At 31.7% G+C, this 43,554-nt stretch carries 40 protein-coding genes, 1 rRNA gene and 1 pseudogene; 26 read left to right on the forward strand and 16 right to left on the reverse strand.

All coding sequences use genetic code 11. From position 1 onward, the window contains the following. Positions 1-171: 171 nt before the first annotated feature. The 6 genes from rrf (at position 172) to B4E59_RS07205 (ending at position 5,642) form a co-directional block, all read left to right on the forward strand. Positions 172-280, forward strand: a 5S ribosomal RNA gene (gene rrf / locus B4E59_RS07180). Between the two features lie 664 nt (positions 281-944). Continuing rightward, positions 945-2,327: a trimethylamine monooxygenase gene (locus tag B4E59_RS07185; RefSeq protein ID WP_291047172.1), complete on the forward strand. Its 1,383-nt coding sequence runs from the start codon at positions 945-947 to the stop codon at positions 2,325-2,327. Positions 2,328-2,454: 127 nt separating this feature from the next. Beyond that, a complete protein-coding gene (locus B4E59_RS07190; RefSeq protein WP_125350022.1) occupies positions 2,455-3,063 on the forward strand; it encodes a trimeric intracellular cation channel family protein in 609 nt (202 codons plus the stop codon). 38 nt (positions 3,064-3,101) lie between these two features. Beyond that, a complete protein-coding gene (locus tag B4E59_RS07195; RefSeq protein ID WP_125350023.1) occupies positions 3,102-3,707 on the forward strand; it encodes a trimeric intracellular cation channel family protein in 606 nt (201 codons plus the stop codon). Positions 3,708-3,709: 2 nt separating this feature from the next. Then, positions 3,710-4,651 (forward strand): formimidoylglutamase, encoded by a 942-nt coding sequence (hutG, locus tag B4E59_RS07200; protein WP_219035272.1) that lies wholly within the window; start codon positions 3,710-3,712, stop codon positions 4,649-4,651. 124 nt (positions 4,652-4,775) lie between these two features. Beyond that, a complete protein-coding gene (locus tag B4E59_RS07205; protein ID WP_019975176.1) occupies positions 4,776-5,642 on the forward strand; it encodes a sigma-70 family RNA polymerase sigma factor in 867 nt (288 codons plus the stop codon). Between the two features lie 38 nt (positions 5,643-5,680). Here B4E59_RS07205 and mgtE read toward each other — a convergent pair whose 3' ends face one another. Beyond that, entirely contained in the window at positions 5,681-7,000 is a 1,320-nt protein-coding gene (gene mgtE / locus B4E59_RS07210; RefSeq protein WP_125350025.1) for a magnesium transporter, read from the reverse strand. A gap of 96 nt (positions 7,001-7,096) precedes the next feature. On the opposite strand from mgtE, the gene B4E59_RS07215 reads away from it, so the two are divergent. The 6 genes from B4E59_RS07215 to B4E59_RS07240 all read left to right on the forward strand — a co-directional run bounded on the left by B4E59_RS07215 (position 7,097) and on the right by B4E59_RS07240 (position 10,899). Beyond that, positions 7,097-7,486: a hypothetical protein gene (locus B4E59_RS07215; RefSeq protein WP_219035270.1), complete on the forward strand. Its 390-nt coding sequence runs from the start codon at positions 7,097-7,099 to the stop codon at positions 7,484-7,486. A 60-nt stretch (positions 7,487-7,546) separates the two neighbouring features. Further along, the gene (locus tag B4E59_RS07220) at positions 7,547-8,122 is read left to right on the forward strand and encodes a DUF3575 domain-containing protein (protein WP_219035269.1); all 576 of its coding nucleotides are present in this window, start codon (positions 7,547-7,549) and stop codon (positions 8,120-8,122) included. Between the two features lie 84 nt (positions 8,123-8,206). After that, the gene (gene rpe, locus B4E59_RS07225; RefSeq protein WP_280036965.1) at positions 8,207-8,854 is read left to right on the forward strand and encodes a ribulose-phosphate 3-epimerase; all 648 of its coding nucleotides are present in this window, start codon (positions 8,207-8,209) and stop codon (positions 8,852-8,854) included. Positions 8,855-9,042: 188 nt separating this feature from the next. Further along, the gene (locus tag B4E59_RS07230; RefSeq protein ID WP_291047174.1) at positions 9,043-9,543 is read left to right on the forward strand and encodes a regulatory protein RecX; all 501 of its coding nucleotides are present in this window, start codon (positions 9,043-9,045) and stop codon (positions 9,541-9,543) included. 94 nt (positions 9,544-9,637) lie between these two features. Further along, positions 9,638-10,285, forward strand: coding sequence for a DUF2306 domain-containing protein (locus tag B4E59_RS07235; RefSeq protein WP_291047175.1), 648 nt, complete (start codon positions 9,638-9,640; stop codon positions 10,283-10,285). Positions 10,286-10,308: 23 nt separating this feature from the next. Continuing rightward, the gene (locus B4E59_RS07240; RefSeq protein ID WP_286495877.1) at positions 10,309-10,899 is read left to right on the forward strand and encodes a hypothetical protein; all 591 of its coding nucleotides are present in this window, start codon (positions 10,309-10,311) and stop codon (positions 10,897-10,899) included. Positions 10,900-10,939: 40 nt separating this feature from the next. Here B4E59_RS07240 and B4E59_RS07245 read toward each other — a convergent pair whose 3' ends face one another. The 3 genes from B4E59_RS07245 to B4E59_RS07255 form a co-directional block, all read right to left on the reverse strand. Next, complete coding sequence (locus B4E59_RS07245; RefSeq protein ID WP_286495878.1) at positions 10,940-11,572, reverse strand: CatA-like O-acetyltransferase; 633 nt, start codon at positions 11,570-11,572, stop codon at positions 10,940-10,942. A gap of 29 nt (positions 11,573-11,601) precedes the next feature. Continuing rightward, a complete protein-coding gene (locus tag B4E59_RS07250) occupies positions 11,602-12,486 on the reverse strand; it encodes a DMT family transporter (protein ID WP_286495880.1) in 885 nt (294 codons plus the stop codon). A 62-nt stretch (positions 12,487-12,548) separates the two neighbouring features. Beyond that, complete coding sequence (locus tag B4E59_RS07255) at positions 12,549-14,087, reverse strand: serine hydrolase (protein ID WP_291047178.1); 1,539 nt, start codon at positions 14,085-14,087, stop codon at positions 12,549-12,551. Positions 14,088-14,260: 173 nt separating this feature from the next. On the opposite strand from B4E59_RS07255, the gene B4E59_RS07260 reads away from it, so the two are divergent. After that, complete coding sequence (locus B4E59_RS07260; RefSeq protein WP_125350034.1) at positions 14,261-15,253, forward strand: 2-hydroxyacid dehydrogenase; 993 nt, start codon at positions 14,261-14,263, stop codon at positions 15,251-15,253. Here B4E59_RS07260 and B4E59_RS07265 read toward each other — a convergent pair. The 3 genes from B4E59_RS07265 to B4E59_RS07275 form a co-directional block, all read right to left on the reverse strand. Further along, positions 15,248-15,592: a DUF4260 domain-containing protein gene (locus B4E59_RS07265; protein ID WP_125350035.1), complete on the reverse strand. Its 345-nt coding sequence runs from the start codon at positions 15,590-15,592 to the stop codon at positions 15,248-15,250. The two genes, B4E59_RS07260 and B4E59_RS07265, sit on opposite strands and share 6 nt — an antisense overlap. Positions 15,593-15,685: 93 nt before the next feature. Further along, on the reverse strand, positions 15,686-17,482 hold the full coding sequence (gene lepA / locus B4E59_RS07270; RefSeq protein ID WP_038332533.1) for a translation elongation factor 4: 1,797 nt from the start codon (positions 17,480-17,482) through the stop codon (positions 15,686-15,688). A gap of 126 nt (positions 17,483-17,608) precedes the next feature. Continuing rightward, positions 17,609-17,899, reverse strand: a complete 291-nt coding sequence (locus B4E59_RS07275; RefSeq protein ID WP_219035376.1) for a helix-turn-helix transcriptional regulator — start codon at positions 17,897-17,899, stop codon at positions 17,609-17,611. 263 nt (positions 17,900-18,162) lie between these two features. Here B4E59_RS07275 and B4E59_RS07280 point away from each other — a divergent pair, with 263 nt between their 5' ends. The 5 genes and pseudogenes from B4E59_RS07280 to prfH all read left to right on the forward strand — a co-directional run bounded on the left by B4E59_RS07280 (position 18,163) and on the right by prfH (position 23,495). Next, complete coding sequence (locus B4E59_RS07280) at positions 18,163-18,726, forward strand: glycosyl hydrolase 2 galactose-binding domain-containing protein (RefSeq protein WP_219035377.1); 564 nt, start codon at positions 18,163-18,165, stop codon at positions 18,724-18,726. Beyond that, complete coding sequence (locus tag B4E59_RS07285) at positions 18,651-20,339, forward strand: beta-mannosidase (RefSeq protein ID WP_409450440.1); 1,689 nt, start codon at positions 18,651-18,653, stop codon at positions 20,337-20,339. The genes B4E59_RS07280 and B4E59_RS07285 overlap by 76 nt, the downstream gene beginning before the upstream one ends. 374 nt (positions 20,340-20,713) lie before the next feature. After that, positions 20,714-21,475, forward strand: coding sequence for a hypothetical protein (locus B4E59_RS07290; RefSeq protein WP_219035379.1), 762 nt, complete (start codon positions 20,714-20,716; stop codon positions 21,473-21,475). A 2-nt stretch (positions 21,476-21,477) separates the two neighbouring features. Then, positions 21,478-22,869 (forward strand): annotated as a pseudogene (locus B4E59_RS07295) (RtcB family protein). Positions 22,870-22,871: 2 nt separating this feature from the next. Beyond that, complete coding sequence (gene prfH, locus B4E59_RS07300) at positions 22,872-23,495, forward strand: peptide chain release factor H (protein ID WP_219035381.1); 624 nt, start codon at positions 22,872-22,874, stop codon at positions 23,493-23,495. A 30-nt stretch (positions 23,496-23,525) separates the two neighbouring features. On the opposite strand, the gene B4E59_RS07305 is transcribed toward prfH, so the two are convergent. The 6 genes from B4E59_RS07305 to B4E59_RS07330 form a co-directional block, all read right to left on the reverse strand. Further along, entirely contained in the window at positions 23,526-28,364 is a 4,839-nt protein-coding gene (locus B4E59_RS07305) for a DNA repair ATPase (protein ID WP_221856599.1), read from the reverse strand. Positions 28,365-28,449: 85 nt separating this feature from the next. Next, positions 28,450-30,534 (reverse strand): flotillin family protein, encoded by a 2,085-nt coding sequence (locus B4E59_RS07310; RefSeq protein WP_221856601.1) that lies wholly within the window; start codon positions 30,532-30,534, stop codon positions 28,450-28,452. A 99-nt stretch (positions 30,535-30,633) separates the two neighbouring features. Continuing rightward, positions 30,634-31,326, reverse strand: coding sequence for an OB-fold-containig protein (locus tag B4E59_RS07315; protein ID WP_125350042.1), 693 nt, complete (start codon positions 31,324-31,326; stop codon positions 30,634-30,636). A gap of 19 nt (positions 31,327-31,345) precedes the next feature. Next, complete coding sequence (locus B4E59_RS07320) at positions 31,346-31,543, reverse strand: DUF4177 domain-containing protein (protein WP_125350043.1); 198 nt, start codon at positions 31,541-31,543, stop codon at positions 31,346-31,348. Positions 31,544-31,612: 69 nt separating this feature from the next. Continuing rightward, on the reverse strand, positions 31,613-32,317 hold the full coding sequence (locus tag B4E59_RS07325; RefSeq protein WP_125350044.1) for a PspA/IM30 family protein: 705 nt from the start codon (positions 32,315-32,317) through the stop codon (positions 31,613-31,615). Between the two features lie 12 nt (positions 32,318-32,329). Then, complete coding sequence (locus B4E59_RS07330) at positions 32,330-32,722, reverse strand: type III secretion system chaperone family protein (RefSeq protein ID WP_219034890.1); 393 nt, start codon at positions 32,720-32,722, stop codon at positions 32,330-32,332. 93 nt (positions 32,723-32,815) lie between these two features. Between B4E59_RS07330 and B4E59_RS07335 the strand changes: the two genes are divergently transcribed. After that, positions 32,816-33,475, forward strand: coding sequence for a helix-turn-helix domain-containing protein (locus B4E59_RS07335; RefSeq protein ID WP_286495889.1), 660 nt, complete (start codon positions 32,816-32,818; stop codon positions 33,473-33,475). A 162-nt stretch (positions 33,476-33,637) separates the two neighbouring features. Here B4E59_RS07335 and B4E59_RS07340 read toward each other — a convergent pair whose 3' ends face one another. Continuing rightward, positions 33,638-34,846: an acyltransferase family protein gene (locus tag B4E59_RS07340; protein ID WP_286495890.1), complete on the reverse strand. Its 1,209-nt coding sequence runs from the start codon at positions 34,844-34,846 to the stop codon at positions 33,638-33,640. Between the two features lie 108 nt (positions 34,847-34,954). Between B4E59_RS07340 and aspA the strand changes: the two genes are divergently transcribed. Together aspA and B4E59_RS07350 are read left to right on the forward strand one after the other, a co-directional pair. Further along, positions 34,955-36,352, forward strand: coding sequence for an aspartate ammonia-lyase (gene aspA / locus B4E59_RS07345; RefSeq protein WP_114997768.1), 1,398 nt, complete (start codon positions 34,955-34,957; stop codon positions 36,350-36,352). Positions 36,353-36,404: 52 nt separating this feature from the next. Further along, positions 36,405-36,710, forward strand: coding sequence for a hypothetical protein (locus B4E59_RS07350; RefSeq protein ID WP_114997765.1), 306 nt, complete (start codon positions 36,405-36,407; stop codon positions 36,708-36,710). 72 nt (positions 36,711-36,782) lie between these two features. On the opposite strand, the gene B4E59_RS07355 is transcribed toward B4E59_RS07350, so the two are convergent. Further along, positions 36,783-37,925 carry a DEAD/DEAH box helicase gene (locus B4E59_RS07355; RefSeq protein ID WP_286495891.1) on the reverse strand — a complete coding sequence of 381 codons (1,143 nt, stop codon included), beginning with the start codon at positions 37,923-37,925 and terminating at the stop codon, positions 36,783-36,785. Between the two features lie 243 nt (positions 37,926-38,168). Between B4E59_RS07355 and B4E59_RS07360 the strand changes: the two genes are divergently transcribed. After that, entirely contained in the window at positions 38,169-39,344 is a 1,176-nt protein-coding gene (locus B4E59_RS07360) for a trans-sulfuration enzyme family protein (RefSeq protein WP_280049430.1), read from the forward strand. Between the two features lie 89 nt (positions 39,345-39,433). Beyond that, complete coding sequence (locus tag B4E59_RS07365; protein ID WP_286475725.1) at positions 39,434-39,943, forward strand: hypothetical protein; 510 nt, start codon at positions 39,434-39,436, stop codon at positions 39,941-39,943. A 38-nt stretch (positions 39,944-39,981) separates the two neighbouring features. On the opposite strand, the gene B4E59_RS07370 is transcribed toward B4E59_RS07365, so the two are convergent. After that, a complete protein-coding gene (locus tag B4E59_RS07370; protein ID WP_280036984.1) occupies positions 39,982-40,998 on the reverse strand; it encodes a threonine aldolase family protein in 1,017 nt (338 codons plus the stop codon). Between the two features lie 94 nt (positions 40,999-41,092). On the opposite strand from B4E59_RS07370, the gene B4E59_RS07375 reads away from it, so the two are divergent. The 3 genes from B4E59_RS07375 to B4E59_RS07385 all read left to right on the forward strand — a co-directional run bounded on the left by B4E59_RS07375 (position 41,093) and on the right by B4E59_RS07385 (position 43,534). Continuing rightward, positions 41,093-41,764, forward strand: coding sequence for a response regulator transcription factor (locus B4E59_RS07375; RefSeq protein WP_221854497.1), 672 nt, complete (start codon positions 41,093-41,095; stop codon positions 41,762-41,764). Position 41,765: 1 nt separating this feature from the next. Next, positions 41,766-43,040, forward strand: a complete 1,275-nt coding sequence (gene porY / locus B4E59_RS07380; protein ID WP_221854498.1) for a sensor histidine kinase — start codon at positions 41,766-41,768, stop codon at positions 43,038-43,040. Positions 43,041-43,105: 65 nt separating this feature from the next. Further along, positions 43,106-43,534, forward strand: coding sequence for a PepSY-like domain-containing protein (locus B4E59_RS07385; RefSeq protein WP_114997745.1), 429 nt, complete (start codon positions 43,106-43,108; stop codon positions 43,532-43,534). Positions 43,535-43,554: the final 20 nt, after the last annotated feature.

Below are 43,554 nucleotides of genomic sequence, written 5' to 3' on the forward strand. Positions count from 1 at the left end.
ACGAATCAAAGCTAATGATAGTAATATCAAAAATAAAAAAGATTAAATACTAAGATTGATTTAATCGTCATAGAGAAGGTTAGTTAATCTTATTTGGATTAAGAAAGTAATACCAGATTGTATAGTAATAATGTCAAGATATAATAGGAACTAAGACCTATACAAAAATATTAGGGTGACTATAGCTGCAGGGCTCACCTCTTCCCATTCCGAACAGAGAAGTTAAGCCTGCCTGCGCCGATGGTACTGTTACTTACGGGAGAGTAGGTCGTCGCCAGTTTTTATTAAAAGCCTCAAGTAAACAACTTGAGGCTTTTTTTGTGGGTATACGTCGCGCTTTAGGCTGAACGTTTTAAGCTTTACGCATCTCCAGACTATGTTCTATAAAACAAGAGGCTTCTAATTATTCAACGAGGAGCTTCTTCTTGATAAAAAGGAAGCTTCCTTTTTAAAATTAACTCAGAACTCGATAACACTCCTAGTTTGCTTAGATTTTTATTGGCAGTCTTAAATCTTATGTCTTATAACTTATTACTCAAAACTCAGAACTTAAAAACCCGCGTTAGGGATAGTAGTGGAAATCCTTTTGGAGGAATTGGTTTTTCTGTAATCACTTCTAATCTTCTTATACAAAAGATTGCAACGGATACCCCGACCGAAGGGAACGCCATAATAATTACGCTTATCATTATGTTTTATTAATATTTGTCCATCTGCTATAATTTTAGTACATTGAAGAATAATTTAATTTTGAATAAAATTTTATTTATTCAGCAAGAGGTTTTCTATCTCTTTATATGTTGTAATCATTAGATTACTCATTCTATTCTGTTTTACACAGTTTTTATAGAAGTTAGTTTCTATATCAGGTCGTTTCAGACATAAAAATCAATTACTATCAATGATAGTTGAGTAGTTCATATAAGTTTAATTAAAAACAATTCATGAGTTTAAAAGTAGGCATTATCGGGGCTGGACCAAGTGGTTTGGCGATGTTAAGAGCATTTGAGTCAGAAGAAAAGAAAGGTAACAAAATTCCAGAAATTAAATGTTTTGAGAAGCAAGAAAACTGGGGAGGAATGTGGAACTACACTTGGCGTACAGGAGTAGGTAAATACGGAGAGCCATTGCATGGCAGTATGTATAAATATTTATGGTCGAATGGACCAAAAGAATGCTTAGAATTTGCAGATTATACATTTTCTGAACACTTTGGTCAAACAATATCTTCTTATCCACCTAGAGAAGTATTATTCGATTATATAGAAGGGAGAATTAAACAAAGTAATGCGCGAAAGTACATTCAGTTTAATACCGTTGCAAGGTGGGTAGATTATGTAGAGGATAAAAAACAGTTTCGCGTTGTTTTTGATGATTTAAAGAAAAATGAAACTTTCGAAGAATATTTCGATTATTTAATTGTCGGAACTGGACATTTTTCTACACCAAATATGCCTTATTTTAAAGGTATCGAGAATTATACAGGAAATGTAATGCATGCGCATGATTTTCGCGGAGCTGATCCATTTAGAGGCAAAGAAATTTTATTGATTGGTAGTAGTTATTCGGCAGAAGATATTGCGGTACAATGCTATAAACACGGAACTAAATCGGTCATAATTTCTTATCGTACAAACCCGATTGATTGTAAATGGCCCGAAGGGATAAAAGAATTGCCTTTAGTGACACATTTTGAAGATAAGAAAGCATTTTTCAAAGACGGAACATCAAAAGAGTTTGATGCAGTAATTATGTGTACAGGTTATCAACACAAATTTCCGTTTTTACCAGATAATTTCCGTTTAAAAACAAAAAACTGTTTGTATCCAGAAGGAATGTATAAAGGTGTAATATCAGATGTTAATGCTCAATTGTTATTTTTGGGAATGCAGGATCAATATTACACATTTAATATGTTTGATGCGCAAGCATGGTTTGCACGTGATTATATTTTAGGACGAATTAATTTACCTTCAAAAGAAGAAATTCAAAAAGATATTCAGAAATGGGTTGATTATGAAAAACAATCGATTTCTGCTGATGATCATGTTGATTTTCAAACTGATTATTTGAAGGATTTAATTCATTTAACTGATTATCCTATGTTCGATTTGGATAAAGTTGCTAATATGTTCAAATCTTGGTTAAAAGATAAAGAAGAAAATATTTTAACTTATCGAGATAAAACCTATACCTCAGTTATGGACGAAACGAAAGCAGAAAAACATCACACACCTTGGATGAAAGAGTTGGATGATAGTTTAGAACGCTATTTGGATGAAGATCCGATTGATGAAAAGCAATTAGAAAAAACAAATTATTATTAATATTAACAAAAAGACTAACAAATGTGTTGGTCTTTTTTTATTTTCGATTGTATATTTAAACATCGTTAAAAAAGAAAAGTGTTTATTTTTGACAGAGCACAACACAATATGATTTAATACAATAGAAATGGAGATTCAATATTTTTTCGAATTATTTGGTACACTTTTTTTTGGAATTTCGGGCGCTTTAGCAGCAGATGAAAAATCTGGTAACGATTGGTTTGGTGTAACCTTTATTGCTTTCCTAACTTCAATTGGAGGTGGCACAATTCGTGATATTTTACTTTCCGTTGAAATTATGTGGATAAAGGATGTTAATCTTATTTATGCGGTAGGGATTGGTGTTATTTTAGCGGCAATTTTCTATACACCTCTGTTGAAACTTCGTAAAACATTTATGCTTTTTGATACGTTAGGAATTGCTTTGTTTACGATTGTTGGTTTAGAAAAAGCTCTAAATCTTGGAATTCATCCTGTAATTGCACCTGTAATGGGAATGTTTACGGCGGTTTTTGGATCCATTATTCGCGATATGATGTTGAACGAAGTTCCTATTATTTTCAAGAAAGAAATTTATGCGTTTGCATGTCTTTGTGGTGCAGTTATTTATATGATTTTATGGAAATTGGGACTTGATCGTAACATCAATTTCTTTATTTCGGGGGCTGTAATTGTCGCAATTCGTTTGACTGCAATTAAGTATAACTTATCATTACCGAAATTCAAAAGCCATTAATTTATAGATTCGTATCTTAGCGAACTAATTTTTTATAGATGGAAATTCAATACATTTTTGAATTATTTGGGACGGTTGTGTTTGCTATTTCTGGTGCTTTAGCTGGAGATGAAAGACAAAAACATGATTGGTTCGGAATTGCTTGTTTTGCTTTTATAACGGCTGTTGGTGGTGGAACTTTACGCGATCTATTTCTTAACAGTTATCCGTTAGTTTGGATAAATGATATGAATGTCATTTACGCAGTTTTTGCTGGAATTTTGTTGGCAGGATTATTTTTTAAATATTTTTCACGATTAAGAATAACATTAATGCTTTTCGATACATTGGGAATTGCTTTATTTACAATTGTAGGTTTGGAAAAAGCGCATTCTTTGGGCGCAAATGATTTTATTTCTGTGATGATGGGAATGATGACCGCTGTAATGGGAGGAATGTTAAGAGATGTTTTGATGAATAGAACGCCTACAGTTTTTGTGAAAGAAATTTATGCAATGGCATGTGTCGCAGGAGGTGTAATGTATTTAATTTTTGAAAGTTTTGGATTAGATCGTAATATCAATTTTATTGTTTCGGGAGCTATTATTGCCGCAATTCGTATTGTTACTGTAAAATATAATTTGTCGTTACCTAAATTTTATTAATCATGCAAAAAACACCATTTAATCAAGAAAATTGGACAGGAAGAATTGATTCTGAAGATGGAGAATTAGGTTTAAGAATTCATCAAGTAATTTCTGATTATGATAAATTTGAATCATCATCTGTTCAACCAAAAGTACTGTTAGGATTTTGTTCGGAAGAAGGTGTTAAACGGAATAAGGGTAGAATTGGTGCGAAAGATTCACCAGATTTGATTCGAAAAAGTTTGGCGAATTTACCTTTACATTTTTCCGAAACTGATTTTATTTTTGATGCTGGAAATATTCATTGTGATGATAATAATTTAGAATCTGCACGTGAAGAACAAATCAATCAAGTGGATAAAATTATCCAACAAAATCATTTTCCGATTGTAATTGGTGGTGGACACGAAACAGCTTTGGGTGATTTTTTGGCTTTAGCAAAATCATACAAAAATATTGGAATTATCAATCTTGATGCGCATTTTGATTTGAGAACGCCAAATCCGCAATCAACTTCTGGAACGCCTTTTTACGAAATGGCAAAGTATTGCGAAGAAAATGAAATGAAGTTCAATTATATTCCAATCGGTATTCAAGAATTAGGAAATACGAAAGCATTATTTCAACGTGCTGAAAATATAGGAGTTAATTTTATTTTGGCAGATGAAGTGCATTTCAATTTGAATAAAGTATTAGATGATTTGAAAACGATTGTTCAACAATTTGATGTGCTTTATGTTTCGTTGGATATGGATGTTTTTGATGCAGCTTATGCGCCAGGTGTAAGTGCAACGACAATTAATGGTTTGACACCTTTTCAGGTTAAATATATTTTGAAGGTTCTAATGAACTCAAACAAAGTGAAAATATTTGATTTAGTTGAATATAATTCGCTTTTTGATGTTGATAACTCGACAGCGAAACTCTCTGCTCAAATGATTTACGAAGTTTTAAGATATTAATTCTGAAATAATTTACAATATTTTGTAACCTTTTTCAGTTATCTGCGTATACATATATAGTGGTGTTGATAAAATGCCAAAAGAAATCGATAATAATCATTAATAATAGGAGGGTTTTAGTTAAATGAGACAGCTTAAAATTACAAAGCAGGTAACAAATCGTGAAACTGCGTCGTTGGATAAATACTTACAAGAGATTGGTAAAGTAGATTTGATTACAGCGGAGGAGGAAGTAGAGTTAGCACAACGTATCAAAGCAGGAGATCGTGTTGCCTTAGAAAAATTAACAAAAGCAAACTTACGTTTCGTGGTATCTGTTGCGAAACAATATCAAAATCAAGGTTTAAGTTTACCAGATTTAATTAATGAAGGAAACTTAGGTTTGATAAAAGCTGCACAACGTTTTGACGAAACGCGTGGTTTCAAATTTATCTCTTATGCGGTTTGGTGGATTCGTCAATCTATCTTACAAGCATTAGCAGAGCAATCTCGTATTGTACGTTTACCATTAAATAAAATTGGATCGATCAATAAAATTAATAAAGCCTATGCTTTATTAGAGCAAGAACATGAACGTGCTCCATCTGCAGAAGAAATTTCTGAAGTTTTGGATATGTCTGAAGGTGATGTAAAAGAGTCGATGAAAAACTCTGGTCGTCACGTCTCAATGGATGCACCATTAGTAGAAGGAGAAGATTCTAACTTATACGATGTATTAAACATTGGTGAATCTCCATCTCCAGATGTACAATTGATGATTGAGTCATTACGTGTAGAGATTGAACGTGCATTGCAAACATTAACGCCTCGTGAAGCTGATTTAATTCGTTTATACTTCGGATTAAACGGTCAACATCCAATGACGTTAGAAGAAATTGGAGAAACGTTTGATTTAACAAGAGAACGTGTTCGTCAAATTAAAGAAAAAGCAATTCGCCGTTTAAAACATACTTCGAGATCTAAGATTTTGAAAACATATATCGGACGATAATAAAAATAAAAAAATCCAGCCAATTGGTTGGATTTTTTTTATAATAATTTTCCGCTTAGTAAAATTGCAGCAATTGTAAAATAAATAATCAATCCTGAAACATCAACCAAGGTTGCGACGAAAGGCGAGGATGCTGTTGCGGGATCAAATCCAATTTTTCTCAAAATAAATGGAACTAAAGATCCAGAAAGTGTTCCCCATAAAACAATGACGATTAAAGATAAAGCGACTGTTAAAGCTACATATAGCCAATATTCTCCATAACTATAAATTCCAGTTTTTTGCCAAATTAAGATTCTGATAAAACCAACAAATCCTAGAATTGCACCTAAGATTAATCCCGAAGCAAACTCTTTCTTCATTACATACCACCAATCTTTTAGTTTCAATTCACCCAAAGCCATTGCTCGGATAATTAGTGAAGCCGCTTGAGAACCAGAATTTCCACCACTCGAAATAATCAATGGAACAAATAAAGCCAACACAACCGCTTTTTCGATTTCTTGGTCATAATAACTCATAGCAGAAGCAGTAAACATTTCGCCAATAAATAAGATAACCAGCCAACCTGCGCGCTTTTTGATTAATTCCGCAATAGGTGTTTTAGTATACGAAACATCCAATTCTTCCATACCTCCAAATTTCTGAATATCTTCTGTATCACGCATTTTCATACGATCCAAGATATCGTCAAATGTTACAATTCCGACCAAAACATCATTTTCTGTCACAATTGGCATCGCAGAACGATCGTATTTATCAAAAACTTCTAACGCATCTTCTAAAGGAGTTGTCGTCTTGATTGAAACAAAATTATGATCGATTAAATCTTCTACTTTAGTATCTTCATCAGCCAAAAGAATTTCGCCAATTTTTAAATCATCAATCAATCTATTTTTTCCATCAACAATAAAAATATACGTTAATGTTTCGGCTTTTTTTCCATACTTTTTGATGTGAGCCAAAACTTGTTTTACTGTATAATGTTCTTTTACCTGAATATAATTTGGTGTCATTAAACGTGCAATCGAATCTTCTTTGTATCCAATCAAATTCAGTGCTGTAGCACGTTCTTCAGGATTTAAAAGATTAATGGAATGTTTGATTAATTGATCTGGGAAATTTTCAAATAGTTCTGTTCGGTCATCAGGATCAAGATTGTTCAAAACTTCAGCTAAATCTTCGTCCGTCAAACTTTTTACAATTTCGTACTGAATATCGGGTTCAAAATAGGAGAATACTTCAACTTTATCATCATTCAAAAGCGAGTAAAAAGCGATGTTTCTTTCTTTTACGTTCAGTGCAGTTAATTGTTCGGCAATATCTGCTGGATGTTGATTAAGCATATTATTTTCCATAAATTTGTTTTTTTATCCCGAGCTGCAAATTAAGTCTTTTTGAGATGAGAAGAAGTATAGATTGGCTACTTTTAAGCTAATTTTAATATAGAAATTATGATGAATAAAACAGATCAAAAACAAATTAAAGAATTTATAAAATCTATGGATGTAGATGAACGATTTGTTGGAATTTGGTCTGGAACCGATCATGGGAAATTTTTTAAAGGTGAAACAAATAGTTGGATGGTCAATAGAAAAGTTGACGGTACAATGACAGTTAACTTTAAGACCATTCACAGTGATGATTGCGTTACATTTTCTGAAGATGAAGGCGTTTGGTGTACTATTGGTGATGAATATTATGAGTTTAGAGATTCTGATGAAATGGCAGATATTTACACTTATATTTTTATGTCAAAAGATTCGATTCATTTTATTATCAACGAAGAATTGAAAGACGAAGAACCTTATAACTTTATTGATAATAGAGTTTTCTTGGATTAAAAATAATTTTACTGAATCATTTTTTCTGTTATATTCGTATTGTATTAATTAACACTGAAAATGAAAAAACTATTATTTACTCTCTTATTATCAACTTCACTATTTGCTCAAGAAAAAGCAACAGATTTGATTTCAGCACATATTAATGTTTTGGGAGTTGGAGCAAATTATGAGAAAGCCATAACAGATAAAATTACAATTCTTGGTAATTTAAATTATTCTACAATTAATTTTACAGGTTCAGATGATGGTTTGGATATGGATTTCACAGTAAAGTTAGGATTAGAAGGTCGTTATTACTATAATTTTGATCGAAGAAGTTCAAAAGGAAAATCTACTTTAAATAATTCTGCAAATTTTATAGGATTGAAATTTGACTATTATACAGATTGGTTATCAACATACCAAGGGATGGGAAAAGATGATGATTTTGCAAAACTTGTGGTGAATTATGGAATTAAAAGAAATTTTGCTAAAAAATTTTTTTATGAATTCAATTTTGGAGCAGGAATTTTTATAGATACTTATTATCCTTTTAAATATTCTATTAATGGTTCTGATTGGATATATTCAGATAAAGAAACATACATCGACTTCTTACCTGAATTAGGTTTCAAATTTGGTTATAATTTCTAAAAAATATAAATCGTTGAGTTTTCAACGATTTTTTTATTTCATTACCTTTGCACCACAAAATACAAACAAACAACAAATAAGATTATGCCAATAGTAGCACCATCAATTTTAGCAGCCGATTTTGGGAATTTAGCAAAAGACATCGAAATGGTTAATAATTCTCAAGCCGAATGGTTTCATTTAGATGTAATGGACGGCGTTTTTGTTCCGAATATCTCTTACGGAATGCCAATTATCGAGAAAATAAATTCGTTAACAGACAAAGTTTTGGATGTGCATTTAATGATTGTTGATCCAGATCGTTATATTTCAACTTTCAAACAAGTTGGCGCAGATATTTTGACTGTTCATTACGAAGCGTGTACACATTTACATCGTACAATTCAGGCTATAAAAGCAGAAGGAATGAAAGCAGGAGTGGCGCTTAATCCGCATACACCAGTATCTGTTTTAGAAGATGTGATTAATGATTTAGATTTGGTGTTAATTATGAGTGTTAATCCAGGTTTTGGAGGTCAAAAATTCATTGAAAATACTTACAACAAAGTTTCTAAATTGAAAAAAATGATTACAGAAGCTAATGCAAATGTGATCATCGAAATTGATGGAGGAGTTGGAGTACAAAATGCATCAAAATTGGTAGAAGCTGGTGCAGATGCTTTAGTTGCTGGTTCGGCAGTTTTCAATGCTGAGGATCCAACAGCATATATCGCGGAATTACAAAAAGCTTAATAAAAATAGTATTGAGATGTGAGAAATTAGAATTGAGAAGTTCATATTTTTCCTTCAACTATTTAAACAAATAATAAAAAACTGAATCAGAAATGATTCAGTTTTTTTGTTGATTAATCCTGAACTTTTTTCAGGATCCTCATCAAGTTAATCAAACAATTTACTTATTAAAATCTTAACTTTGTTGCATGAATTTCTCTAAAGACAACCCAAAAAAGATTTATACGATTGATGAAATCAAAGATAAAATGGCAAAATATTGTCTTTATCAAGATCGTTGTCATTGGGAAGTAGAGAAAAAACTTCGTGATTTTGATTTGATTCCAGAAGCGAAAGATGAGATTATTTTTAAGCTAATTCATTACGGATTCCTGAATGAAGAACGATTTGTTCATAATTTTGTTCGAGGAAAAGTCAATCAAAAAATGTGGGGAAGAAATCGTCTTCGTCAAGAATTAAAAATGCGTCAAATTGATCAAAAATTAATTGAAAAAGCATTTAAAGAAGAAATTGATTTGGATAAATATTGGAATAATTTATTGCATTTAACACAAAAAAAGTTCAATTTATTAGCTTCTGAGCGAGAATCTTTCAAGAAAATAAACAAAGTAAAAGCATATTTAGCGTACAAAGGTTACGAGTTCGATTTGATGAATGATGCTATAGAAACAGTGAAAACAAAAGAGTAATACAATTCATCCTTAAAATTCGACAATTCGGTCAACTATTTTTAAAATTAAAAACGACTTCACTTAATTTTATTCCATAATAAATAAACACATTATGGAAAATTTAGTCAACATCATTATTTACATTCACGCATTTTTTGGAGGAATTGGCTTGGTTGCTGGAACAGCTGTTATGATTATAAAAAAAGGAAATTCGACACACAAAAAAGTGGGAAAAATATTTTCGATTGGTATGTTAGTCAGTTCTGTTCTTTCGTTGATTATTTGTGCTTTTCCAAATCACCACAATTCTTTTCTTTTAATGATTGGTATTTTCACGATTTATATGATTTTGATCGGAAATAGAATTCTAAATTATAAGCGCAAAAACTATTCTAATAATTTGGATAAAATCATTTCTGGAGCAATGTTTATCACATCTATTGTGATGATTGTTTTTGGATTACTTCCACTTTTCACAAGCAATGCAATTGGATTATTGTATTTAATTTTTGGGTTTTTAGGAGGGTTTATGTGTTATCGAGATTTTGTTTTTTACAAGAATACAGAGAATTATAAAAAATGGACAATGAATCATGTTGGAAAAATGGTTGGTGCTTATATCGCTTCAGTAACAGCGTTTTTGGTTGCAGGCGCTGGATTTGGAGATAATATTTATTTTTGGATTGTGCCTTCAATTATCGGAACGATTTATATTTTTTCTTGGTCAAAAAAACTAAATAAAAAAGTTGCAGTGAATTGATTATCTTTAATCAAAACACTTATATGAAGAATTTATATTTTTTACTCTTATTCATTCTTTTTGTTCAATGTGAGCAACCGAGCAGTCAATCTGCTAAAGGTTGGGAAAAGAAGAATGAAATAAAAGCAGATTCAGTTTTTAAAGATGAGAATGTAAATGAAGTTATTGAACAAGCTATTGATATTACAAAAAGTAATCATATACCAATTAGAACAATCTCTCTCTTTTTCGCAAAAGAAAAATTTTATTTATATATTTCTTCGACTGGACAAGACTGTTCAATAGGGAATTATTATACATTACCAATTACTATTCAAAATACAGATTATACTATTCTTTTAGATAAAAATGAAGTATTAGATGAATATATCGATATCTCAAATTTAAATTATATCCCTTTAGATAAAGAAAAAATAACATTCTGTTGTGAAATAAAAGGTTACGCTTTTCGATTTCATAAAGATGAAGAAGGAAAGTATCAATTAAGAGAGTTGGAGCATTTTTATAATTATACGGATGATTTTGTTTTAGAAGAAGATAAAAAATATTTTCCTATTCAATATGAGGAAATTCTAGAACCAGAACCATTTATTCATCCTAATGATGTAAAATAAAAAAACGAATTTCGAAACTCGAAATTCGTTCTTACTATTTCTAATATTTACCTAATTCGTTTTCAAATTCTTGCAGATAATTCGCCAAATGAAAACCATCTACAAAACCATGATTCGCCTCAACCGAAACAGGCATATACATTTTATCGTTTTGCGTATACGCTTTTCCAAAAATAATTCGCGGAATAGATTCTCCCGTTCCAAAGTTACTTGGTTGTGTTAGACCTGTAAATCTCGACCATGGAAATGTAGAATGACGAACCAAGCCAATGGTAATTTCTTCATTTTTGATATGCAAACCAACCGAGTTTTCTACACTTTGTATTTGCTCTTGAAGTTGCGCGTTAAATGCATCAAAATCTTCGGTAAAATTCATCAATGCAAAACCAAAAGTTCCGTCTTTTCTTCCAATTGTTGTTCCGCAATCTAAATGATCGTACACAAAAATTTCATCATCTTCGATGCGATATTTAAACTCATTAATCTTATTTTCTGCCAACATCGAGCAATGTAAATAGACTGCGAAAAAAGACAATTTATTTGCTTTGGCAAATTTGTACGTTTTAGAACATTCAACCTCCGCAACAACTCCGACATACGGATTATCCATTTTCGAGAACATATTAAAATGCTCTATACGATTCCAACCTTCAGGATTAAATTTCTGTTTCATTGCTGCAAAGTTAAAAATAGGATTTACAATTACTTCAATCTTTTTTGTTGATATGCATCACCAATTACATTCAGAGTTACGCCTAGAATAATCATAAAAATTCCTAAAGCTAAACTCAGCGAAAAATCTTCACCAAACATCATAACACTTACAGCAACGGCAACCACAGGTTCTGATGCGCCAAGAATAGAAGTGGCTGTAGAACCAATATTTTTAATCGCATAAATCAATGCGATGCTCGAAACAACTGTCGTAACAAACGCAAATGTAAAAAAGTTGAAGGTTAATTCTAATGATGGTAAAATGAAGGATTCTTTGTGAATAATCATTTTTGTTGCGTAATAAATCGTTGTAAATAGAAACGAATAAAAGCTTAATGTAAAGCCTTTTATATCTCGTACTTTCGATTTGTTGACTGTCACAATATATAATCCGTAACCCAAAGCACTAATAAAAACAATTCCTAATCCGATTGGATTTAGCTCGAATTTTCCTTCTTTAAAACTTAATAAAATTACACCAGCCAGTACAAAAACAATGGCTACAATAGTTGAAATTGTAATTCTTTCTTTGAAGAAAACAGCCATTATGATGGCAACAATCAACGGATAAACGAATAATAATGTGGAGGCAATTCCAGGAGTTAAATAATCATAACCTAAAAATAAAGCATCCGCTGAGATTCCGTACAATAATCCTAAAATGATTAAAAATGGAATCTGTTTCACATCTATTTTGAATGATTGTTTTTTGATGAATAAATATGTTCCGACAATCAATGCAGAAAAAAAGAATCGATAGAATAATGTAGTATCCATCGAAAAATTTGCCTGTTTTATAGGTAGGATAAATAATGGAATTAATCCATAAGATATGGAAGAAATTAGTCCATATGCGTAACCTTTGAATTTCATTTTTAATAGAAAAAACGAAGTTCTAATTTCGAACTTCGCATTTGATTAGTATTTATTAAAATTTATTTTCTCGTAAAATCTAAATCTTGGAAGTCGTAACTAAAATCTGTTAACGGAGAAATGGCCTTCATTTTGAAACCTGTCATTTTTCCATCTTTTATTTCTGCATAAACAAAAGCGTCTGCATGGAAATAACGATTGTACCATTTTACTGCAAACGTATTGTCTTTGTAAAAAAGCATTTCACCAGTTAATTGAGGTGAACGTTTCGATTCGAAAATGATTTTTCCTTTCTTTTCATAAATTACAACATCACCAAACCAATTGTCCTTATACGTTCCGATTACACTTTTTGAATCAAATTTGATGGCTTTATTTTTTTGATTTGCTTCAACTGTTTTCCAAACTTCATCGGTAATAACATCGGCTTCTTCCACATTTTTCTTCATTATATCATCATACGTTTTTACCCAATCTGTAGATGGATTTTTTAAGTAAAAATCTTTGATTGTATTCGAGATTGCTCGGAAAGCTGCACCCGATTGTTGGTTTGTCAAAATCACAATTCCTAATTTTTCTTGAGGATAAAACATCGTTTGTGTTACAATTCCTTCCAATCCACCAGTATGCGAAACTTCCAATTTTCCGTTCATATCCTGCAATTGCCATCCCAAACCATACGCTTTGAATAATGAATTATAAGGTGGAGTAGTACGATTTGGTTGTAAAGTTTGTGGTGTAATCATTTCGTTCATTTGTTTTTCCGAAATAATTTGTTTTCCATTCACTTTTCCTTTATCTAAATTGAATTGCAACCATTTTGCAAGATCATCTACATTCGAATAAATTCCTGCAGCTGCATCAAAAATGGTGTTCGTATAACGATCAATCACTTGTAATTTTCCGTCAATTGGAACGTGCGGATTAATTGCATTTTTCTTGTCTTTTAGCAAATGCCAATTCGCTGCAGTATTCGTCATTCCAATTGGTTCCAACAATCTTTTTGTTACAAAATCTGTCCAAGATTGCCCCGAAACTCTTTCAATCACAACTCCTGCAATAATGTATAATAAATTATCGTAATCATATTTTACACGGAAATCTGAAACTGGTTTTAAAAACTGAATATTAGAAATAATATCTTTTGGAGTGAAATTATGTCCATCAGGCCAAACCATCAAATCTCCAGCACCCAAACCTAATCCACTTCGATGCGTTAATAAATCACGAATTGTAAACTCTTTGGTTACATAATCGTTGTACATCTTGAATTCAGGAATGTGCGTAATCACTTTATCATCCCACTTTATATTTCCTTCATCAACCAAAATCGCCAAAGCAGCTGCTGTAAAAGCTTTCGAGTTAGAAGCAATGCCAAAATTTGTATTCGACTGAACTTTTTCTCCCGTTTTAAGAGATTTTACGCCATAACCTTTCGAATGCACAATTGTCCTGTCTTTGATAACCGCAACAGACATTCCAGGAACATCAAATGCTTTCATTGCATTTTCTGTGACTTTATCAATAGCTTGATTCGAAATATTTTGTCCAAAAGCTGTAAAAGAAGCTAATGTAATCGTTGATAAAAGTATATTTTTCATGTGTGAATTTGAATTTTCACGAAGTTAGAAATTTTTATTCATCAGCTTATAGCTTTTAATAAAATATCAAAAATAGAGGATGAATTAATTTTGAATGATTTAAAATTTTATAATAATCAAGTAGAAAGTAAATTACAATTAATTAAAAACATAAATTAGTTAAAAATAATTCAATGAAAATAGCTTTCTTTTCGTCTAAGCCTTATGACAAAACTTTTTTTGAGGCTGAAAATAAAAATTACGGTTTTGAACTTAATTTTTATGAAACACATTTAGGTCCGCATATCGTAAACGCGATTGAAGATGAGCATGCTGTTTGTGTGTTTGTGAATGATAAAGTGAACCGACAAGTCATTGAAGTTTTAGCAAAAAAAGGCGTTAAAATTATTGCATTGAGATGTGCTGGTTTTAATAATGTCGATTTGGAAGCTGCGAAAGAATTTGGAATTAAAATTTGTCGTGTTCCTGCATATTCTCCCGAGGCTGTTGCTGAACATACAATGGCGATGTTGTTAACATTGAATCGAAAAACACATAAAGCTTATAATCGTGTTCGTGAACAAAATTTTGCATTGAACGGTTTACTTGGTTTTAATCTTTTTCAGAAGACGATTGGAATTGTTGGAACAGGAAAAATAGGAAAGGCTTTTATCAATATTGCGAAAGGTTTTGGATGTAAGATTATTGCTTATGATTTGTATCCAGATCAAGAATTGATGAATAATGGCGTGGAATATGTTGAGCTGGATAAGTTGTTTAAAACTTCAGATATTATTTCGTTGCATTGTCCGCTGACGCCAGAAAATCATTACATGATTAATCAAGAAACGATTGCGATGATGAAAGATGGCGTAACGATTATTAATACGAGTAGAGGTGGATTAATCAATACACATGAAGCGATTGAAGCTTTAAAAAATCATAAAATTGGTTATTTGGGAATTGATGTTTATGAACAAGAAGAAAAATTATTCTTCAAAGATTTATCAGCAGAAATTATTCAGGATGACATGATTCAGCGATTGATGAGTTTTCCAAATGTTTTGGTAACTGCGCATCAAGCTTTTTTTACACAAGAAGCGTTGGAACAAATTTCAGAAATTACGATGCGAAGTATTTTAGAAATTTTAGAAAAAGGTTCAACAGATGAGGTTGTGATGTTATAAATTATCTAAATGAGTGGATTTGAAACCATCATATTTTTTGAGACCAAATCCTAAAAAACGATCTAACGCAATATGAGCGAAAAAAATTAATCCAATCATTAAACACCATTCAATGTGTAAAAAATAACCAATGAGAATCAATGAAATTGTCGTAAAATAATTATGAATAAAATTATAAGATATTGCGCCAATCTTATTTCCAAAAAGATAACCTAACATAAAAATATCGGGAGCAAGAAAAAGAATTGCAAACAAAAACCAGGAATAATCAAGTTTATAATAGATGATTAGCGTTACAATTAAAATTGCTAATTGTTCTAATTTTAATAAATTTTTCATAATGTTGATGCTTAATTTATTAGTATAAATATTTTACCAATTGTTACAAAAAAAGCCGTTCATTAGAACGGCTTTTGGTATATAAAAAGAATTTTAATCATTCAATTTCAAAACAGCTAAGAATGCAGATTGGGGAACTTCTACACGTCCAATTTGACGCATTTTCTTCTTACCAGCTTTTTGTTTTTCTAATAACTTACGTTTACGAGAAATATCACCACCATAACATTTTGCAGTAACGTCTTTACGTAATGCTTTGATTGTTTCACGCGCAATAATTTTTGCACCAATCGCGGCTTGAATTGGAATATCAAACTGTTGACGAGGAATTAATTCGCGTAATTTTTCACACATTTTCTTTCCAATATTGTAGGCATTATCAACGTGAATTAAGGCAGATAAAGCATCTACAACTTCACCGTTAATCATGATGTCAACTTTTACCAATTTTGAAGCTTTCATTCCAGAAGGTGCATAATCAAACGATGCATATCCTTTTGAAATAGATTTTAATCGATCATAAAAATCGAAAACAACTTCAGCCAAAGGCATATTGAAAATCATTTCTACTCTATGTTGAGTTAAATAGTTTTGAGATTGTAATTCACCACGTTTCTCAATACATAAACTCATTACAGGACCTACGAATTCAGATTTTGTAATGATTGCTGCTCGAATATATGGTTCTTCAACACGATTTAATCCTGATGGATCTGGTAATTCAGATGGATTATGAACCGGAATCATTTTTTCTGGATCTTTTTCCAAGTACGCTTCATACGAAACGTTAGGAACAGTTGTAATTACCGTCATGTTGAACTCACGTTCTAAACGCTCCTGAATAATTTCTAAGTGTAACATTCCTAAGAATCCACAACGGAAACCGAAACCTAAAGCAGCAGAAGATTCAGCTTCAAAAGTTAATGAAGCATCATTCAAACGTAACTTTTCGATAGAAGCACGCAAATCTTCGTAATCTTCTGTGTCAACCGGATAAATACCAGCGAAAACCATTGGTTTTACTTCCTCGAAACCATCAATAGCTTCGCTTGCAGGATTCTCAACTAATGTAATTGTATCTCCAACTTTTACCTCAGAAGCTTCTTTAATTCCAGAAATAATATAACCTACATCTCCAGTTTTAATGACTTTCTTCTCAACTTGATTCAGTTTTAATGTTCCAATTTCATCGGCACCATATTTTTTGTTGGTAGCCATGAATTTTACTTGATCTCCTTTTTTGATTTCTCCATTTACCACTTTGTAAAAAGCTTCAATTCCTCGGAAAGGATTATAAACAGAGTCAAAAATCAAGGCTTGTAACGGTGCATCTGGATCACCAACTGGTGCAGGAACTTTCTCGATAATTGTGTGTAACAATTCTAACACACCTTCACCTGTTTTTCCACTTACACGCAAAACATCTTCGGGATCACAACCAATCAAATCAACAATATCGTCTGTTACTTCTTCTGGATTTGCAGAAGGTAAATCGATTTTGTTCAAAACTGGAATGATTTCCAAATCATTTTCTAAAGCCAAATAAAGGTTAGAAATGGTTTGTGCTTGTATACTTTGTGCAGCATCTACAATTAACAAAGCTCCTTCACAAGCGGCAATCGAACGAGAAACCTCGTAAGAAAAATCCACGTGACCAGGAGTGTCAATTAAATTTAAAATATATTTTTCACCATCTTTTTCATATTCCATTTGGATGGCGTGCGATTTAATTGTGATTCCGCGTTCGCGTTCCAAATCCATATCGTCTAAAGTTTGATTTTGTAACTCACGATCAGAAATCGTGTTTGTTACTTGCAATAAACGATCGGCCAAGGTACTTTTACCATGGTCAATATGGGCGATAATACAGAAATTACGGATATTTTTCATATTCTATTTGTCGAATAGGCAAAAATAATCTTTTCCGTGCAGACTGCAAGTATTTTGAAAAATATTATGAATTATATTTTAATAAATTAACGAGAGTTGAAGTGTGTTTTTTACTAAAAAATAAATCTAGGCAATTATCCGATGAAAAAAAGTATATAATTTATCTTCTTTTACTAGACCAAATTTTTGTTTCAAACGATACTTTGTTATTCGTACACTTTTTGGTTCAATATTAAGAAGAGTTGCAATTTGTTTGGTGTCTAAACCAAGATAGATATACGAACAATATTTCAAATTAAGAGGTGTTAGTTTTTGCTTAGAATGCTCGTTTAGCGTTTTGAAAAAGTTTGAATGTAATTCTTGAATTCTAAATTTAGCACTTTCAAAATCATAATCCATTAAATTTTCTTCTCGCATAACTTGTTTTAAATTGATAGAAGAATCATTTCCATTTTTTTGTAGTTTCCGCTTGATCTTGATTGTACAAATCGATTGAATAATCAGTTGCTTTTTTCTGAAATTCAAATATAGCCGGGTCAACCTAAGTTTAGCATATTCGTTATTCCCATAATTAACGAAGCCTATATTATGTATTCAACAAAAGAAATTGTTTTTAATAATCTCTTTTGTGTTTATATGAATTTTAAACCTAATTTTATCCTTATGAAAATCAGCACAAAATGAGGAGATTACTATTTTTTGTTATTACTTTTTTTACATTTATTCAACTTTCTGCTCAAACGACTCGAAATTTGAATTTAGAGAATTGGACTTTTCAACAAAAAGGAGATTCAAAATGGCTGAAAGCTGAGATTCCTGGTTCTGTTCATACCGATTTGATGTTAAATAATATTATTCCAAATCCTTACAAAGACGTTAATGATGCAAAAGTGCAATGGGTAGAAAACGAAGATTGGAACTACAAAACTTCTTTTGATTTGACTGAAGCCGAACGAAAAGCGCAAAACATTCAGTTAAAATTTAATGGATTGGATACATATGCAAAAGTTTTTCTGAACGGAAAATTAATTCTGGATGCGAATAATATGTTTCGAATTTGGGAAGTTTCGGTCAAAGATTTACTGAAAGATAAAAATAATTTGCTCGAAATACAATTCAAATCGTCGCCTAATGAAGGAAAACGATTAGCAAATCTTCTTCCATATAAATACCAGAAGGTGAGCGTGTTTTTACTCGAAAAGCGCAATATCAGTATGGTTGGGATTGGGGACCAAGATTGGTAACGGTTGCGATTTATAAACCAATTGAACTTATTTCTTGGAATAATTTAAAACTGAATGACTTGTCTTATGAAATTGTCAAATTGGATAAAAATCAAGCGAAAGTAAAGTTTAAATTTATTATCCAATCGGAACAAAATACAGCTGTAGAAATTAATTTTAATCAGAAAATAATCACTCAAAAATTAACCAAAGGAATTAATCATTTTTCGATTGATGAAACGATTCACAATCCAAAATTATGGTGGCCAAATGGAATGGGCGAACAGTATTTATACGATTATCAATTCAAAATTAAACAAGGGAATGAACAGATATTTAAGTATTTAAAATTTGGTTTACGTACGATAGAATTGGTACAAGAAAAAGACGAAGTTGGCTCTAGGTTTTATTTTAAAGTGAATAGGGTTCCAACTTATATGAAAGGTGCAAATTATATTCCGCAAGATAATTTTGTTTCACGAGTTTCAAAAAATGATTATGAAAAGTTGATAAATAGTTCGGTTGAAGCCAATATGAATATGATTCGTATTTGGGGTGGTGGAATTTATGAGGACGATTATTTTTATGAATTATGCGACGAAAAAGGTTTGTTGGTTTGGCAAGATTTTATGTACGCTTGTGCTTTTTATCCTGGCGATCAAGATTTTCTTCACAATGTAAAACAAGAAACAATTGATCAAGTGAATCGCCTAAAAAATCATACTTCTATTGCGCTTTGGTGTGGAAATAATGAAATTGATGAAGCGTGGAAAAATTGGGGATATCAGAAACAAATGGGCTGGTCGAAACAAGATTCGTTGAGTATTTGGAAAGATTATCAAACGACTTTTCATCATATTATTCCGAATGTTTTAGATTCGATTTTACCAAAATCAGAGAATCGCTATTGGCCGTCTTCACCTTCGATTGGTTGGGGAAGAAAAGAAAGTTTGACGCAAGGAGATTCGCATTATTGGGGCGTTTGGTGGGGAATGGAACCGTTTGAAACGTATGAAAAAAAAGTTCCACGTTTTGCTTCTGAATATGGTTTTCAAGGAATGCCAACGTTGAAAACGGTGAAATCAATGTTTTCTGAAAAAGATACATTGAGTAAAAATTCTGCAATAATTTTAGCGCATCAAAAACATCCAAAAGGTTGGGAAACAATCAACGAATATATGCAGCGAGATTATGTTGTTCCGACCGATTTTGTGCAGTACAACTACGTTTCTCAATTGTTACAAGCACGCGGAATTCAGTTGGCAATTGAAGCACATCGACGTGCAAAACCTTATAATATGGGAAGTTTGTATTGGCAATTGAATGACGTTTGGCCAGTAACTTCGTGGTCGTCTTTGGATAAATTAGGAAATTGGAAAGCGTTACATTATCAAGTGAAAAGAAGTTTCGAAAATGTGCTAATTTCAGTAGAAAAAGAAGAAAATGTGTACAAAATTTATATCGTAAATGACTTATTGAAAGATTTGAAAGGAAAAGTAAAATTTTCTGTGGTAGATTTTAATGGAAATAAACATTGGACTAATGATAAAGATGTAATTATTTTATCAAATTCTTCAACCAAGATAATGGAATTAACTGATGAAATTTTGAAAGGAACTTCTTCAACTAAATGAATGTTAAAAATCAATAATATTTTTCTCCCTATTTTTAGTGAAATTTCACAAAGGATTTGGAAATGTGAATTTTATTGACTTAAATTTGCACTGATAAAAATCATAACGTATAACAATTTAATAACGAAGAAATAAAATGTTCAAAGAAAAGACATATCAGTTTTTAGCTATTGCAACAGATTTTGCAATGAGCATTCTTCGTGCTTATAAATCGTAAATAATTTACTTATTATATCAAAAGCCCGGAGGATTCTTCGGGCTTTTTCTTTTATTATTCCATTCTAGATTCAGAATAACTTCTAAAAACTTCCGAAGAAGAAATAGTTAGCGCTAATTATTTCAAAATAATTATTTGCAATCAAATAATCCATTTTATGGAAGATTCAATTTTCTTTTCTACTCAATTACGAACAAAAAGAGCGAGGAAAAGAAGTGTAAAAACAACGAAAGAAAAAAATGTAAGAGAGAAATATAAACGTCAAAAAGAAATTTTTAAAGAACAAAAAGAAATTCCGCTTGTTCTTTTAAAAGAGCCGTGTCAAAAAGGTTTTGAGCGATATATTGTATTGAGAGAAGATATTAAAAAAGAAAATGAGATTGAGTTTTTTACTCAAATTCTAAAGAAAATAAATACTTCTCAATATGCAGAAACGCGAAAGTTTGTAAAAAAACGAAAACGAAACGGAAAGCGAATTTATGTTCAGAGAATTCAAGAGTTGAAACAATTGCAACCTTACGAATATTCAGGTCCGTATTCAATTTTGAATGATGAAGAACGTCTATATTTTGTGTGTATTCAGGTGTATGATCCCAAGACAAAACGTTTCAAAGGAATTTATGAATTTCTACAACCGTGGCGTTTTCGATTGATTATAAAACCAAATATGATTACGTATTACAAACCGCTTGATATTGATTTGAAGCGCGAAGAAGCGCAAATCGATCATTTTTTTGACAAGTATAAAAATCAAGGAATCCTTTTAAAGAAAATAGTTGGAGGAGGGTATTCGTATGAACGAAAACCAAAATTTAAAAATCCTTTTACAAAAAGGAAATTTTTTAATAATAAAAATTTAGCGATTGAAATCGCTGAAATGCTGATGGAAAAAGAACATCAGTTATCTAAAAGATATTAATCATGGGAAATAAAATCTCTGGAAAGGACTTTATAAAAATAGGCTTTCCAAAATATAATTCGATCAATATTGCAATTGGGCAAATTCATCGATACAGAAAAAAAGAAAAGAAACAAACGATTATTAACGAAGCAAAAGAAGTTTTACTTGAGCCAGAAAAATACATCGGTCACGGAATTTGGGGAAAAGTTGCGGAAGGATTAATAAAACCAGTTGAGGTTAGATTACAAGAATTAAAAACAACGCGTTCACCTTTTTCGATTTTTGGAGAAAATGAAATTGACGAGCAAGCAAAATTTCAATTATATGATGCATTGAAATTGCCAATTTCGGTAAAAGGAGCTTTGATGCCAGATGCGCATTCGGGGTATGGATTGCCAATCGGAGGTGTCTTAGCGACGGATAATGCGGTGATTCCTTATGGAGTTGGTGTGGATATTGGTTGTAGAATGAGTCTTTCGGTTTACGATTTGCCAGCTAGTTTTTTGAAAGGAAAATCGCATCAATTGATTCAGATTTTGCAAGATCATACCAAATTCGGAATGTATGAAACGCATAAACTAAAAGCGGATCATGAAATTTTTGAACGTTCTATTTTTGATGAAATTCCAATCTTGAAAAGTTTAAAAACAAAAGCTTATCAACAATTAGGAACTTCTGGTGGAGGGAATCATTTTGTTGAATTTGGGATTGTGAAATTAGATGAGGTAAAACCTGAATGGAACTTGATTCCAGGAGAATATTTGGCTGTTTTATCGCATAGTGGTTCGCGTGGTTTGGGTGCAAATATTGCAAAACATTATACGTATTTGGCGACGAAACAATGTCCACTTCCGAAGCAAGTTCAGCATTTGGCTTGGTTAGATTTGGACACGTACGATGGCCAAGAATATTGGGCAGCGATGAATTTGGCTGGCGAATATGCCAAGGCTTGTCACGATGATATTCACCGAAGAATTGCGAAAGCTTTGGGAAAACGTATCGTTTTTAACATCGAAAATCATCACAATTTTGCGTGGAAAGAAATGGTTGAAGGAACGGAACGAATTGTTCATCGTAAAGGAGCGACGCCAGCTTGAAAAGGAATTTTAGGAATTATTCCAGGTTCGATGACCGCGAACGGTTACATTGTTGAAGGTTTGGGAAATGAATTGAGTATTAATTCGGCTTCGCATGGTGCGGGACGAAAAATGTCGCGTGCGAAATGTAAATCAACAATTACTAAAAGTTTTATGAATTCACAATTGAAAGATGCAGGAATTGAGCTGATTGGCGGAAGTGTAGATGAAGCACCTTTGGCATATAAAAACATAAAAACGGTGATGAATTTACAGACTGAATTAGTGAAAGTGTTGGGAACTTTTACACCGAAAATTGTACGAATGGATAAATAATGATGAGGAAAAAAATTATTCAACTTACATCGGGTAGAGGACCAGCGGAATGCAATTTTGTGGTGACTAATGTTTTTAAAAAGTTTTCGGAAGCGTGCACAAAATCTGAAATTAAGTTTGACATAATTGAAAGAGAAATGGATAAAGATTTTCATCAACTTTCATCTGTGATTATAGAACTTGAAGGAAATGATTTAAACACGTTTTTAAAAACTTGGCTTGGAGCAATTTTATGGATTGGTAAAAGTCCATACCGAAAATTTCATCAACGAAAAAATTGGTTTATTGGTTGTTTTGAATTAGAAATTCCGAAAGAAAATTCAATCAATCCGAATGAAATTATATACCAAACAATGCGAAGCTCTGGAAATGGTGGACAAAATGTAAACAAAGTAAATTCGGCTGTTCGTGCGATACATCAACCAAGTGGAATTTCGGCTGTTTCGATGGATTTACGTTCACAACATCAGAACAAAAAAACTGCAACAACTCGTTTGTTATTGAAATTACAAGGATTTGAAACCAATAAATTGAAGGACTTGGTTCAAAAAAAATGGAATAATCAAACGTCTATTGCAAGAGGGAATCCTGTGAAAATATTCAGAGGAGATAAATTTAGTGAATAAAAAAAAGCCGCTCAATGAGCGGCTTTTAGTTTATTTTTTCAAAATAGCTTGGATAATTCCTTCCAAATTTTCATTGAATTCGAGCAATTGAGCAAAAACTTTATCGTCTTTATTCAAGCCACCGTGTTTGTTATTTTTTACAAAGGTTGCTTTTATCGTTTCCCAACGTTCTTTTTCTTTAGCAGTTATCAAACCTGCAATTTCTTTTAATCGCAACAAATTCGATTCTGTATCTGTTGTCAATGTTTGCGATTCACTTTCGTAATGCGCTAAAATAGTTTCGTTAATTTCTTTTTCGTTCATCATTGGAACAATTTTCGAAACCAATTTTGACATATTTCTGTACGAACCTTGCATTTTGAAAGGCGGTTCCGTTCTGTAATCATCTTGCATTGCTGCGCTCGAAATATAATTTTGATTGACTTTTACGACAATATTTCTAATCTTAATCACATGTTTTAGAACTGCAATAAAATCATCAATTTCTTGTTTCAAATAATTGCCTTCCAAATCCGGAAGTTGTTCTTGATTTTCGGTTACAAAATTTGTTAACTTGTAAAAATCTGTCAAACTTTTTGAAGCAATTTTATCCAAATAAGGATTATCTCCTGTTGCATTTTCAATCAAACTTAAATTGAACAACGTTTCCGTATCACCAATTACATCACCCAAATTATAAACATCAGCACGATTAGCCAACATATCTGGAATCTGAAATTTAGAGCCGCTTTCCGTATATGGATTTCCTGCCATTACAATGCAAAAACGTTTTCCGCGTAAATCGTAGGTTTTACTTTCTCCTTCAAAAATTCCATCAATTTTTCGCTGTCCATCGGCTAATGAAATAAATTTCTGTAAAAATTCGGCACTCAAATGCTGAATATCGTCCAAGTACAACATTACATTATCTGCCATTTCAAACGAAAGATTTATCTTTTTTAATTCCTCTCTTTCTCCAGAAGTTTTGGCTTCTATTGGATCGATTGATGTAATATTATGTCCAATTGTTGGTCCATTTACTTTCACAAAATGTAGGCCCATTGTTTTTGCTAAATACTCCATCAACGTCGTTTTTCCATAACCAGGAGGCGAAATTAACAACAACATTCCCATTCGTGCAGTACGCTTGTTATCGCCTGCAGTTCCCAATTGTTTGGCTAAATTATTTCCGATTAAAGGAAAATAAACTTCGTTGATTAATTTATTTCGAACAAATGATGTTAAAACTTTTGGTTCAAATTCTGCGATTTTTAAATCCTTTTCATAAGCTTTCGAAATTTCTTCTTTTAACTTTTGGAATGATTTAAAATTTGGAACATCAACAGTTGAAAAATGCTCTAATTTAGAAATGATTTCATGATAATTTTGTGTATAAATACCATCAATTATTACGGTATGATTTCCTTTTAAATCTTCAATTATAATAGATGAATTTCCATTTATTAACTGAAATTTATCTTTAGAAAACAATAACATCGTTGCTACTTCATTTACAACATTTCTGTAAGTTGAAAAATTTTCATTTTCATCGATAAAAGAATGAATCCAGTTTTCGATCAAGTAAAATTTTTCGGTTGAAGAAAATTGTTCATCTGCAATCAACGCATTAAAATCATCTGAATTTTTATTTTTCTCTAAGTAATTAATGAATTCTTTTCGAAAATTTTCAGCTTCATTACTCATCGAAAAAGCTTGATATTTTGTGAAAGTTCTAAACAAATAATTGGCAACTTTTTCTGAAGTTGTTATTGTTTTATCCCATTCAGTTTCCCAATTTTCAAAAAGCGATTTGATTTCATTTAGAATATTTTCAAATCGAGTTGAATTCGGAAAATTTTTCAAAATTAATTGAGCCGAATTAATCATTGCATTCAACTTATCTTGCAAATTCTTTTCTAAAGAATGGCAAAAAATTTGAGCAGTTGTACGAGTTGGCGCATCAAATTGCAACACATCTAATTTCGAATTTATGTTGACCAATTCAGTAAAAATTCGAAACGCATCAAAATTGTGAACGCCTTTTATATAACCTTCCGAATAATTTTGTTCAATGATTTGATTGATAAATTTTTCAGCATCAAAATCGTTTTCATTTCTTGCTAAAAAAGCTTGATAAGCTAAATATTCAGCACGATAAACCAATTGATTTTCCGAAACAAATTCTTGGTTCCAAATATCTTGGTAACGATAAATCTCATCGTTTTTAACTTTTTGATAGAAACTTGTACCTGTTAAATGATAAAATAATTCGTTGTTACGATTCAACAATGTCAGCGCTAATTGCTGCGTATTGACCGTAAATTTATTTTGACCAAGCGCAATAATATTTTGCCCATCAACAAAAAGTTCAGTTTTATCTCGTAAAACACGAAGCGTATCTTCTTGCGATTTTTTTAATAGATTTTCAAGGTTTTCGGCTTTCGAAACATCTTTTAAATCCTTCAATTCTTGAATGATTTGACGCATTTTGTCAATCATTAAATCCGAAGAATAAAACGCTAAAATTTCTTCTTTCTCAGAAAAAGTTTTGGCTTTATTTTCGATATTTTTCAAGACGCGCAAGCCAATTTGTTCTAATGAATTGGTGCGTTTGTTGGTTTGTTCAACTAATTGTTCACGTTTCGAATTGAATGCCTTGATAATTTCGTCGCGCTTATCTGCAATTTTCAAGGCGAAATCATCAAAATCAGAAAATTTACTTTCTAATTCTTCAAGTTGAACAATTATTTTTGTATTGTATTCTTCCGTTTTTTCGGCAGTTGTTGATAATTCTAAAAAGTTAACCACACTTTGTTCTAACAACGTGATTTGAGCAGAAAATTCTGCAACAGCTTCTTTGCTTTTTAACGCAGAAGTTTGACGTGTTAATTGGGCACGAACTTCGTTAAGCGAAGCAAAAATAACCGAGATTTTCTCAATGATTTTTGTTGTTTGTGTTGCGTCTTCAATTTTTAAACTGTTCAGAATATCAATCAATAATTCTAATTCTGAGGCAATTTTAAGACAGGCTTCTTCGATAACTTTCGCATCAATGACTTTTTCGATAGAAGCTACTAAGTTTTTCTGTTCAGCAACTTTTTCTTCGTATGGAATTAGTGCTTCATCCAATAAAAGAAACTCAATTGTTTTGGTTGATAAATTTTCGTTTACCTCTTGCAATCGGTTTTCTAATTCTTGAACACGCTCTAAATTGATGTAGCGAATTGAACGTAAATCAATAACTTTTCCTTGAATTTTACGAGCCTCAGCTAAATGTTCAACCAATAAATCCAATTGATTGTACGTTGTGCTATTTACTTTGAAAACGATTTCTTCAATCGATTCTTCCGTTTTTTCTAAGGTTTCTTGCGCAAATTTTTTCTGAATTTGAACTTTAGCAAATTCATCAATCGCTGTATTGGCAACTGTTTTTATTTCTAATAAAGGAACAGCAAGCTCAAAAGTCTCTTGATCATTAATCCAAAAATAGCCATCTACAATATTATTCGCTTTTTTTACAATGTCCTCGTATAAACCTTCGTACGAATCTTCTTTGTTGATTAATTGAATAACCTCCTGAGATTCAGCCATTGCTTTCACAATGTCTTTGTTCCCAATTTTATATAATGGATGATTTGTTTTCTCTGTATTTTCAATCAAACGTTCAACATAAGGTGTTTGCCAAATTTGAACTTGATGATGTCTTGTCGCTTCTTCTTCGGTGCGGAAATAAATTAAACTTCCATCTTTAAAAATCGTAAAACCATTACAAACTATAGGTGTTTCCACAGTTTGTTGAATGATATTGTACGATAAAAGAATGTATGTATTGGTTTCATCTTGATTGAAAATGTACATAAAATCTTCTCCGTTCGGAGAATTTACACGACGGAAAAATTGAAAATGCTCTAAATTATTATTATCGAAAAGATGATACGTTCCGTTTTGTAAATAATAACCATTCGAAAAAATTAAACCTTGATTATCGGGTAACAGAACTGCTGCATCTAAAAGTGCAGGAATGTTGATAACTTCTTTGGTGCGAACATTGTAAATATAGGCTCTGAAATCTTCTTGAAACGGTTTTATTTTAACCGCAATTAGATTTCCTAAATCGGCATAATAATATTCGGCATCGTCTAATTGTTGATCTAAATGTGTCACTTTTTCAGTGAAAATTCCTTTTCCTGAATCCGTATTATCTTCAATTTTAAAAGTAATATCACCACCAATTGCTTCGATAAAAATCTTATCTAAAATAGAAATATGTGGAAACTTTCCTAATCGACGATCATCGATAGAAGTTTTTTGCCATTCAAAATCAAATTGATCTGCTTTTTTTACTTCGTGAATGCTGCGATCATCTTGATAAATTAATTTTCCGTCTTTGATTAACCATTTAAACGCTTTCAAATCTTGTGCGCTTTTACTGGTTTGGAAAACCATGTATAGATAATTATCTGTTCTACGAAATTTAGAAAAGATAGAATCGCGGTAATATTTATATAAATTCTGAAAATCTGTAAAGAAATTCTGATCGTTTATTAAGTCGAGAGGTTGAGGAATAAATTGATTTTCTTGAAACAGATAAATACTAAAAACATCGCTCAACTGAATGTCTGTGCGTAAACCGAAATGCACGTTGTAACCAAAAATACACAATTTATCGAACGCGATAATTCCACGTGCGACGCATGTATTTTCTGTCGTAATTCTTTGGTTTGCGCTTAATGCAAAATTGGTAGAATTGAAGACTTCTTTTCGAGCATCATTCAATTTCGTTAATCTTTCCGAAAGAAAATCTTTTTGTGTAAGAAGTCTTTTTCGGATGATTTCGTACGCGCCTGCATCAAGCGTTTCGGTAACGTTAATATTTTTTTCTTCTTGCATTAAATTAAAATCTAGAAGGTGATTAAACTGTAATTAAGAGCGATTGAAACGAATAGATTCAATCACTCTATTATTGTTTAATGGATTAACCTATTTTTTTATTTGAAACACCTAACTGATTCGCAATTCCGAAAAGAGAATTTATAAATCCTGTGTCTTCGCTGTTTCCAGAAGCAGAAGCAGCTTGCTGTAATTTAATTAATGCCGCAGTAATTGTTAAGTTTTTGATGTCGTTTGATGAAATGCCATATTTATCGGCAAGACTTCTCACTTTTCCAGCTAAATCGCTTCCGCCATCTTCGTCAATCAATGCATTTTTGATATCTGTTGCATGTTTCGAATTGTCGATTAAATGATCGAAACCTTTTGCATTCGAAACTTGTTTCACAATATTTTCGAAGAACATTGTTTCTCCACCAACAATGTCAATTTTCGCAGATTTCAATGCATTTGATAACACCTCAGCTTGGGCTCCAGCAATATCTTTTTGAATGTTGATATGAGCCAATTCGATATCTTTTTCTTTTTGTAATTGAAGTTTGAACTCTTCGTGCTCTTTTCCAACACCGTCCAGTTTCTTCATAGCTTCTGCTTTTTCTTCAATTCCTTTTGCTTCTGCTAATGCTTTTTCACGAACAACTTCTGCTTGTGCTAAGCCTTCTTTACGTAACGCTTCTGCTTTTTTCTCGATAACAGATGCTTCTACAGTTCCTTGTTTTTCTTCTGCTTCTGCTTTTGCAACCATTACTTCTGCTTCAGATAGACCAATTGCAGCTTCTTCTTTTGCTTGTGCTTCAGCAATTATTTTACGAGCTTCAGCTTCTTTTGCAGAAGCTTCTTTTTTAGCTTCCGCATCAATTAATAACTCTTGCGCTTTGCGTTCTGCAACTTGTTTTTGTGCATCTGCTTCGATAACTTGACGAGCAGCTTCTTGCTCTGCCGCAATTTTTGCCGCTTCCGCAGCTTTTACAGTTTCGATTAAACGCTCTTCCGCTTCTTGCGATGCAGCAATAATTCCGGCTTGTTTCTGACGCTCAACTTCACGGTAAACTTCAACATCTTTCACACCTTGTTGCTCTTCAATCACGCCTTTTTCTAAAAGAACGCGTTCTTTGATAACGCCTTGAATATTTTTCTTCTCAACTTCGATAGACCTTTCTTTATCAATCTGAGCTAAAGTCACAATTCGCTCACGTTCTGTTTGCTCTAATGCACGATCTTTTTCAACGCGTTCCGTTTCGATTGCATCAGTACGAACTTTATTTTTTTCTGCGATAATAATTTGACGCAATTTATTTTCTTCTTGTACCGCCAATTGCTCTTCTGTTGTAATACGAACAGATTCAGCTTTTAGACGTTCTTCTTCGCGAACTTTTGCAATTTCTGCCTCTTCGCGCGCTTTTATATTTTCGATTTCTCTGCGTTGACGCTCTTCTTTTTCGGCTAATTGTCGCTCTAATTCTAAGATTGCTTCGCGCGCTTCAACGTTTTGTTTTTTGATTACTTTTTCTTCTTCACGACGAATTAAGTTGGCGTTCATATTTTGTTGAGCCGTTAATTCCGTGATTTTTTTAATACCTTCCGAATCTAAAATATTATCAGGGCTCAAGAATTGTAATTCAGTTTGTTCTAAATAATCAATCGCACAGTCATCTAAAATATATCCATTCAAGTCTGTTCCGATGATATTTAAAATTTCATCTCTAAATTCGCGACGAGCTTCGTATAATTCGATAAAATCGAATTTTTTTCCAACTGTTTTTAAAGCTTCTGAGAATTTTGCTTCGAAAATACTTTTTAATGTTTCTGGTTCTGATGCTCGTTCTGTTCCTAAGTTTTGTGCAACATTGATTACATCATTCACCGATTTATTAACGCGAACAAAAAATGCAACTTTGATATCTGCACGAATGTTGTCTTTACAAATTAAACCATCGTGTTGTTGACGAGTAATATCAATTTTCTTAATCGAAATGTCCATAATTTCCATTTTGTGGAAAACAGGAATTACATACATTCCTTTGTTGAAAGCTACTTGCGATCCACCAACACCAGTACGAACGATGGCTTTTCCTTGCGGAACTTTTTTATAGAAAACGCTTAAAACGACGATGAAAGCAATAAAGATGAAAACGATAACACCAACTGCTAAAAGAATAAAATTTGTCATGAGATTTTTATTATATTTTGATTGATTTAGTGAATAATTAAGATTAAAATTTCTTCGATAAGAAACGAAGTAAGTTGAAATATTAGTGTCATAATAGTGTTAAATGTTGTTTAAGGTTATATGTTTGATGACGAAATAATAATGATTTGAAGGCGATTCGTCGGTGATAATAATGGTATCTCCAAAATTAATTTCTTCGCCATTTTGACTTTTGATGTTAAGCGTAATAATATCTTTCTCGATTTGAAATTCCGCAGAGCCTATTTTATCTCCTGTGATTTTAGATTTTGATTTTCCGACTCTTCCGATAAAATCAGTTTCTTCTTCTCCATGATAACCTAATTCTGAATACATTTTAACTAATGGTTTAGTGATCCAATGCATCATAAAATAAGCGATGATGAAAACCGGAATTAAGATTAAAACTGAATACAATCCTAATTTGCTTAATCCAAAAACAATCGAAGAAATAATGGTAATCACCCAACTGATAAATTTGAACAAAGTAATAATCACCATTAACGGAACTTTACCAACATTGATGAATTCTAAACATTTTGCCCAAAAACCTGGTTCGTGATGCACGTCTGCATCAGCATCGTGATCAGCGTCAATTTCGTGGTGGGCATCAACATCATTGATGTCTCCGATATGAAAATCAGAATCTGTTCCAAGATCAATTCCGTCACCAGCTAACAGTTGAAATACCCAATAGACAAGAGAAAATCCCATCAAAATGGTCATAATTCCGTTGGCCAATGGATTAAAAAGAAGGTCTAAAATTTCGGTCATTTAGTGTTAATTTTTAATGTTAAATAGCTCTTCTGAATGTATAATAAATAATTTTCGTTGTGCTGTTGATGGAAAGCGGAGTGGAAGTGATTAATTCCCAGCCTTCATTTCCATATTTATTTAGTAAATCATCCAAAAATGTTTTATCTATTTTGATAGAAAATAAGCCAGCGTTAGGCATTATTTCTATTGTTTTGTATTCATATTTAGATGCCATAGTTTTGATTTTTTAAAAGAGATTAATTTACTAAAAATTTTATAGAAATAATTCACTATAAAAAGTGATTTATTCTTGATTTTTCGACTGAATTTTTAGCTTTAAAGCTTCTAATTCATTTTGAATCAAATCACCTTTCAAGGTTTCGTTAATTTCGTCATCAGCGGTTTTCGAATTGTCCGCTAAACTTCCGTAAGCTTGTGCAAGTGCTTCGTCTTCTTCTACTTTGGCTTTCATGCGTTCTAACATGCTAATTGTGCTATTCGCATCAATTTTTGCCATTTGTTTGTTTACTTGTTTTGTGGCATCAGCAACTTTTACACGAGCTTTTAATGTTGTTAATTCATTTTCCCATTTATTAATGTTGAATTTAAGAACCTCAACGTTTTTGTGCACTTCATTTGCAGATTTTTCATGAATAATCACTTGATTTTCTAATTCAGTAATTTCTTCTAACAATTGATTTTTTAAGCTCAAAGCTTCTTTCGCTAAATTTTCGGCTTGTTCAATTGTAATTTCATTTCGCTCAGCTTTTTCTAACAAAAGAATTGCTTTTCGTTCATAATCTGCAGCTTCTTCTTTCTTTTTGTCGACGCTATTTTGCGAACGAATTGCCATTGCTTTTACCTTTGCGTAAGCCTCTAATGATTGATTAAGATCGTCGCGCATTTCGCGAATTCCTTGTTCTGTCATTTTGATTGGGTCTTCCATTTTTTCGACAACCGAATGTATTTCCGCTTGTCCAATTCTAAAAATACGTTTGAAAATATTCATAGTGATATTGTTTTATTGTTTAGAAAATTCGATTAATTGAGCAGAATATTCGCTCATCAATAAGCTCAAAGAATTTAACGTTGCTTCAAATTCGTTTTGATCAAGATTCGCAATTTGAAGTGTGTAACGATAAATAACTTTTTTTCCGTCTTCTGTTATTGCAAAAGCACCATGAATGATATCGCGATTTTTCATCAACAACGCTTTTAGCATTTCCAGATTATCATTTGTAATTGTAAATAAATACAACTCGAAAATGATAACAGGTGGTGCAATTCCTACAATCAGATTTTGAACACCATCCAATAAATTTTCAATCATAAAAACACCCTCTTTTTCGTCTTTGTAAGTGATGGTGTAATTGATGTTTTGAATAAAATTTTCAATCTTCGAAAAATAATTCATTTTGTTGTTATTAGTGTTTTTTGTAATTTGTTTCCATAAAATTAAACAATTTGCTAAAATAATTAGCAAATAAAAGTGTTAAAATTTTAAATAATGACAAAAATAGGTGAAAATATAAAGAAATTAAGACAAGTTAAGAACTTAACTCAACAGGCTTTTGCTGATTTGTTCGAAGTTAGTAGAGGGAATATTTCATCTTATGAAGAAAAACGTGCAGAGCCACGAATTGAAACAATTTCTCAAATTGCTAAATATTTTAGCATTCCAATAAGTCATTTGATCGAAAAAAACTTAACAGTTAACGAAATATTACACTTTGATAACTATTTTGAGGAAGCTGATATGTTACGAAATGTTAAAAATTTGAGCGCGATTCCTTTTTTATCACGAGAAATAATTCAGTTAAAAAAAGAATTATTTTCTAATATAGAAAATTATCCGTCGATTTACTTTCCAATCTATAATTCGCATCAGTTTATTGCGTTAGAATATTCTTCGGGTATCGCTTCACCTATCGATTTTACAGAAGAAGAATCGTCTATTTTATTTTTTGAACATTTGGAAGTGGAAAATTTACATTTGGTAAATGATAAGTTTGGTTTGTATTTGAATGATGATGAAATTTTTGTTGGGAAGTTTACTCAACACGAAAATCAATTGATTTTGGAATTAAATCAATGGAAACAAATTATTTTTGATGTTGAAAATATTCAGCACTTTTATCAGTTTTATGCTGTTTATAAGAAGGTTTAGAAATAATTTTTATAAGTAAGATTGTTTTCTAAATATTAGATGTTTCTACATCGTTTGACTCGCTCAACATGACAAGAAAATCCAATCTAGGCTGATAATTAATGTCATGTCGAGGAATCGAGACATCTCTTCTAAAAACTTATAATTTACTACTCAAGACTTTTAAACTTTAATATAAATCTTCTTTTTATCTAATAAATAAGCTAACCACCAAAAGAAAGCTAAGAAAATTAGCGAATAAACAAATGAACCAATTTCTGGAATTCCAGGAATTTTAGCGCAAACATTTTCGTAGAACCAACCCAATGGTGAAATGAATTTGATTTCTCTTTTGTCGTTTAAACCAGCTTCAATTCTGATTAAACCTAATAATCGAGGTAATAATCCGCTCAAAACAAAGATGAATAAAGGATTTTTTCCAAAAACATCAAAGAATTTCATGAAACCATTTTTGATGCCTAAAATTTCGATGAACCAAATCATTGATCCAATTGTCAAAATTGCTAAACCAGTTGTGTTGAAAACATAAGAACTGCTCCAAATCTTTTTATTGTACGGAAAATCCCATTGCCAAACGTAACCAATTGTCAACGCAATTGTTCCTAAAACAAATAAGCCAGCTAACATTTTATATTGCGGATTGTCAGTTTTTGGTAAAGGACGATTCAACCAATTGATATTTCCTTGTTTCTGAATATAATCACCAACCAAATACCCAAATAAAACCTGTGGAATAGTAGAAATTGTACTGAAAATTCCTTCGGGATCAAACGGTACTCCTTCTCCTTTGTAAATATGCGCTAAACCAAGCAATTGATTATCAATTTTAGTTCCGATAAAACCTTCTAATGAATAAGGGGTAGAAGTTCCAAGTCCGAAAGTTAAAACCCAATAAAGTAGAAGAATCGCACAACTTATCAATAAAACTTGTTTTTGTTTAAAATAAAAAGCAATCACCGAAGCGAAAAAATAAGCAATTGCAATTCGTTGTAAAACGCCCATTATTCGGATTCCGCTTTCTTCTGAATCTTTCCATGCTTTGAAAATAAGTTCATTATTATCCCACTTGAAAAATGGCCACCAATTGATGAATAATCCAATTCCGAAAATTAGAATTGTTCGTTTTATTACTTTTTGCCAGAAAATTTGTTGAGGTTGTTGTTGTAATTTTGGAATCATAAAAGCCATTGCATTTCCTAAGGCAAACAAAAAGAAAGGAAAAACCAAATCTGTTGGTGTGCATCCGTGCCATTCTGCATGCTCCAAAGGATCGAACATAGCCGACCAAGTTCCTGGATTATTTACCAAAATCATCAACGCAACAGTTGCGCCACGAAAAACGTCTAATGAATAATAACGAGCTGCTTTCATCTCTTTTGTGTTAATGTTTTAAAGATATAGATTTTTTAAATTTTTTGGAAAAATGCTTTTCAAAAAGATACTAGATTATTCCTTACCTTTAATTGTCAATAACAAACAATAAATAAAATGAGAACGGAGTCTGATTTATTAGGAGAATTACAAATTCCTGAAACGGCTTATTATGGTGTGCAAACGCAACGTGCCATTAATAATTTCAAAATTTCCAATAACTATTTGTCACATTATCCCGAATTTGTAAAAGCGCTTGGTGTTGTGAAATTAGGAGCAGCGCAAGCCAATCACGAATTAGGAATTTTATCGAAAGAATTATTTGATGCGATTTCTTTTGCTTCGAATGAGTTAATAGCTGGTAAATATACAGAGCAATTTCCAATCGATATGATACAAGGTGGTGCGGGAACTTCTACAAATATGAATGCAAATGAAGTAATTGCAAATATTGCTTTGGAGTATTTAGGAAAACAAAAAGGAGAGTATCAATTTTGTTCGCCAAATGATCATGTAAACCTTTCGCAATCTACGAATGATGCCTATCCATCTGCTTTGAAATTAGCATTATTTAATATGAATAAACCTTTGGTTGAGGCATTAACTTCGTTGTATGAGGCACTTGATAAAAAAGGGAAACAATTTGGTAATGTTATAAAAATGGGACGTACGCAATTGCAAGATGCAGTTCCAATGACGCTTGGGCAAGAGTTTGAAGGTTTTTCGAATACATTACATAAAGAAGTTGATAATTTAAACCGAATTGCTGCCGAATTATTAGTAATTAATATGGGTGCAACTGCAATTGGAACTGGATTGAATGCTGTTCCAGGTTATGCACAATTGTGTACAACTAAAATAGCTGAAATCATGAATGAAGATGTTTCGTTGGCTGATAATTTAGTTGAAGCAACTTCGGATACAAGCTCGTTTGTGGATTATTCATCAGCTTTGAAACGTCTTTGTGTGAAGTTGTCGAAAATTTGTAATGATTTACGTTTGTTAACATCTGGTCCGAGAACAGGTTTGTTCGAGATTAATTTACCTCCAAAACAACCAGGATCTTCGATTATGCCAGGGAAAGTAAATCCAGTAATTCCAGAAGTAGTGAATCAAGTTTGTTTTAAAGTGATTGGAAATGATTTATCAATAACAATGGCTGCCGAAGCTGGTCAATTACAATTAAATGTAATGGAGCCAATAATTGGTTTTTCGATTATGGAATCGATTCAATATTTAACAAATGCGATGAATACGCTACGTGTTGAATGTGTGGATGGAATTACAGCAAACGCAGAACATTTGAAAAATGAAGTACAAAATAGTATTGGAATTGTTACAGCTTTAAATCCTTACATTGGTTACAAAGCAAGTACAAAAATTGCGAAAGAAGCTTTAGAAACAGGAGGAGGTGTATATCAATTGGTCTTAGATCACGGTTTATTGTCGAAAGAACGTTTGGACGAAATCCTTGATCCTAAAAATATGCTTGGTCCACATATCTAGAAGTTGTGAGTTAGTAGTTATGAGTGATAAGTTTTGAAAAAATAAATTAATAATGAAACCTTCGAATCTTCTAAAAATAGAAACATTAAACGATGAATGGCTAGATAAGGATGTGATTATTTTACATGCTTGTTTTCAGATTTTATGCGATTGTATTGAAAAAGAAAATTTATTTACAAGTCATGTTGATTGGATGTATGATGATGAACATAAAAATGCAAAAATTGAAATTGAAAACTTATATAATTGGTGGAATAAACGTAAGCTCGATAATGATAATTTAGAAAATAATCAATATGAAGAAGATAATCAAATGTTGAAAAAATTAATAGAGTTTAGACAATATCTTTGGACTTGATTTAATTAAAAAATTATGAGTAATGAGTTCAGAGAAAACTTAGAACTTGTTACTCATAACTTAAAACTTATTTTAATATCCGTGTAAATTCACATTATCAGTTGGAAGTAAATCAACTTTTTTACCCATTTTTTTCTGAATGATTTTGAAATGATGCAAATCTTCTTCTGTAATCAAACTAATGGCTTTTCCGTTTGCATTTGCACGACCTGTACGCCCGATTCTGTGCACATAATCTAAAGGCGAACGAGGTAATTCGTAATTAATAACAGTTGGTAAACCTTCGATATGAATTCCGCGTCCAATCAAATCTGTTGCAACCAAAACTTTAATATCACCTAGTTTAAAATCTTCCAAATTATCCATTCTAGCGCCTTGGGATTTCTTACTGTGAATCGCCATTGCAGAGATTTTATTCTTTTTTAATTTTTCTACTAAATTATCTGCAGTTCGTGTCGAAGAAACAAAAACCAAAACTTGTTCTAAGTTTTCAGATTTGATTAAATAACGTAAAAAAGGACCTTTTGTTTCGGCATCAACTTTATAAGCAACTTGTTCGATTTGTTCCAAATCAATTTCTTGTTTTTTGATTTCAACAACAATTGGATCAATACTTAATGTAGATTTTATTTCATCAATTTTATCATTCAAAGTTGCAGAAAATAGAATTGATTGTTTCTTTTTCGGAACACTTTTCAAAATTCGGTTCATCTCATCTCCAAATCCTAATTGGAACATTTTGTCTGCTTCGTCAATCACCAAATATTGCAATTGATCCAATGATAACGCATTATGATCCATCAAATCCAATAAACGACCAGGAGTTGCAATCAAAACTTCAGTTCCATATAAATTCTTCATTTGTGGATTAATTGAAGTTCCACCATAAACAGCTTGTGTTTGTACTTCGCGACGTAAAGCAGTTTGTAATCCTGCAAAAGTTTGTTCAATCTGAACTGCTAATTCACGTGTTGGAACTAAAATTAACGCTTTTATATTACGAGATTTTTCGTACGATTGATGCTGAATTTTTTGTAGCAAAGGCGCAACAAAACACAAGGTTTTTCCAGAACCAGTTTTTGCAATTCCCATCACATCTTTTCCTTTTAAAATAGATGGAATTGTTTCGGTCTGAATTTCAAAAGGTTTTAAAAATCCAAGTTTTGTAATTGCTTTTGATAAATATGGTGATAATCCTAAATTTTCGAATGACATAAATTGATATAAGACTGCAAAGGTAGAGATTAAATTTGAATGATATTTTAGGAATAATTACTCGTTTAATCATTTTTAATCGTGATGAAAATGAAAGTTTTAAAATCGTTTCTGAAATATTTCTAAAAATCTTTTTAGAAACAGTCAAATTATCGAAACAACGATTGAAAACAGAAATAATTTCTGTTTAAAACTTTATTAAAAGCTTTTTGCTTAATAAAACTATCGTTAACTTTGATTCTTATGAAAAAAGATCAGTCTAAGATAATTCGTGAGCAAGCGCCAAGATCTGCTACTCGCGAGCATTCGGTTCCATTATATTTAACATCAAGTTTTATTTTTGATAGCGCAGAGCAAGGACGTGCAATTTTTGCAGAAGAAGAGCAAGGTATGGTTTATTCACGTTATGCAAATCCAAATACAACAGAGTTTATTAATCGCGTTTGTGCTTTGGAAAAAGCAGATGCAGGTTTAGCTTTTGCTTCGGGAATGGCTGCTGTTTTTGCATCTTTTGCTTCGTATATAAAAAGTGGAGATCATATTGTATCGAGTCGTGCAATTTTTGGTTCTACACATCAATTAATTACGCAATTATTTCCGCGTTGGGGCGTAACTTATACATATGTAGAAACGCCAAATATCGAGGATTGGGAAAAAGCAATTCAATCAAATACAAAAATTGTTTTCTTAGAATCGCCTTCAAATCCTGGATTAGAATTATTTGATTTAGAAGCTTTGGCAAAATTGAAAGAAAAACATCCGAATGTTATTTTTGCAATTGACAATTGTTTCGCAACGCCATATTTACAACAACCTTTGCAATTTGGATTTGATTTATCTATTCATTCTGCAACAAAATATATGGACGGACAAGGTCGAGTTTTGGGTGGAGTAGTTGTAGGAAAAGAAGAATTAATCAATGAAATGATGTTTTTTATTCGTCATACAGGTCCGGCGATGTCGGCTTTTAATGCGTGGACAATTTCTAAAAGTTTAGAAACGTTGCCACTTCGTATGGATCGTCATTGCGAAAATGCGTTGGCGTTGGCAGAAGCTTTGGAAAATCATGCTGAAATTGCAGATGTGAAATATCCATTTTTACCATCGCATCCGCAATATGAGTTGGCGAAAAAACAAATGAAAGGCGGGGGTGGAATCGTAACATTTGAAGTGAAAGGAGGAAAAGAACGTGCTTTCAGATTTATTGATGCATTAGAAATGATTTTATATACGTCTAATTTAGGAGATTCGAGATCGATTGCAACGCATCCAGCAACTACAACTCACGCAAAATTATCAGATGCAGAACGTGCAGATTTGGGAATTAGGCCAGGTTCTATTCGTTTATCGGTCGGTTTGGAGGATAAAGTGGATATTATCGAAGATATTTTGCAAGCGTTAGAAAAAACTAAGGTTTAATTAATTGATTAGTTGTTGATTAAATATAAATTTTAATAATTTATTCATTTCAGCACGGACTTTGCTTATTCTAAACGAAAGTTTAGAATATGAAGAAGTTTTTAATTTTTGGTTTTGCGTTGTTTACAATGTCAAGTTATGCGCAAAATAGACCAAATGATGGAAATAATAGAAATGTCGATGTTTTAATTGAAAGATCTGATTATTACGGAATATCAAGTAGTCAAAAAAATAAAATAATTGCTTTAAAAAAACAAGCAAGTAAAGATTTCGAAAGAGTTGGAAGAGATCGTAATTTATCTGGTTACGAAAAAGGTAGAAGAAAAAGAGAGATTTCTTACAATTTACAACGTGATATTGATAAAATCTTAAACGATAATCAACGTTATAAATGGTCAAATTCTCATCGTGACGATTATTACAAAGACCGAATTGATGATCGATTAGAGCGTTTAGAAGACGAATACGAAAGAGATATCAAGCGAATAGAACGTAATTATTCTCACGATAAAAATTTGATGAAACGTAAAAAAGAAATCAGAAAAGCAGAATATAAACGCGCGAAAGAGCGTTTGAAAAATGTGAAAGATTATTATTAAAATAAAAGGATCCAATAATTTATGGATCCTTTTATTTTTTATATTGATTTGATAAAATTTTCTACTTGTTCCTCTGGTGTTGTCCAAGAAGTGACTAATCTAATTGCAGAATTTTGTTCATCAATTTTTTGCCAAATATAAAACTCAAAATCTTGTTGTAGTTTTTCGATAATTGAATTTGGTAAAATAGGGAAAATTTGATTGGAAGATGGTTCTGTCAAAAAGTTGTGACCTTTTGCTGAAATAGCATTTGCTAATTTTTCTCCCATTTGATTGGCGTGTTTTCCCATCTCGAAAAATAAATCATCTCGAAACATTTCCGAAAATTGAATTCCTATCAAACGTCCTTTCGCTAACATTCCGCCTTTTTGCTTAATATGATAACGAAAATCTTCGTCCAATTTTAAATTATTTATCACAATTGCTTCACCTAAAAGTGCACCATTTTTAGTTCCACCAATGTAAAAAACATCTGCAAAATTTGCCATATCTTCTAAGTTTAAATCACATTTAGAAGAAGTTAAAGCAGAAGCTAAACGTGCGCCATCAACAAAAAGGTATAAATTATTTTCTTGGCAAAAATGATAAAGCTTTTGCAATTCCTTTTTTGAATAAACACTTCCAACTTCCGTAGAATTAGAAATATAAACCAATTTTGGCTTTACCATATGCTCGTCCGTATGTGTGGCAAGAATAATCGAAATTTGCTCAGGAGTTATTTTTCCATTATCCGTCGCAATGGTATTTATTTTATGTCCTGTTGCTTCTATCGCGCCCGTTTCGTGAACGGCAATATGCCCGCTTTCGGCTGCAACTACAGATTCGTGTGGTTTTAGAATAGAAGAAATTACAATTAAATTGGCTTGTGTTCCACCAGAAACAAAATGAATTGCTGAATCTTTTTTCAGTCTTTTTTTGATGAACTCTCTTGCTTCATTGCAAAATTCGTCTTCGCCGTAACCAATTGTTTGTTCTAAATTTGTATCGATTAATCGTTGCAAAATTGCTGGGTGAGCACCTTCGCTATAATCATTTTTAAAGCTATATTTTTTCAAAATTGAAATCTTAAATTTTGAGAATAAAAGTAGGAGTTTTCCTAATTCTTTCCTATTTTACTATCTATTTTTACCAATTATTTAAACTGAAGTTATGAAGATTTTAGTCGTAGAAGATGAAATAAAATTGCAAGAAACAATTGTTGAGTTTTTAGAAAAGGAAAAGATGATTGTCGAAACAGCAGATAATTATCAGCAAGCTTTGGATAAAATAATTTCGTTCGATTATGATTGCATTTTATTGGATATGATGTTACCAGACGGTGATGGAATGTCTTTGTTGAAGGAATTGAAGAATCTTCATAAAGAAACTTCGGTGATTATTTTGTCGGCGAAAGATTCGGTTGATGATAAAGTAGAAGGATTATTGGTTGGCGCGGATGATTATTTAGCGAAACCATTTCATTTTGCTGAATTATTGGCTCGAATTAAAGTTGCTTTGCGCAAAAATCTACAAAAAGGAGAGGATGTTTTGAGTTATAAAAATATTCAAATTTTTCCCGAAGATCGTTTGGTAAAAGTAAATAATATCGAACTGAAATTAAACAGAAAGGAATATGATTTGCTGTATTATTTTATGTTGAGACCCGAACGTGTTTTTCAGAAAACAACTTTAGCAGAAAGTGTTTGGGGAGATCATATTGAGCTATCTGATAATTTAGATTTTATTTATTCGCAAATAAAAAATCTAAGAAAAAAAATGAAAGAAGCAAATTCTGAAGCCGATTTACAAGCGGTTTATGGGATTGGTTATAAGTTGATTTAACATGAAAATATCACTAAAAAATTATACATTTCGTTACCTCACATTTTGGTTGCTTATCGTTATTGCGATTTGGGCATTTCTTTTTCATTCCTTGATTTTGGATGAAGTTTATGACAATGTAGATGACGGATTAAAGAATCAAAAAATTGAAATTATTCGAGAAGCTTATCGCGATCCGAATTTATTAAATACAACCGAATTTGGATTAAGTCAATTCAAAATTTCCAAAGTTGATCCAAGTAAATATGATGAAAGAAATCACTTTTCGAATGAGTTGGTTTACATGGGATACGATGATGATATGGAACCTTATCGTATATTGAGAACTGGTTTTTATGACAAAGAAAATCATCCGTATTCATTAGAAATAAGAACCTCAACAGTCGAAGAAGATGAATTGATTTATGATTTATCGATTTCTTTGATTGCGTTGTATGTTTTTATTTTGATTAGTATTTTATTGATTAATCATTTTGGATTGAAAAAAGCCTTCAAACCTTTTGGGCAAATTATTTCTCAATTAAGAAAATATGAAGTAGGAAATAACGAAAAACCAAAACTTGTCGAAACGAATGTGAAAGAATTTTCTTATTTGCAAAAAGAAATTGAGCGAATGATTAATCGAAATGATGAGGTTTTTAATTCACAAAAATTGTTCATCGAAAATGCTTCCCACGAATTGCAAACACCTTTGACAATTGCGCTAAACAAACTTGATTTGCTAATAGAAAATTCAGATTTAAAAGAAAAAGAGGTGATGAGTTTGGTAGAAACCAAGCAAACACTTTGGCGAATGGTGAATCTTAATAAATCGTTGTTAATGTTATCTCGAATCGAGAATAATCAATACAAAAATAATGTTGAAGTTAATTTTACAGCTTTGACAAAAGATTTGATCGAAGATTATGAAGAAATTTTAGAAGCAGAAGAAATTAAATTAGAAACGAATTTTAAGGCAGATTTTATTCTTGATTTTAATATCGATTTAGCGCGAATTTTAATTTCAAATTTGATTCGAAATGCGATCAAACATAATAATGATGAGAAAATTATTAAGATAGAAAGTGATTCAAATCAATTTATAATTTCGAATACAGGGAAAAACGCAACATTGGATTCGAATCTTATTTTTAGTCGTTTTTATAAACAAGGAACAAGTGATGGAAATAATGGCTTGGGGCTTTCGATTGTGGACACGATTATCAAAAATCAACAAAATTTGACGTTACGTTACAATTATGAGTTTCCTTTTCATCAATTTATTTTGAAAAAATAAATTATTCCCAAATCTTTCCTAATTCACTTTGCAACTTTGTCTTAATAATTATAAAATCAAACAAAATGAAAAAGTTTTTAAGTGTTATCATGTTAAGTGCAACGTTGATTTCTTTTGCTCAAGATAAAGCAATAAAATATAACCAAGTTCCAAAAATGGGACAGCAATTTATCAACAAATATTTTGGTGTAAAACAAGTTGGTTCTGTGATGTTGGACGACGATTATTTTTCGAAAGAATATAAAGTGTATTTGGCAAATGGAACAAAAGTAGAATTTGATGGAGACGGAGCTTGGAAAGAAGTCGATGGAAAACGAAATGCTATTCCAACAGGATTTATTCCAGCTAAAATTTCGAATTATGTGAAAAGAAGTTTTCCGAATACTACAATAACAAAAATTGAAAGAGACCGAAAAGAAATTGAAGTGAAATTGAACAATGGACTTGAATTAAAATTTGATAAAAACGGAAATTTTAAGAAAATTGATGATTAATAAATAAAATAAAAAACTCC

This window comes from Empedobacter sp. UBA2044, from assembly GCF_002333005.1.
Classification (GTDB): domain Bacteria; phylum Bacteroidota; class Bacteroidia; order Flavobacteriales; family Weeksellaceae; genus Empedobacter; species Empedobacter falsenii_B.

Excerpts from the sequence above, each read along its gene's own strand:
- B4E59_RS07185 (WP_291047172.1), top strand. The coding sequence starts at position 945 with ATGAGTTTAAAAGTAGGCATTATCGGGGCTGGACCAAGTGGTTTGGCG.
- B4E59_RS07190 (WP_125350022.1), top strand. The coding sequence starts at position 2,455 with ATGGAGATTCAATATTTTTTCGAATTATTTGGTACACTTTTTTTTGGA.
- B4E59_RS07195 (WP_125350023.1), top strand. The coding sequence starts at position 3,102 with ATGGAAATTCAATACATTTTTGAATTATTTGGGACGGTTGTGTTTGCT.
- hutG (WP_219035272.1), top strand. The coding sequence starts at position 3,710 with ATGCAAAAAACACCATTTAATCAAGAAAATTGGACAGGAAGAATTGAT.
- B4E59_RS07205 (WP_019975176.1), top strand. The coding sequence starts at position 4,776 with ATGAGACAGCTTAAAATTACAAAGCAGGTAACAAATCGTGAAACTGCG.
- mgtE (WP_125350025.1), bottom strand. The coding sequence starts at position 7,000 with ATGGAAAATAATATGCTTAATCAACATCCAGCAGATATTGCCGAACAA.
- B4E59_RS07215 (WP_219035270.1), top strand. The coding sequence starts at position 7,097 with ATGATGAATAAAACAGATCAAAAACAAATTAAAGAATTTATAAAATCT.
- B4E59_RS07220 (WP_219035269.1), top strand. The coding sequence starts at position 7,547 with ATGAAAAAACTATTATTTACTCTCTTATTATCAACTTCACTATTTGCT.
- rpe (WP_280036965.1), top strand. The coding sequence starts at position 8,207 with ATGCCAATAGTAGCACCATCAATTTTAGCAGCCGATTTTGGGAATTTA.
- B4E59_RS07230 (WP_291047174.1), top strand. The coding sequence starts at position 9,043 with ATGAATTTCTCTAAAGACAACCCAAAAAAGATTTATACGATTGATGAA.
- B4E59_RS07235 (WP_291047175.1), top strand. The coding sequence starts at position 9,638 with ATGGAAAATTTAGTCAACATCATTATTTACATTCACGCATTTTTTGGA.
- B4E59_RS07240 (WP_286495877.1), top strand. The coding sequence starts at position 10,309 with ATGAAGAATTTATATTTTTTACTCTTATTCATTCTTTTTGTTCAATGT.
- B4E59_RS07245 (WP_286495878.1), bottom strand. The coding sequence starts at position 11,572 with ATGAAACAGAAATTTAATCCTGAAGGTTGGAATCGTATAGAGCATTTT.
- B4E59_RS07250 (WP_286495880.1), bottom strand. The coding sequence starts at position 12,486 with ATGAAATTCAAAGGTTACGCATATGGACTAATTTCTTCCATATCTTAT.
- B4E59_RS07255 (WP_291047178.1), bottom strand. The coding sequence starts at position 14,087 with ATGAAAAATATACTTTTATCAACGATTACATTAGCTTCTTTTACAGCT.
- B4E59_RS07260 (WP_125350034.1), top strand. The coding sequence starts at position 14,261 with ATGAAAATAGCTTTCTTTTCGTCTAAGCCTTATGACAAAACTTTTTTT.
- B4E59_RS07265 (WP_125350035.1), bottom strand. The coding sequence starts at position 15,592 with ATGAAAAATTTATTAAAATTAGAACAATTAGCAATTTTAATTGTAACG.
- lepA (WP_038332533.1), bottom strand. The coding sequence starts at position 17,482 with ATGAAAAATATCCGTAATTTCTGTATTATCGCCCATATTGACCATGGT.
- B4E59_RS07275 (WP_219035376.1), bottom strand. The coding sequence starts at position 17,899 with ATGCGAGAAGAAAATTTAATGGATTATGATTTTGAAAGTGCTAAATTT.
- B4E59_RS07280 (WP_219035377.1), top strand. The coding sequence starts at position 18,163 with ATGAGGAGATTACTATTTTTTGTTATTACTTTTTTTACATTTATTCAA.
- B4E59_RS07290 (WP_219035379.1), top strand. The coding sequence starts at position 20,714 with ATGGAAGATTCAATTTTCTTTTCTACTCAATTACGAACAAAAAGAGCG.
- prfH (WP_219035381.1), top strand. The coding sequence starts at position 22,872 with ATGAGGAAAAAAATTATTCAACTTACATCGGGTAGAGGACCAGCGGAA.
- B4E59_RS07305 (WP_221856599.1), bottom strand. The coding sequence starts at position 28,364 with ATGCAAGAAGAAAAAAATATTAACGTTACCGAAACGCTTGATGCAGGC.
- B4E59_RS07310 (WP_221856601.1), bottom strand. The coding sequence starts at position 30,534 with ATGACAAATTTTATTCTTTTAGCAGTTGGTGTTATCGTTTTCATCTTT.
- B4E59_RS07315 (WP_125350042.1), bottom strand. The coding sequence starts at position 31,326 with ATGACCGAAATTTTAGACCTTCTTTTTAATCCATTGGCCAACGGAATT.
- B4E59_RS07320 (WP_125350043.1), bottom strand. The coding sequence starts at position 31,543 with ATGGCATCTAAATATGAATACAAAACAATAGAAATAATGCCTAACGCT.
- B4E59_RS07325 (WP_125350044.1), bottom strand. The coding sequence starts at position 32,317 with ATGAATATTTTCAAACGTATTTTTAGAATTGGACAAGCGGAAATACAT.
- B4E59_RS07330 (WP_219034890.1), bottom strand. The coding sequence starts at position 32,722 with ATGAATTATTTTTCGAAGATTGAAAATTTTATTCAAAACATCAATTAC.
- B4E59_RS07335 (WP_286495889.1), top strand. The coding sequence starts at position 32,816 with ATGACAAAAATAGGTGAAAATATAAAGAAATTAAGACAAGTTAAGAAC.
- B4E59_RS07340 (WP_286495890.1), bottom strand. The coding sequence starts at position 34,846 with ATGAAAGCAGCTCGTTATTATTCATTAGACGTTTTTCGTGGCGCAACT.
- B4E59_RS07350 (WP_114997765.1), top strand. The coding sequence starts at position 36,405 with ATGAAACCTTCGAATCTTCTAAAAATAGAAACATTAAACGATGAATGG.
- B4E59_RS07355 (WP_286495891.1), bottom strand. The coding sequence starts at position 37,925 with ATGTCATTCGAAAATTTAGGATTATCACCATATTTATCAAAAGCAATT.
- B4E59_RS07360 (WP_280049430.1), top strand. The coding sequence starts at position 38,169 with ATGAAAAAAGATCAGTCTAAGATAATTCGTGAGCAAGCGCCAAGATCT.
- B4E59_RS07365 (WP_286475725.1), top strand. The coding sequence starts at position 39,434 with ATGAAGAAGTTTTTAATTTTTGGTTTTGCGTTGTTTACAATGTCAAGT.
- B4E59_RS07375 (WP_221854497.1), top strand. The coding sequence starts at position 41,093 with ATGAAGATTTTAGTCGTAGAAGATGAAATAAAATTGCAAGAAACAATT.
- porY (WP_221854498.1), top strand. The coding sequence starts at position 41,766 with ATGAAAATATCACTAAAAAATTATACATTTCGTTACCTCACATTTTGG.
- B4E59_RS07385 (WP_114997745.1), top strand. The coding sequence starts at position 43,106 with ATGAAAAAGTTTTTAAGTGTTATCATGTTAAGTGCAACGTTGATTTCT.